Annotated in this window: 56 protein-coding genes (1 of these 56 only partly in view); 36 read left to right on the top strand and 20 right to left on the bottom strand. The window is 62.7% G+C overall.

Translation table 11 applies throughout. The annotated features are described in order from the left end of the window. From NKH43_RS16060 to hslV, 7 genes are all read right to left on the bottom strand, one after another. Positions 1-215 carry the 5' portion of a putative quinol monooxygenase gene (locus NKH43_RS16060; RefSeq protein ID WP_023718254.1) on the bottom strand. Its footprint begins 151 nt before the window's first position, so 215 of the gene's 366 nt are visible here — the first part of the coding sequence; its start codon is at positions 213-215; the stop codon falls past the left edge of the window. Between the two features lie 187 nt (positions 216-402). Further along, positions 403-1,413 (bottom strand): AraC family transcriptional regulator, encoded by a 1,011-nt coding sequence (locus tag NKH43_RS16055; RefSeq protein ID WP_352858961.1) that lies wholly within the window; start codon positions 1,411-1,413, stop codon positions 403-405. Positions 1,414-1,734: 321 nt separating this feature from the next. Continuing rightward, complete coding sequence (locus NKH43_RS16050; RefSeq protein ID WP_023718256.1) at positions 1,735-2,694, bottom strand: DUF1402 family protein; 960 nt, start codon at positions 2,692-2,694, stop codon at positions 1,735-1,737. Positions 2,695-2,878: 184 nt separating this feature from the next. Continuing rightward, complete coding sequence (hslU, locus tag NKH43_RS16045) at positions 2,879-4,192, bottom strand: ATP-dependent protease ATPase subunit HslU (RefSeq protein ID WP_023718257.1); 1,314 nt, start codon at positions 4,190-4,192, stop codon at positions 2,879-2,881. 4 nt (positions 4,193-4,196) lie between these two features. Next, positions 4,197-4,793 carry a DUF2585 domain-containing protein gene (locus tag NKH43_RS16040; protein WP_352495254.1) on the bottom strand — a complete coding sequence of 199 codons (597 nt, stop codon included), beginning with the start codon at positions 4,791-4,793 and terminating at the stop codon, positions 4,197-4,199. A gap of 4 nt (positions 4,794-4,797) precedes the next feature. After that, positions 4,798-5,340, bottom strand: a complete 543-nt coding sequence (locus NKH43_RS16035) for a GNAT family N-acetyltransferase (protein ID WP_352495253.1) — start codon at positions 5,338-5,340, stop codon at positions 4,798-4,800. After that, a complete protein-coding gene (gene hslV, locus NKH43_RS16030) occupies positions 5,330-5,881 on the bottom strand; it encodes an ATP-dependent protease subunit HslV (RefSeq protein ID WP_023718260.1) in 552 nt (183 codons plus the stop codon). Before hslV ends, NKH43_RS16035 begins: the two co-directional genes overlap by 11 nt. Positions 5,882-6,106: 225 nt before the next feature. On the opposite strand from hslV, the gene hisB reads away from it, so the two are divergent. From hisB to NKH43_RS15955, 15 genes are all read left to right on the top strand, one after another. Then, entirely contained in the window at positions 6,107-6,706 is a 600-nt protein-coding gene (hisB, locus tag NKH43_RS16025; RefSeq protein WP_023718261.1) for an imidazoleglycerol-phosphate dehydratase HisB, read from the top strand. A 4-nt stretch (positions 6,707-6,710) separates the two neighbouring features. Continuing rightward, positions 6,711-7,184 (top strand): DUF2628 domain-containing protein, encoded by a 474-nt coding sequence (locus NKH43_RS16020; protein WP_352484489.1) that lies wholly within the window; start codon positions 6,711-6,713, stop codon positions 7,182-7,184. Position 7,185: 1 nt separating this feature from the next. Then, on the top strand, positions 7,186-7,836 hold the full coding sequence (gene hisH / locus NKH43_RS16015; protein WP_352484488.1) for an imidazole glycerol phosphate synthase subunit HisH: 651 nt from the start codon (positions 7,186-7,188) through the stop codon (positions 7,834-7,836). A gap of 3 nt (positions 7,837-7,839) precedes the next feature. Then, positions 7,840-8,130 carry a DUF1330 domain-containing protein gene (locus NKH43_RS16010; RefSeq protein ID WP_352484487.1) on the top strand — a complete coding sequence of 97 codons (291 nt, stop codon included), beginning with the start codon at positions 7,840-7,842 and terminating at the stop codon, positions 8,128-8,130. 2 nt (positions 8,131-8,132) lie between these two features. Further along, positions 8,133-8,882, top strand: a complete 750-nt coding sequence (hisA, locus tag NKH43_RS16005; protein WP_023718265.1) for a 1-(5-phosphoribosyl)-5-[(5-phosphoribosylamino)methylideneamino]imidazole-4-carboxamide isomerase — start codon at positions 8,133-8,135, stop codon at positions 8,880-8,882. Further along, complete coding sequence (locus tag NKH43_RS16000) at positions 8,879-9,715, top strand: arginase family protein (RefSeq protein ID WP_352495251.1); 837 nt, start codon at positions 8,879-8,881, stop codon at positions 9,713-9,715. The genes hisA and NKH43_RS16000 overlap by 4 nt, the downstream gene beginning before the upstream one ends. Beyond that, the gene (gene hisF / locus NKH43_RS15995; RefSeq protein ID WP_023718267.1) at positions 9,712-10,506 is read left to right on the top strand and encodes an imidazole glycerol phosphate synthase subunit HisF; all 795 of its coding nucleotides are present in this window, start codon (positions 9,712-9,714) and stop codon (positions 10,504-10,506) included. Before NKH43_RS16000 ends, hisF begins: the two co-directional genes overlap by 4 nt. Positions 10,507-10,542: 36 nt before the next feature. Beyond that, on the top strand, positions 10,543-10,869 hold the full coding sequence (locus tag NKH43_RS15990; RefSeq protein WP_254815934.1) for a phosphoribosyl-ATP diphosphatase: 327 nt from the start codon (positions 10,543-10,545) through the stop codon (positions 10,867-10,869). 18 nt (positions 10,870-10,887) lie between these two features. Continuing rightward, positions 10,888-11,847, top strand: a complete 960-nt coding sequence (gene coaA / locus NKH43_RS15985) for a type I pantothenate kinase (protein WP_023718269.1) — start codon at positions 10,888-10,890, stop codon at positions 11,845-11,847. Between the two features lie 76 nt (positions 11,848-11,923). Further along, positions 11,924-12,931: a glycosyltransferase family 2 protein gene (locus tag NKH43_RS15980; protein ID WP_031193759.1), complete on the top strand. Its 1,008-nt coding sequence runs from the start codon at positions 11,924-11,926 to the stop codon at positions 12,929-12,931. After that, the gene (locus tag NKH43_RS15975; RefSeq protein WP_352858958.1) at positions 12,931-13,701 is read left to right on the top strand and encodes a class I SAM-dependent methyltransferase; all 771 of its coding nucleotides are present in this window, start codon (positions 12,931-12,933) and stop codon (positions 13,699-13,701) included. The genes NKH43_RS15980 and NKH43_RS15975 overlap by 1 nt, the downstream gene beginning before the upstream one ends. A gap of 7 nt (positions 13,702-13,708) precedes the next feature. Further along, positions 13,709-14,104 (top strand): GtrA family protein, encoded by a 396-nt coding sequence (locus NKH43_RS15970; protein ID WP_023718272.1) that lies wholly within the window; start codon positions 13,709-13,711, stop codon positions 14,102-14,104. Further along, entirely contained in the window at positions 14,094-15,668 is a 1,575-nt protein-coding gene (locus NKH43_RS15965; protein WP_156948044.1) for a hypothetical protein, read from the top strand. Before NKH43_RS15970 ends, NKH43_RS15965 begins: the two co-directional genes overlap by 11 nt. A gap of 196 nt (positions 15,669-15,864) precedes the next feature. Beyond that, a complete protein-coding gene (locus NKH43_RS15960) occupies positions 15,865-17,358 on the top strand; it encodes a hypothetical protein (protein WP_352547993.1) in 1,494 nt (497 codons plus the stop codon). Positions 17,359-17,508: 150 nt separating this feature from the next. Beyond that, positions 17,509-19,038: a hypothetical protein gene (locus NKH43_RS15955; RefSeq protein WP_352858956.1), complete on the top strand. Its 1,530-nt coding sequence runs from the start codon at positions 17,509-17,511 to the stop codon at positions 19,036-19,038. Here NKH43_RS15955 and NKH43_RS15950 read toward each other — a convergent pair. The 3 genes from NKH43_RS15950 to NKH43_RS15940 all read right to left on the bottom strand — a co-directional run bounded on the left by NKH43_RS15950 (position 19,001) and on the right by NKH43_RS15940 (position 21,867). Beyond that, the gene (locus NKH43_RS15950) at positions 19,001-19,618 is read right to left on the bottom strand and encodes an alpha-ketoglutarate-dependent dioxygenase AlkB family protein (RefSeq protein WP_352858954.1); all 618 of its coding nucleotides are present in this window, start codon (positions 19,616-19,618) and stop codon (positions 19,001-19,003) included. The two genes, NKH43_RS15955 and NKH43_RS15950, sit on opposite strands and share 38 nt — an antisense overlap. 131 nt (positions 19,619-19,749) lie before the next feature. Next, entirely contained in the window at positions 19,750-20,187 is a 438-nt protein-coding gene (gene arfB / locus NKH43_RS15945) for an alternative ribosome rescue aminoacyl-tRNA hydrolase ArfB (RefSeq protein WP_352858952.1), read from the bottom strand. A gap of 69 nt (positions 20,188-20,256) precedes the next feature. Further along, positions 20,257-21,867 (bottom strand): phosphoenolpyruvate carboxykinase, encoded by a 1,611-nt coding sequence (locus NKH43_RS15940; protein WP_352484483.1) that lies wholly within the window; start codon positions 21,865-21,867, stop codon positions 20,257-20,259. Between the two features lie 342 nt (positions 21,868-22,209). On the opposite strand from NKH43_RS15940, the gene NKH43_RS15935 reads away from it, so the two are divergent. The 13 genes from NKH43_RS15935 (at position 22,210) to NKH43_RS15875 (ending at position 40,142) form a co-directional block, all read left to right on the top strand. After that, complete coding sequence (locus tag NKH43_RS15935; protein WP_023677547.1) at positions 22,210-22,911, top strand: response regulator transcription factor; 702 nt, start codon at positions 22,210-22,212, stop codon at positions 22,909-22,911. A 22-nt stretch (positions 22,912-22,933) separates the two neighbouring features. After that, positions 22,934-24,718 (top strand): sensor histidine kinase, encoded by a 1,785-nt coding sequence (locus NKH43_RS15930; RefSeq protein ID WP_352484482.1) that lies wholly within the window; start codon positions 22,934-22,936, stop codon positions 24,716-24,718. Positions 24,719-24,749: 31 nt separating this feature from the next. Continuing rightward, positions 24,750-25,196, top strand: a complete 447-nt coding sequence (locus NKH43_RS15925) for an HPr kinase/phosphorylase (RefSeq protein ID WP_352516065.1) — start codon at positions 24,750-24,752, stop codon at positions 25,194-25,196. 164 nt (positions 25,197-25,360) lie between these two features. Beyond that, positions 25,361-25,762, top strand: coding sequence for a PTS sugar transporter subunit IIA (locus NKH43_RS15920; protein WP_023718280.1), 402 nt, complete (start codon positions 25,361-25,363; stop codon positions 25,760-25,762). After that, positions 25,759-26,055 (top strand): HPr family phosphocarrier protein, encoded by a 297-nt coding sequence (locus tag NKH43_RS15915; protein ID WP_023718281.1) that lies wholly within the window; start codon positions 25,759-25,761, stop codon positions 26,053-26,055. The genes NKH43_RS15920 and NKH43_RS15915 overlap by 4 nt, the downstream gene beginning before the upstream one ends. 168 nt (positions 26,056-26,223) lie before the next feature. Further along, on the top strand, positions 26,224-27,624 hold the full coding sequence (ahcY, locus tag NKH43_RS15910; RefSeq protein WP_352591225.1) for an adenosylhomocysteinase: 1,401 nt from the start codon (positions 26,224-26,226) through the stop codon (positions 27,622-27,624). A 188-nt stretch (positions 27,625-27,812) separates the two neighbouring features. Then, positions 27,813-30,374, top strand: a complete 2,562-nt coding sequence (locus tag NKH43_RS15905; protein ID WP_352591223.1) for a sensor histidine kinase — start codon at positions 27,813-27,815, stop codon at positions 30,372-30,374. 8 nt (positions 30,375-30,382) lie between these two features. Continuing rightward, the gene (gene tsaE / locus NKH43_RS15900) at positions 30,383-31,894 is read left to right on the top strand and encodes a tRNA (adenosine(37)-N6)-threonylcarbamoyltransferase complex ATPase subunit type 1 TsaE (protein WP_352858950.1); all 1,512 of its coding nucleotides are present in this window, start codon (positions 30,383-30,385) and stop codon (positions 31,892-31,894) included. Positions 31,895-31,944: 50 nt separating this feature from the next. Next, positions 31,945-32,688: a nucleotidyltransferase family protein gene (locus NKH43_RS15895; RefSeq protein WP_352716576.1), complete on the top strand. Its 744-nt coding sequence runs from the start codon at positions 31,945-31,947 to the stop codon at positions 32,686-32,688. Further along, positions 32,685-35,822, top strand: coding sequence for a double-strand break repair protein AddB (gene addB, locus NKH43_RS15890; RefSeq protein WP_352716501.1), 3,138 nt, complete (start codon positions 32,685-32,687; stop codon positions 35,820-35,822). Before NKH43_RS15895 ends, addB begins: the two co-directional genes overlap by 4 nt. Then, the gene (gene addA, locus NKH43_RS15885) at positions 35,819-39,331 is read left to right on the top strand and encodes a double-strand break repair helicase AddA (RefSeq protein ID WP_352858948.1); all 3,513 of its coding nucleotides are present in this window, start codon (positions 35,819-35,821) and stop codon (positions 39,329-39,331) included. Before addB ends, addA begins: the two co-directional genes overlap by 4 nt. A gap of 73 nt (positions 39,332-39,404) precedes the next feature. Next, the gene (trxA, locus tag NKH43_RS15880) at positions 39,405-39,728 is read left to right on the top strand and encodes a thioredoxin (protein ID WP_023677558.1); all 324 of its coding nucleotides are present in this window, start codon (positions 39,405-39,407) and stop codon (positions 39,726-39,728) included. A 132-nt stretch (positions 39,729-39,860) separates the two neighbouring features. Then, positions 39,861-40,142 carry a cupin domain-containing protein gene (locus tag NKH43_RS15875; RefSeq protein ID WP_352484475.1) on the top strand — a complete coding sequence of 94 codons (282 nt, stop codon included), beginning with the start codon at positions 39,861-39,863 and terminating at the stop codon, positions 40,140-40,142. A 47-nt stretch (positions 40,143-40,189) separates the two neighbouring features. On the opposite strand, the gene NKH43_RS15870 is transcribed toward NKH43_RS15875, so the two are convergent. The 6 genes from NKH43_RS15870 to NKH43_RS15845 all read right to left on the bottom strand — a co-directional run bounded on the left by NKH43_RS15870 (position 40,190) and on the right by NKH43_RS15845 (position 45,866). Further along, positions 40,190-40,609, bottom strand: a complete 420-nt coding sequence (locus tag NKH43_RS15870; protein WP_023718288.1) for a VOC family protein — start codon at positions 40,607-40,609, stop codon at positions 40,190-40,192. A gap of 62 nt (positions 40,610-40,671) precedes the next feature. Beyond that, positions 40,672-41,997 carry a bifunctional folylpolyglutamate synthase/dihydrofolate synthase gene (locus tag NKH43_RS15865; protein ID WP_352484474.1) on the bottom strand — a complete coding sequence of 442 codons (1,326 nt, stop codon included), beginning with the start codon at positions 41,995-41,997 and terminating at the stop codon, positions 40,672-40,674. 62 nt (positions 41,998-42,059) lie between these two features. Then, positions 42,060-42,986 carry an acetyl-CoA carboxylase, carboxyltransferase subunit beta gene (gene accD / locus NKH43_RS15860; protein ID WP_023718290.1) on the bottom strand — a complete coding sequence of 309 codons (927 nt, stop codon included), beginning with the start codon at positions 42,984-42,986 and terminating at the stop codon, positions 42,060-42,062. A 94-nt stretch (positions 42,987-43,080) separates the two neighbouring features. After that, positions 43,081-43,920 (bottom strand): tryptophan synthase subunit alpha, encoded by an 840-nt coding sequence (gene trpA, locus NKH43_RS15855; protein WP_352484473.1) that lies wholly within the window; start codon positions 43,918-43,920, stop codon positions 43,081-43,083. A gap of 2 nt (positions 43,921-43,922) precedes the next feature. Next, on the bottom strand, positions 43,923-45,173 hold the full coding sequence (trpB, locus tag NKH43_RS15850) for a tryptophan synthase subunit beta (protein WP_352858945.1): 1,251 nt from the start codon (positions 45,171-45,173) through the stop codon (positions 43,923-43,925). Positions 45,174-45,206: 33 nt separating this feature from the next. Further along, on the bottom strand, positions 45,207-45,866 hold the full coding sequence (locus NKH43_RS15845) for a phosphoribosylanthranilate isomerase (protein ID WP_023718293.1): 660 nt from the start codon (positions 45,864-45,866) through the stop codon (positions 45,207-45,209). Between the two features lie 167 nt (positions 45,867-46,033). On the opposite strand from NKH43_RS15845, the gene NKH43_RS15840 reads away from it, so the two are divergent. Then, on the top strand, positions 46,034-46,252 hold the full coding sequence (locus NKH43_RS15840; RefSeq protein WP_023718294.1) for a hypothetical protein: 219 nt from the start codon (positions 46,034-46,036) through the stop codon (positions 46,250-46,252). 9 nt (positions 46,253-46,261) lie between these two features. Here the strand turns inward: NKH43_RS15840 and NKH43_RS15835 are convergent, their stop codons facing one another. The 4 genes from NKH43_RS15835 to NKH43_RS15820 all read right to left on the bottom strand — a co-directional run bounded on the left by NKH43_RS15835 (position 46,262) and on the right by NKH43_RS15820 (position 49,629). Next, on the bottom strand, positions 46,262-47,020 hold the full coding sequence (locus NKH43_RS15835; RefSeq protein WP_023718295.1) for a M48 family metallopeptidase: 759 nt from the start codon (positions 47,018-47,020) through the stop codon (positions 46,262-46,264). A 98-nt stretch (positions 47,021-47,118) separates the two neighbouring features. Continuing rightward, positions 47,119-47,595 (bottom strand): DUF2852 domain-containing protein, encoded by a 477-nt coding sequence (locus NKH43_RS15830; protein WP_352495238.1) that lies wholly within the window; start codon positions 47,593-47,595, stop codon positions 47,119-47,121. Between the two features lie 116 nt (positions 47,596-47,711). Continuing rightward, on the bottom strand, positions 47,712-48,854 hold the full coding sequence (locus tag NKH43_RS15825; protein WP_352858943.1) for a benzoate/H(+) symporter BenE family transporter: 1,143 nt from the start codon (positions 48,852-48,854) through the stop codon (positions 47,712-47,714). Between the two features lie 4 nt (positions 48,855-48,858). After that, on the bottom strand, positions 48,859-49,629 hold the full coding sequence (locus tag NKH43_RS15820; RefSeq protein WP_352858942.1) for an alpha/beta hydrolase: 771 nt from the start codon (positions 49,627-49,629) through the stop codon (positions 48,859-48,861). A 214-nt stretch (positions 49,630-49,843) separates the two neighbouring features. Here NKH43_RS15820 and infC point away from each other — a divergent pair, with 214 nt between their 5' ends. The 7 genes from infC (at position 49,844) to NKH43_RS15785 (ending at position 56,494) form a co-directional block, all read left to right on the top strand. After that, entirely contained in the window at positions 49,844-50,380 is a 537-nt protein-coding gene (gene infC / locus NKH43_RS15815) for a translation initiation factor IF-3 (protein WP_023677573.1), read from the top strand. Positions 50,381-50,582: 202 nt separating this feature from the next. Further along, a complete protein-coding gene (locus tag NKH43_RS15810; RefSeq protein ID WP_023718299.1) occupies positions 50,583-51,224 on the top strand; it encodes a methyltransferase family protein in 642 nt (213 codons plus the stop codon). Positions 51,225-51,402: 178 nt separating this feature from the next. Then, on the top strand, positions 51,403-51,606 hold the full coding sequence (gene rpmI, locus NKH43_RS15805) for a 50S ribosomal protein L35 (protein ID WP_006201248.1): 204 nt from the start codon (positions 51,403-51,405) through the stop codon (positions 51,604-51,606). 147 nt (positions 51,607-51,753) lie between these two features. Beyond that, a complete protein-coding gene (rplT, locus tag NKH43_RS15800) occupies positions 51,754-52,155 on the top strand; it encodes a 50S ribosomal protein L20 (protein WP_006201247.1) in 402 nt (133 codons plus the stop codon). Between the two features lie 96 nt (positions 52,156-52,251). Next, the gene (pheS, locus tag NKH43_RS15795; RefSeq protein ID WP_352847692.1) at positions 52,252-53,337 is read left to right on the top strand and encodes a phenylalanine--tRNA ligase subunit alpha; all 1,086 of its coding nucleotides are present in this window, start codon (positions 52,252-52,254) and stop codon (positions 53,335-53,337) included. A 106-nt stretch (positions 53,338-53,443) separates the two neighbouring features. Further along, the gene (gene pheT / locus NKH43_RS15790) at positions 53,444-55,852 is read left to right on the top strand and encodes a phenylalanine--tRNA ligase subunit beta (RefSeq protein WP_352858940.1); all 2,409 of its coding nucleotides are present in this window, start codon (positions 53,444-53,446) and stop codon (positions 55,850-55,852) included. Positions 55,853-55,891: 39 nt separating this feature from the next. Then, positions 55,892-56,494, top strand: coding sequence for a nucleotidyltransferase family protein (locus NKH43_RS15785; protein WP_352858938.1), 603 nt, complete (start codon positions 55,892-55,894; stop codon positions 56,492-56,494). Positions 56,495-56,736 lie beyond the last annotated feature (242 nt).

Raw genomic sequence — 56,736 nt, 5'->3', positions numbered from 1 at the left:
ACCTCGTAGATAACGATGAGATCGGGGTCGGTCCGATCTCGATGGATGTGGAATTGAAGACAGCTGGCTTCCGATCTCGTCGCTTGGAGATCTTTAAGCATACGGGCGACAAGCGCGGAGCCTTGGCCGGGAGTGGCGCGATGCTTAGCGATAACGCAATAGGGCGTGTCTTCGCCAGCGGTTGGTCGAGGAAGATCAGGCAACGTCAGCGCCATGTGGTACTCCTGCCGGAACGGCCGACCGAAGTGGTTGCGGCCATTGAAATTGGCAGATGCTGGTATGGCGTTGCTATGGCAGAAACGACTGAATATTTGACCGTTTGTCGCGCGTATTTTCCGTATTACACGCGGTCGCAACAGGAGCGTATCTGCGGCTGGTCGAAACAGCCTCGCATGAACCCGATCAGGATTCTGTTCCGCTCACACGCAGCCCTGAATCTCGGATAGCGCCGGGTGAGACACCCATGAAGCGTTTGAACGCCCTGCTGAAGGACGCATCGGACTCATATCCCAACTCCGATGCGATCTGTGACTGCGACATATATCCGTTACGCAACCAGGATGCCGCCAGCCGAAGCCTCCATTGCAGGAGATAGCGGGCGGGGGATACCGACAACAGGCTCTTGAACCGCTGCGAGAACCTCGATCGCGACAGCCCGGACAATGCAGCCAGGCGATCGACTGGCCAGTCTTCCCCAGGGGAGCGATGGATTCTTGCAAGCGCCGACCCGATTTGTGGATCCTGCACGGCCGCCAGCCAACCAGTCAGATCGTCGGAACATGTCTCGACCCAGGTTCTGATTACTTGCGTCATGGCAATATCGGCAAGGCGCGCCATTATCGTTGCCGAGCCGATTCTTTGCCCTTCAGCCTCGCGCGCCATCATCGCAATGAGGCTTGGTAGGTCAGTATCGCCATGCTCGGCATGCCGGATGTGCATCACAGAAGGTAGCAGTTCCAGCAGCGGATTTGCTGTCGGGCCCTCAAAGCCGATCGTACAGCATGCGATCAACGATCGCGCGCCGCCGCCGCCAGACTTCAACTCGTAAGTTCCGTTCCCGATCAACGCTGGTTTGACATCGGCGAGCGGCAAGGTTCGCCGTTTTGGCCGATCGGACATAGTGTGCTCTGTTCCGTGGGGAAGAAGAAGCACATCGCCGTTTTCGAGCAGCAGCGGCGGCAAGCCCTTGGCTTGTATCCAGCAATGACCCTCGAGCATCGCATGAAAACGTACACCCTCCCTGAACGGCACGGCGATGCCCCAGGGCGCCGTCAACTCGCTGCGGCCATATCTCGCATGGGCAAGGCGTAGATCGCGCAGCACCTCGCTCAACAAATCATTCTCGGCCGGCTGGTAGCCCATCGTTGCACGCCCTAAACCGGGCCGATCAATGGACCTAAGCGGATCACTCATCTGCACTCCTTTGCCCCAACTTCGCATACGCTTATGCATCCCGTTACCTCTCTTAGTAGGCAACCGAACGGAGACCTATTACGGATCCAGATTCCGCAAGAGATCTGACAATGGAAATGGGATTCTGCTGGCGGCGTTCGCTTAGGGATGCGCCGGACTTTTTTCAACAATATCCACCCCTTGCTGCCCATCAGATCGCGCGCGCGACAAAGCTGTTCCCCAGCCGGGGGCGATCCCTTGAAAGGATCGACGGGTTCGAAGCCACAGAGTTCAAGCAGATAGGCGATTTCCTGGCGCAGGCTCCACCGCAGACCTTCACCGCTAAAACAGCGCCTTCAGCTCCGGCAGCTTGTCGTTGACTAGCCAGCCATAGTAATTTTCCTCAGGCAGCTTTTCCGGCTCGCCCGCAGCGCGGCGCTTGTCGTTCTCGGCCTTCAGCGCATAGGCACGCTGTTCCGGATTGCCGACATTGTAGAGCGTCGACGTGATGCCGGGATTGCCTGAGATGTCGAAGCCGGCAATGCTTTTATAGGCGTCGATCGACTTCCGGATCGTTGCCGCGACATAAGGCAGGGTCAGGTCAGGATCCATGATGGTCTTGTAGACCGCGTTCGGGTCGCCGACGTCGAGCTCCGGCAGGCCGGAAACCTTGTGCACGAGATCGCTCATCTGCAGTGCCGTCAGCGGATTGAGCTGGCCAAGACCAAAAGTCTGGCCGGCATAATAGGGCTGGAAGAAAGTCGCGCCGAAGCGGTCGTTGGGAAAGCTCTCGCCGTTGACGGTCTTGCCGCGGAACGACCGGTTCCACACCTGCTCGCGGCATTCCCAGAGTTCGTAACTGTCCGATTTGCCCGCGCACTTGGCAAATTGCGGCCGTTGCACGAAATCGGTGATGTCTTCGCCTTCATAGGCGAAGGAGAGTTTGCTCGACAGATACGAGATCGCCTTGACGTAGTAGGTCTGCAGCCGGTCGTAGGCATCGACATTGTAGGTGTGCTCGCCGACGATGGCGCCGACGATATGCATCGGGTCGATGCCATAGGCCGCGGCTGCCTGCATGATCTTGCCACGCAGCTCGGCATCGTTCTGGAGCAGCGCAAACACTTTGCGGTATTTCGCCTGGAAGGTGGTGTTGGTCGCCTGGGTGCGCCGGCTGGATGCGCCCGGTATGTCGGGCTGCTCGGTGTTGCGGTTGCCGGGCGGCACCATGGTTGCCGCTTGCGCGGCGAACATGGCTGCCGCCAGCGTCAGCCCGAGAATGACGAGGATCAGTTTTTTCATGCGCCGCCGCCCAAATAGTCGCCGGGCAAACTAGGTAATGCTCCAACGGGAGTCGAGAGACGCCTGCACCCGACGGGACGAAAGCTCGCCGGATGCTTCCATTTGGCCACACATCGGAAATGCCGGGCTGAATTTGGCGGAGACCGGGAGCAATTCCCCGGCCTCTTTGAGGATGAAGCGTCTCCTACAGGATGAAACGCGACAAATCCGTGTTTCTGGAGAGGTCGCCGACATGCTTCTCCACATAGGCGGCATCGACGGTCACGGAGGTGCCGTTGCGGTCCGGTGCGTCATAGGAGATCTCGTCCAGCACCCGTTCCATCACCGTCTGCAGCCGCCTGGCGCCGATGTTCTCGACGCTGGCGTTGAGGTCAACAGCGATGCCGGCCAACGAGTCGATCGCGTCATCGGTGAAGACCAGGTCGACTCCCTCGGTCTTCATCAGTGCGATATACTGCTTGATCAGGCTGGCTTCGGTCTCGGTGAGGATGCGGACGAAATCGTCCTTCTCCAGCGCCCGCAGCTCGACACGGATCGGCAGGCGGCCCTGCAATTCCGGCAGCAAGTCGGATGGCTTGGCGACGTGGAACGCACCTGAAGCGATGAACAGGATGTGGTCGGTCTTCACCGGTCCGTATTTGGTCGCAACCGTGGTGCCTTCGACCAGCGGCAGCAGGTCGCGCTGCACGCCCTCGCGCGAAACACCGGCACCGATGCCGCCTTCGCGCGAGGCGATCTTGTCGATCTCGTCGAGGAAGACAATGCCGTCATTCTCGGTCGATTCGAGTGCCCTGCGCACCACCTCGTCCTGGTCGAGCAACTTGTCGGACTCGTCGCTGATCAACAGCCCGTAGGACTCTTTAACGGTCGTCTTGCGCATCTTGGTTTTCTTGCCGCCCATCGCTTTCGACAGCATGTCGTTGATGTTGAGCACGCCGATATTGGCGCCCGGCATGCCGGGGATCTCGAAGCCGGGCATGCCGCCATTGCCGGTATCGGCCACTTCGATCTCGATCTCCTTGTCGTCAAGCTCGCCGTCGCGCAGCTTCTTGCGGAAACTGTCACGGGTGGCCGGACTCGCCGTCTTGCCGACGAGCGCTTCAAGCACCCTTTCCTCGGCGTTGATGTGGGCACGCGCCTCGACGTCCTCACGCATCTTCTCGCGCACCAGCCCGATGGCGATCTCGACCAGATCGCGGATGATCTGCTCGACATCGCGGCCGACATAGCCGACCTCCGTAAACTTGGTGGCTTCGACCTTGACGAAAGGCGCACCGGCAAGGCGCGCCAAGCGGCGAGAAATCTCGGTCTTGCCGACACCGGTCGGGCCGATCATCAGGATGTTCTTCGGCATCACCTCTTCGCGCATCTGGCCCTCGAGCTGCTGGCGGCGCCAGCGGTTGCGCAAGGCAATCGCCACGGCACGCTTGGCGTCTTTCTGGCCGATGATGAAGCGGTCGAGTTCCGAAACGATTTCGCGGGGAGAGAAGGTGCTCATGTCACTAAATTCCACTTTGCCACTGCCGAATGGACTCGAACGGATGCAGCAGCATGATCACGTTGAGTGTCAGATTGTCCCGGATGAGATAGCCGACACCGAATTCGAAGATGAGGGCGAGGGTTACGATCACCCATATAGGAAGCCTTCGCGCCATGACAAACCCCAGCACCATGGCCAGCGTGTCCGACACCGAATTGATGACGCTGTCGCCATAATAGTCGAGCGAGATCGTGCCGGCGCGATAGCGATCGATGATGAAAGGGCTGTTCTCGAGCAGCTCCCAGCCGCCCTCTATCACCACCGCAAAGGCCAGCCTGAGCCCGAGCGGCGAGCGCGGGAAAAGAAACCACGCCAGCGCATAGAACAGGAAGCCGTGAATGATGTGCGAGAAGCTGTACCAGTCGGAGATATGCTGGGAATTCTCGGAGCTCTGCACGATGCCGTGCCACAGCTTGACGTAGCCGCAGGTGCAAATCGGCGTCCGCCCCATGCCGTAGAGGACCCCTGCCTGGAATATGACCAGACCGAGAACCAACAGAAGCCCCATTCGCCAACTGTCTTCGTAGGCCGAGACGGTTTTGTCGCTGGATACGCTCATGCTGCTATTGCCCCTCTTCTGCGTCACCCTGTTCGGCATCACCCTCTGGGGCATCAATCGCCATCAGCACGGCATCGCCATATTCCGACTTCCTGCGATCGATAGCCCTGAAACCGGCTTTTTCATAGGCACGGATAGCCCGTGCATTGGCCGGGTCCGGGTCGATGATGACGCGCGGCGCACCTTCCTCGAAAAGCTGCTCGACGAACTGCCGGACGATCGCCGAGCCGTGGCCGGTCCCGACAAGCTCCGGCACGCCGATCGACAGATCGATGCCGAGCGTGCCGAACGGCTGGTCGCTATAGGGATGACCGTCCTCCAGATGCGGATCGTAGCTCTGCAAATAGCCGATGGGTTTGCCGTCGAGCTCGATAATCAGCGGCTCGACCGAAATGCTGTCGATATGCTCGCGGATCTCCGCGATCTCGGTCTCTGGGTCGTTCCACCATTCGGTGACATGCGGCTCGGCAAGCCAGCCGGCGATCATCGGCAGGTCCCTCTCGGTCACCGGCCGAAAACCGTAGCGGAGGCTCCGCTCAGGCGGCATCGAGGGTTTCGACGACGAAGCTGTTGTTGGTGTAGACGCAAATGTCGGACGCGATCTGCATCGCCTTGCGGGCGATCTCCTCGGCGTCCTTATCGGTATCCATCAGGGCGCGGGCCGCGGCCAGCGCGTAGTTGCCGCCGGAGCCGATGGCCATCACGCCAAATTCGGGCTCCAGCACGTCGCCGGTGCCGGTCAGCGCCAGCGACACCGACCTGTCGGCCACCAGCATCATTGCTTCCAGCCGGCGCAAATAGCGGTCGGTGCGCCAGTCCTTGGCGAGCTCGACGCAGGCGCGTGTCAGCTGGTCGGGATATTGTTCGAGCTTGGCTTCGAGCCGCTCCAGCAGCGTGAAGGCATCGGCGGTGGCGCCGGCGAAGCCGGCAATGACGTTGCCGCCCTTGCCGATGCGGCGCACCTTCTTGGCGTTGCCCTTCATGATGGTCTGGCCGAGGCTGACCTGGCCGTCGCCGGCGATCACCACTTTGCCGCCCTTGCGCACGGTTAGGATGGTCGTGGCATGCATGGTCAGTTCATTAGACATTTTCTGCTCCGGTCAGCACCGATCCCATCAAGGCGATTGGCGCGTTACGAGTGACTTGATCGGCCATATGTATGCATAGGCCAGACGATTGCAAACCGGCCATCCACCGGGCCGGATAGTGCTCCGCAGCGGTAACTGGCAATCGCCGGATCATGCTGCTAGAAGGCTTTCGTTTTCAGGCATGTGAACGCCTGAATCGTGCAAATCTGAGACAAGGATGAGGTCATGGTGCCCCGTTCCGCCGAGATAAGCCGCAAGACCAAGGAAACCGACATCTCCGTGTCGGTTCAGGTCGACGGCTCGGGCAAATCCGACATTTCGACGGGCGTCGGCTTCTTCGACCATATGCTGGACCAGTTATCGCGCCATTCGCTGATCGACATGACGGTGAAGGCCAAGGGCGACCTGCACATAGACGACCACCACACGGTCGAGGATACTGGTATCGCGCTTGGGCAGGCGCTGGCCAAGGCATTGGGCGAGCGGCGCGGCATCATGCGCTATGCTTCGATCGATCTCGCCATGGACGAGACGCTGACGCGGGCGGCGATCGACGTCTCCGGCCGGCCTTTTCTGGTCTGGAATGTTTCGTTCTCATCGCCGAAGATCGGTACGTTCGACACCGAGCTGGTGCGCGAATTCTTCCACGCGCTGGCGCAGAATGCCGGCATCACGCTGCATGTCACCAATCATTACGGCGCCAACAACCACCACATTGCCGAGACCTGCTTCAAGGCCGTGGCGCGTGCGCTGCGTTCGGCGCTCGAGCGCGACCCGCGCCAGCCGGACGCGGTTCCCTCCACCAAGGGATCCCTGAAAGGGTAGCGCCATGGCCATCTATGTCGCGATGGAACCGCCAGGCCGCAGCGAAAGGGTGGACACCACCTTTGTCCGTGACGGCTTTGCCTGGCTCGGCTTCCTATTGCCGCCGCTGTGGCTGGCCTGGCACCGGCTGTGGGTCGAGGCGGCATTGGCCTTTGTCGCCATGGGCCTGCTTTCGATGCTGGGCGAAAGCCTGGGCCTGGAAAGCGCAGGCTCGCTTTTGTCCCTCCTTGTCATGCTCTTTGTCGGACTGGAAGGGCAGGCCCTGCGGATCGCAGCACTGCGCCGCCGTGGCTGGCGTGAATGGGGTGTCGTCGAGGCCGACAGGCTCGACGATGCCGACATTCGCTACGCGTTGGAAACCGATGCGGATTCGAATGCACGGTCCCCCGCACAGCGCATCGTCCCGGACGCAGCACTTGCCCGGCCGACGCCGATGGGCATGGCACTGGGGCTGACCCATATTCCGGGAAAGCGCTGAGATGCGGGTCGCGATCATCGATTACGGGTCGGGCAATCTGCGCTCGGCCACCAAGGCCTTCGAGCGTGCCGCTCATGAAGCCGGCATTGCCGCCGCGATTGAACTCACAGCCGATGCCGAGCGGGTCAGGACCGCCGACCGCATCGTCCTGCCCGGCGTTGGCGCCTATGCCGATTGCGCCGCTGGACTGCGCGCTGTGGCCGGCATGTGGGAAGCGGTCGAGGAGGTCGCGATCGTCAAGGGACGGCCGTTCCTAGGCATCTGCGTCGGCATGCAGCTGATGTCGGAGCGAGGCTTGGAGAAAACGGTTACGAAAGGGTTTGGCTGGATCGCCGGCGACGTCAAGGAGATCACGCCGGCCGATCCGACACTGAAGATCCCGCAGATCGGCTGGAACACGATTGACCTGAAGCGCAAGCATCCGCTGTTTTCCGGCATTGCGACGGGCGGGAAGGGGCTGCACGCCTACTTCGTCCACTCCTACCATCTCGATGCACGGAAGGAGGACGAGGTGCTGGCGGTCGCCGACTACGGTGGCCCGGTGACGGCCGCTGTCGCCCGCGGCAATCTCGCCGGAACGCAATTCCACCCCGAGAAGAGCCAGGCGCTCGGCCTCGCTTTGATCACCAACTTCCTGCAATGGAGGCCCTAGGTCATGAGCAAGAAGGGCTATTGGATGGCGATGGTCGATGTCCGCGACCCCGAGGTCTACAAGCAGTACATCGAGGCCAATGCCGCGGCTTTTGCGAAATACGGCGCGAAGTTTCCCGTGCGCGCCGGACGGTATACCAGCCCGGAAGGGCCGACAGGCAATCGCCACGTGCTGGTGGAATTCGAATCCTACGAGACGGCGATCGCCTGCTACGGCTCGCCTGAATACCAGGAGGCCTTGAAGTACAGGCTCGCCGGCTCGACCGGCCACTTTGTCATCGTCGAAGGCGCCTGAAGGTGATCCTGTTTCCGGCGATAGACCTCAAGGACGGCAAATGCGTGCGCCTCAAGCATGGCGACATGGCGACCGCGACGGTCTACAATGACGATCCCGCCGCTCAGGCGCGCGCCTTCGAAGAGCAGGGCTTCGAATGGCTGCACGTCGTCGACCTCAACGGCGCCTTCAAGGGCCAGAGCGTCAACAGCGCGGCAGTCGGCGCCATCCTCAAGGCGACGAACAACCCGGTGCAGCTCGGCGGCGGCATCCGCACTCTGGCGCAGATCGAGGACTGGCTCGACCGTGGGCTGGCCCGCGTCATTCTTGGCACTGTGGCGGTGCGCGATCCGGATCTGGTCAGGCAGGCTTGCAAGGCATTCCCGGGCAAGATCGCCGTCGGCATCGACGCCAAGGGCGGCAAGGTCGCGGTCGAAGGCTGGGCGGAGGCCTCGAGCCTCGGCGTCATCGAACTGGCGAGGAAATTCGAGGGCGCCGGCGTTGCTGCCATCATCTACACCGACATTGATCGAGACGGGGTGCTGACCGGCATCAACTGGGACGCCACCATCGATCTCGCCGAGGCGGTTTCGATCCCGGTCATCGCCTCGGGCGGGCTCGCCTCGATCGCCGACATTGTGCGCATGACCATGCCCGATGCGCGGAAGCTCGAAGGCGCGATCTCCGGCCGCGCGCTCTACGACGGCCGCATCGACCCGGCCGAGGCACTGGCGATCCTGCGTGGCAAACCGATGGCAGGGGCGTCATCATGAAAGTCTCGATTATCCTCGCCCCCTATGACAGCGGGCACCATCATGAAGGGTGCGGCCAGGGGCCGGACGCCATCATCGGCGGTGGGCTCGTCGAAGCTCTGACCGTGGCCGGCCATGACGTCGCCGTCGAAGATATCGGCAAGGTGGGAGACGAGCAGGGGCGCGAAATCGCAACCGGCTTCGCCGTCTGCAACGCCGTCGCGGCCAAGGTCGGCCTCGCCCGCGACGGAGGAGGCTTCCCCATTGTCCTTGCTGGAAATTGCCTGACCGCCGCCGGTGCGGTTGCCGGTGAAGACGCGGATTCGATTATCTGGATCGATCAGCATGGCGATCTCAACACGCCAGAGACGTCCGCCTACGGCTTTCTCGACGGCATGGCGCTGGCGGCGACACTCGGGCTCTGCTGGCGTCCGATGGCGGCAGCAATTCCGGGATTCCGGCCGATGGACCCGGCGCACTGCATGCTGGTCGATGCCCGCGACCTCGATCCCGACGAAAAGCGCCTGCTGGAAACTTTGCCGATCGTGCGCGCCGAATGTGCCGGTGCGCTCGATATGGTGGGAAAGCTCACAGCGGCAGGGGCTGTTCGGGGACATCTGCATCTGGACCTGGATGTCCTCGATCCGGATGTGCTGCAGGTGAACCGCTACACGCATCCGGGCGGTCCGAGTCCGGAACAGCTGCGGCAGCTTGCCTGCGGGCTGGCCAGATCCATCCCGATCGTGGGCGTGACGCTCTCGGCCTACGATCCGGCCTTTGATTCCCAGTCCGAGGTTCCGTCCGTCGTCGGCCAGCTGCTTGTCGACCTTCTTGCGGCGATCGAGAGGATCTGATGCTGAAAGCCCGCGTCATCCCCTGTCTCGACGTCAAGAACGGTCGCGTCGTCAAGGGCGTCAATTTCGTCGACCTGGTCGATGCCGGCGATCCCGTCGAAGCGGCAAAAGCCTATGACGCGGCCGGCGCCGACGAGCTCTGCTTTCTCGACATCACTGCCTCGTCGGAAAACCGCGAGACCATCTTCGATGTCATTACCCGAACGGCCGAACAATGTTTCATGCCGCTGACTGTCGGTGGTGGCGTCCGCCAGGTCGCCGACATCAGAAAGCTGCTTCTGGCCGGCGCCGACAAGGTGTCGATCAATACGGCGGCGGTGAAAACCCCAAATTTTGTCGCCGAGGCTGCCGACAAGTTTGGCAACCAGTGCATCGTCGTCGCCATCGACGCCAAGAAAGTGTCCGCTGCGGGCGAGGCTGATCGCTGGGAGATCTTCACCCATGGCGGCCGCGAGAAGACCGGCATCGATGCCGTCGAGTTCGCTCGGCGGATCGTCGATCTCGGCGCCGGCGAGATCCTGTTGACGTCGATGGACCGCGACGGCACCAAGGCCGGCTACGACATAGCGCTTACCCGCGCGGTCGCCGACGCCGTACGCGTGCCGGTCATCGCTTCCGGTGGCGTCGGCACGCTCGATCACATGGTCGAAGGCATTCGCGACGGCCATGCGGGCGCGGTGCTGGCAGCCTCGATCTTCCATTTCGGCACCTACAGCATCGCCGAAGCCAAGATGCATATGGCTCAGGCCGGACTGCCGATGCGGCTGGACTCGCCGGGTAATCGGTCCTAGAGCCTTTCCGGCTAAGAAGAGGCTGTAAACGCCGTTATGACCGAGTTCTCACTCTCCGATCTGGAGAAGATCATTGGCGAACGCGCACGTTCCGGCGATCCGGATTCGTGGACGGCCAAGCTCTTTCAGCGCGGCATGAGCAAGGCAGCGCAGAAACTCGGCGAAGAGGCGGTCGAAACGGTGATCGCAGCCGTCAGCGCCGACCGGGACGCGCTTGTTTCGGAAAGCGCCGATCTCATCTATCATTGGCTTGTCGTTCTCGGCATAGCGGACATTCCGCTGAGCGATGTGCTCAACGAGCTTGAACGCCGCACCGGTCGTTCGGGCATCGCCGAAAAGGCGTCTCGGCTGGACCGGGGCTGATCGCTGCGGAGGAACTCGATGGACCAGCTCGCTCCTACCGAGAAGTATTCACCCTATCGGTTCTTCTCGGCGGAGCAATGGTCGCGGTTCCGCGCCGATACGCCGATGACGCTCACCGAGGACGAGGTCCGTCGTCTGCGGTCGCTGAACGATCCGGTCGATCTCCACGAGGTCGAGCGCATCTACCTTTCGATGTCGCGGCTGTTGTCGGCCCATGTCGAAGCCAGTCAACTCCTGTTCAGGCAACGCCAGGTTTTTTTCAACGCGCTGGACGTGGCCAAGACACCGTTCATCATCGGCATTGCCGGTTCCGTGGCGGTTGGCAAATCGACCACGGCGCGCGTGCTAAAGGAGCTGCTGGCGCGCTGGCCGTCGAGTCCCAAGGTCGATCTGGTCACCACCGACGGTTTCCTGCTGCCGAACGAAGTCCTGCGCCGCAACAATCTGATGGAGCGCAAGGGCTTTCCCGACAGCTACGACGTCGGCGCGCTGCTGCGTTTCCTGTCCGGCATCAAATCGGCGCAGCGCAACGTCCGCGCGCCGGTCTATTCGCACCTGACCTATGACGTTATCCCGGGCGAGTTCCAGACCATCGACAGGCCGGACATCCTGATCTTCGAGGGCATCAATGTCCTGCAACCTGGCAAGCTGCCGAAGGACGGCAAGATCGTGCCTTTCCTGTCAGATTTCTTCGACTTCGCCATCTATATCGATGCCGAGGAGGCGCTTATCCATCACTGGTATATCGCCCGCTTCATGCGGCTGCGCGAAACCGCCTTCCGCGACCCAGCCTCCTTCTTCCACCGCTATTCGCAACTTTCCGAGGATGCGGCCCGCGCCATCGCCGAGGGCCTGTGGACCAACATCAACCTGAAGAACTTGCGCGAGAATATATTGCCGACCCGCGCCCGCGCCGATCTCATCCTGCGCAAGGGCGCCAATCATCTGGTCGAGGAAGTGGCGCTCCGAAAACTGTGAAATCCCGATTCATTCCTTAAAGTCATCTTAACCCCGTCTTCCTATTGTCAGGCCTGATCTGCGGGCTCGGCAAACAATGAATGCGCCATTCCTAAATATTGATCGGCCGGCAGCGGACCGCGTCGCACATCCGGGCAGCGGCGCCGCCACGATTGCCCTGATCGTGCCGGTCCACAATGAGGAAGGCGCGATTGCCCCGTTCCTGAAGGCGGTGTGCGAAAGCACCGCTCCGCTGAAGGACAATGGCGTTGCCCTCGAGTTCATCTTCGTCAACGACGGCAGCAGCGATACGACGCTCGAAAAGCTGATCGAAGCCCAACAAGCAGACCCTCGCATCCACATAATCGACCTTTCACGCAATTTCGGCAAGGAAGCCGCGATGACCGCGGGCCTCGACAGCTGCGATGCCGATGCCGCGATCCCGATGGACGTCGATATGCAGGATCCGCCGCATGTCATCCCCTTGCTTGTGGAAAAGTGGCGCGAGGGGTTCGAGGTTGTTCTTGCCAAGCGAGCCAACCGGTCGAGCGACAGCTTTCTCAAGCAGCGCTCCGCCTCGATGTTCTACCGCGTTCACAACTGGATCGCGCAGCAGAAGATCCCGCACGATGTCGGCGACTTCCGTTTGATCGACCGTCAGGTCATCCAGGCGCTGCGGTCTTTGCCCGAACGCCGTCGTTTCATGAAGGGCCTGTTCGCCTGGGTCGGGTTCCGCACCGCAAGCGTCGAATATGTCCGCGATCAGCGGATCGCCGGCCAGTCGAAATTCTCCGGCTGGAAGCTGTGGAACTTCGCGCTCGAAGGCATCACCAGCTTCTCCACCGCTCCGCTTGAAATCTGGACCTATGTCGGCGCGACGATTTCCGCGCTGTCGTTCCTCTACGGCCTGCTGATCGTCGCCAAGACAATGATCTTTGGCGTTGATGTGCCCGGCTACGCCTCGCTGCTGGTCAGCGTTCTTTTTCTTGGCGGCATCCAGTTGCTCGGCATCGGCATCATCGGACAATACCTCGGCAGGGTCTACGCCGAGATCAAGCAGCGTCCGATCTACATTGTGCGCCGCAAATATGAGGGAATGAGCTAATGGAGCTCGACGCCTACCGACAGATGGCCGCCACCGAAGACGAGCATTGGTGGTTCTGCGGGCGTCGCGCCATCGCAGAGGCGGTCATTCGCAGCATCGACCTGCCCGAAAAGGCGCGCATCGTCGAGATCGGCGCCGGCACCGGCGGCAACATCCGGATGCTGGAGCAGTTCGGCACCGTGACGGCAGTCGAGATGAGCGATCTCGCACGCAGGATTGCCTGGGAAAAGACCGGCCGCGACTTCCTTGCCGGACATCTGCCGGACAACATTCCTGTCACGCCGCAAAGCTGCGACCTGGTTTGCCTGTTCGACGTGCTGGAACATGTCGCCGAAGACGAGGCATCGCTTGCCGCGATCCGCCAGATGCTGAAACCAGCCGGCAGCGTCATCCTTACGGTGCCCGCACACCAATGGTTGTGGAGCACGCATGATGTGGGGCTGCATCATATGCGGCGCTATTCACGCAATCTGCTGCGTGAACGAATTGAAAGGGCTGGTTTCAGGATCGACCGGCTGAGCTACACAAATGCCGCACTCTTTCCTGTAGCGGCACTGGCACGGCTGGTGGATAGGTTGCGCAAGCCCGCCTTGCCAGCCGGCCATGCAACGCCGTCGAAACCACTGAATGCGGCGATGAAGGCAGTGTTTTCGGCGGAAGGCCGCATCATACCAAATGCAAGCCTGCCCTTCGGTGTTTCGCTGCTGGCGGTATTCCGCAAGGACGACGCCCTCGAAACCGGTCGCCTCGACGAGAAATTGGCAGCTTGACCGCGCAATGGGCACCGGTTCGTATCGTCGACTATCGCGCTTTGCGCTAATTGGCATTGCGTCGACGCTGATCTATGCCGTTTGTGCTCTCCTGCTGTCGCGTGGGCAGGCGACGGCGGCCCTGCCGGCGGCGCTCACATCGTTTGCGGCCTACGCCGTTGCCGCGCTGTTTTCTTACACCGGGCATAAATATTTCACCTTCACCTCGGGCGGCAGCCACGCGATGGAACTGCCCCGCTTTCTCCTGCTCACCGCTTCCGGCCTCGCTGTCGCAATCGCCCTGCCGGGGCTTTTGACCCAGATGCTCGGCGTCCCTGCCGCAGTCCCGATCCTGCTTACCTGCATTGCCGTGCCGGTCATCAACTATGTCGTCCTCGGACGCTGGGTGTTTCGTGGTCTCTAGCGCGCGATCCCTCAGTGAACTGCTGCCCGGTGCCAACCGTTTCTCGCCGTTTGCGGGCGTGGCGGGCGCCCCGTTGCTGCTGGCCTGCCTGGTCGTCATATACGCCGTCTGGCTGACAACAATTGCGATACCGACCAATGTCGACGTGTCATGGCTTCTGGTCGTCTGTGATCGGCTGCTTGGCGGAGAGCGGCTCAACACCGACATCATGGAGACCAACCCACCTTTCTCGATCTGGCTCTACATGCCGTTCATGCTCCTGGAAAAGCTCACCGGCATACGTGCGGAATTCTGGCTGACGCTTGGTGTCGTTTGCCTGAGCCTGGCCAGTCTTTTCGTTTCTGTCCGCATTCTCGCGCGCGATGAACCGGTTTACCGGCAGCCCCATGCGTTCTGGGCAGCAGCGGCGGCCCTGGGCTGGGTTCTCTGTTTCATGCCGGATCAATTCGGCCAACGCGAGCACTTCGCGTTGATTGCCATTCTGCCTTGGGTGGCGTTGCAATGCACACGTCAGCGGAACCCGGATTTCAGCGCCGGCTCGCGCCTGGAGCACATGGTCGCGGGCTTCGGCGCGGCGATCGTGGTCATGGTCAAGCCGCCCTATTTTGCGCTGGCCTTCATGTTGCCGTCACTCTGTCTTGCGGTTGAAAGGCGGTCGCTGAAACCGCTCTTCGTCGTGGAGAACCTGCTTGGCGCTACGATCGTGGCCGCCTATGTCGCGTCCATCGCGCTCTTCGACCGTGCTTATTTAAGCGAAGTCCTGCCCTTGGTCAGCGAGGTCTATCTTCCGTTGAGGGCCTCTACCGCCGATATGCTGGCGAACTGGCCGAAAGTGGTGCTGCTTCTGGCCGCCGCTACCGTGCTTGCGGCCGGCGGCCTGAGGCAGACGAACTGGGACGTCAGGATTCCGCTTCTGACCGCACTGGGGTTCATTCCGGCCTTCATCGTCATGGGCAAGGGTTGGCCCAATCACGCCCTGGCGATGGTCGTTGTTGCAACACTTGCATTTGGCATCCAGCTTCTGCGGTTCGGCACATTCCGCAGTGCAGGCTTCATTCGCAAGGCCGCCCTGATCTTCGGCTGCGTGCTGGTGCTGCAACTAGCGGTCAGGGCACAGTACGCGGCGCTGACGACGGACAACGGCCCGATCGGGCGCTCTGTCGCCGCGATCCGCGCAACGGTCGAAACCCCGACCATCATGTCGATCGCCGACCGGATGCAGGTTGCCCATCCCCTCGCCAGGCTGGTCGACGGCAGGTTCATATCACGCCATCCGAGCGCCTGGGCGGTCTCCAACGCTGACACGCTCGCCCGCGCCACCGGCGATCTCGAACGGAGACGGGAACTTGAAAGCATCCGCGATCGGGTGATCGGCGAATACGCCGCCGAGATATCAGCGAAGAAGCCCGATGTCGTGCTGTCAGGCTCGCCCGCGCGGACAGCCCTGATGCTGCAGGACAAGCGGATCGGAGCCGCCTTGGCCGACTATCGTCTGCTGCACCACGAGCCGGAAATCACTGTCTATCTGCGTTACACGGCGCCTGCGCCGCTCCAAACCAATTGAGCAGAGGCTCCCGGAAGACCATGGCACGGCTGGATCCAATCGCTCCGCTGGACGACGTATGGCTCGAGCTCGAGAGCCTCGGTGCAACATCATGAGCGTCTCGAACGACATTGACGGCTTGAGCCGGTGGCGCGGCCGGAATATCGCGGCGGCGCTGCTTCCTAGCCGCAATGTCCTGGCCATTGCCGCAGTCACCGTGTTCTCCATCGTCTGGCAGCAGCGTTGGGGGACTGTTCCCGATACTAGCTGGCTGATCACGGTATGCGAGCGGATGCTCTCCGGTGAGCGGCTTTACTCGCAGATCCACGAGACCAACCCTCCATTCAGCGTATGGCTCTATCTGCCGCCAGTGGCTGTGGCCAGATTGCTGGGCGCCGCCCCGGAAATCCTGGTTGAGGCCTGGACATACCTTGCCGTGCTTATCGGACTTTCGCTCTCGGGCGTGATCGTCAAGCGCGGGGGTTTCACCGAAACTGCATCACTGTTTGCACTGGGGCCAGCGTTTTGCGCAATGCTGGTGATCTTCCCCGGCAACGCCTTCAGCGAGCGAGAGCATATCGGCATGGCGCTTTTCATGCCGCTGCTTGCGCTTCACGCCTGGCGTGCGCGCAGAGATGCAGCCGCCCAACCAGGCCCGGGGATCGCCGTACTCGCCGGCCTGTCGGGCAGCATTTTGCTGCTGGTCAAGCCCTACTATGCGATCATGGTGTTGGCGCCAGCGCTGGTCGTTGCAGTGCGCCGGCGCAGCCTGAAATCGATCTTCGCCCTGGAACACTGGGTCATTGGCGGCATCTGCATTGTCTATCTCGGCGCGGTCACGCTGATCCATCCGGAATTCCTGCGCGACATCTATCCCCTCTTGGCGGATGTTTATGGAAAGCTCGGCATCTTTTGGCCCATCGTGATCGGCCACGGTTTCGCGTGGTGTTTCCTCGTCTTCCTGATTTGGTGGCTGTGGCCGGCCGGGCGGTTTCCAGAGCTGGCGGCGGTAGCGCTGGCTGCATCGATCGCCGGCATGTTTCCCCTGTTCTACCAAGCGAAAGGCTGGTCTTATCATGCCTATCCCGCGATCTTTTGCGCCGTGGCAGCCATTTTGTGCCTGCTGGCAGTGCCCAGGATCGTGCGGCAGCCGTCGAAGCTGTTGGCGTTCGTGACGGCGCCTTCGCGAGCTTGGGCACTGGCGGGGGTGGCAATCGCTTTCTTGCCATACTGGAGCACCCAGAAACCGGGGCCGGCGCTGGTTGCCGCCATTCGCGCCGCGACCGATCGGCCTACTATTGCGTTGATCAGTTCGGATATGTCCTCGGGACATCCGTTGACCCGCATGATCGATGGGCAGTTCGTTTCGACCCATGTCAGCGATTGGCTCGGAGTGTTCGCGCTTTCCCTGTCCCGGCAGGCAGCCCTTTCCGGTGATACCGCTGAAGCCACGCGTTACCAGGCCATCATGGCGCGTTACGTCGAAAGCAAACGCAAAGAATTCGCGCGTCTGCGCCCGGATATCATTGTCTTCAAGAAAAACAACGCGATGTGGACAAGCCAACTGACAGAGCGTTTTGGCTTTGACGCCATCCTGGCGCACTACCGCATTCTCGTCGAGGACGAGACCGAGCGCATCTATCTGCGCGACGATTATGTCCGGTCGGGCGACCGGCCACCCGAATTGAGCAAGGCCTCGGAAAAACCATGACGCGGCTGGATCCAATCGCTCCGCTGGACGACGTATGGCTCGAGCTCGAGAGCCTCGGTGCAACATCATGAGCGTCTCGAACGACATTGATAGCTTGAGCCGTATGTTGCGGCGTCGCTGCTTCCTAGCCGCAATGTTCATGTGATTGCTGTGCTCACCGTCGTTTCGGTTGTCTTCCAGCAACGTTGGGGCACCGTTCCGGATACGAGTTGGCTGATCACCGTATGCGAGCGTATGCTCTCCGGTGAGCGGCTTTACTCGCAGACCCACGAGACCAACCCTCCATTCAGCGTATGGCTCTATTTGCCGCCGGTGGCTGCGGCAAGGATGCTGGGGATTGCGCCCGAGATCATGGTCCAGGCTTGGACCTACCTGGCCGCACTGATCGGACTTTCATTCTCCGGTGCGATCGTCAAGCGCGCCGGTTTCGCCGAAACGCCGTCGCTGTTTGCGCTAGGCCCCGCCTTCTACGCCATGCTGGTGATCTTCCCGGGTAACGTCTTCAGCGAGCGCGAGCACATCGGTGTCGCGCTGCTCATGCCACTGCTAGCGTTGCATGCCTGGCGAGCGCGAAGAGAGGCAACGACGCAACCAAGCTCAGGTCTCGCAGCGCTGGCCGGCCTTTCTGGCGGGGTGCTCCTGCTGATCAAGCCTTACTATGCGATCATGGTGCTGGCGCCGGCGCTGCTCGTTGCAGCGCATCAGCGCAGTCTAAGACCGGTGTTCGCCCTGGAACACTGGGTGATTGGCGGGGTTTGCATCGCCTACCTTGCAGCGGTCACCCTGATCAGTCCGGAATTCCTGCGCGACGTCTATCCACTGCTGGTGGATGTTTATGCGAAGGGCAGCGCCTCCGTGCCTAGAATGGTGTACTATGGGTCTATCTGGCTTCTCCTCGTGTTCCTAGGATGGTGGTCGTGGCCGGTCGGCCATTTCCCAGAACTGGCTGCCGTAGCGCTGGCAGCATCTATTGCCGGCTTGTTCCCGCTGTTCTACCAGGACAAAGGCTGGACTTATCATGCCTACCCATCGATTTTTTACGCTGTAGCGGCCAGTCTTTGCTTGCTGGCCTTGCCGAGAAGCGAGCGGCAATCGGCAGGGCTGCTCTCCCGCCTGGCGGCTCCCCCGCGAGCCTTGGTGTCGCTGGCGATTGTGGCTACCTTCTTACCGAACTGGGGCACTCAGAAGCCAGGCGCGGTGTTGGTCGCCGTGATACACGCCGCGACCGATCGACCAAACGTCGCCTTGATCAGTCCAGATATAGACACTGGACATCCACTAAGCCGCATGATCGGCGGCCAGTTCGTTTCGGCCGATCCCAATGACTGGCTTGGAGCGTTTGCAATGGCTCTGTCCCGGCAAGCCACGCTTTCGCGTGAAGTCGCCCGAGCCACGCATTACGAGATGATCATGGAGCGTTACGCTGAAAGCAAACGCCAAGAATTTGAGCGTCTGCGCCCTGATATCATTATCTCTACGAAAGTTATCAGGAAAGATGATGGCCCTTGGACAAGCCAACTGACGGAGCGTTTTGGCTTTGACGGCATCCTGGCGCACTACCGCATTCTCGTCGAGGACGAGACCGAGCGCATCTATCTGCGCGACGATTATGTCCGGCCGGGCGACCGGCCACCCGAACAGCCTATTTCGGCATCGTCACCCGACGCAGCGTCAGATTGATGCGGCCGCCGTTCTTGAGCAATGCCGAGGTCGAGGGGTAGATGCGGTCAACGCCGTGAAAGCAGAGGCGGCCTTCGCCGCCGAGCACGACGACGTCGCCGCTCTTCAATCTGAACGATTTGGTGGCGCCGTCGCGCATCGTCTGGCCGACCCGGAACAGGCAATCGTCGCCGAGCGAGACCGAGACGACAGGCGCGGAGAAATCGCTCTCGTCGCGATCCTGGTGAAGACCCATCTTGGCATCCTGGGAATAGAAATTGACCAGGCAGGCCTCCGGCGGGTGCGCATAGGCAGATACGTCCCGCCACAGTTCGAGCAGCATCTCTGGGATCGGCGGCCATGGCCTTCCGGTCACCGGGTGAGTCGGCTGGTAGCGATAGCCGTGCTCCTTGTCGGTGACCCAGCCCAGCGGGCCGCAATTGGTCATGCGCACGCTCATCTCCTTGCCGGTACGCGGCATCGCCGGCACGAACAGCGGGGCTTCCTGCACGACCTCCCTGATATCTTCCACCAGCACTTCCTGCATGGCGCGCGACAGGTAACCAGGCATATGGCGGACGCCTTTGGGCAGCACGAGCATCGGGTCGCTTGATCCGTTGGTCTGGAAAATCAGAATGCCACCGTCAAACGAAAACGGCGACCCGAAAGCCGCCTCCGGCAGTGGCTGCGCACTTCACACCGGCGATCTGGGATCCGAAGCCGATTCGGCTGTCAGTCATCCTCGACCCGGCCACGCATTTTCTTGATCGAGCCGCGCCCGGCTTTGCTCTTCAGCCGTCTTTCGACCGCGCCCTTGGACGGCCTTGTCTTCTTGCGCGGCGGTGGCGGCGGTTCGGCGGCCTTGGCGACCAGTACCGTCAGCCGCGCCCGGGCGTCCGCCCGGTTCTGCTCCTGCGTGCGGAAGCGTCCGGCTTCGATGACGATGACGCCGTCCTTGGTGGCGCGCTGGCCGGCAAGCTTGATGGTCCGTTCGCGCACACGCTCCGACAGGCCCCGTGCATTGGCAACATCGAAGCGCAATTGCACCGCCGTCGCCACCTTGTTGACGTTCTGGCCGCCCGGGCCGGACGAACGGATGAAGTCCTCGTGCAGGTCGCCCGGATTAATCACCGCATCGTCGGTGATGATGATTTTTTCGTCGGCGTTCATGCCGCAGTCATGGCGCGGCAGGCGAAAAAAGAAAAGGCCCGATCGAAGCCGGGCCTTGAAGCGCGACGGCTATTCAGCCGCTACCTGCATGCGTGGTGCAGCGCCGAGCACGGTTGCGTCGACATGGGCCTCGAACTTTTCGAAATTGTCGACGAACATGCCAACCAGCCTTGCCGCCTGCCGGTCATAGGCGGGCTTGTCGATCCAGGTCGATCTCGGGTCGAGAATGGCGCGGTCGACGCCGGTAACCGTCACCGGCACGTCGAAGCCGAAATTGGCGTCGGTCCGGAAGTCGGCCGCTTTCAGCGAGCCGTCGAGTGCTGCCGCAAGCAGCGCCCGCGTTGCCTTGATCGGCATCCGCTTGCCGGTGCCGTAAGCGCCGCCGGTCCAGCCGGTGTTGACCAGCCAGCAATCGACGCCGTGGCGGGCGATGAGCTCGCGCAGCAGATTGCCGTATTCCGACGGATGCCGCGGCATGAACGGTGCGCCGAAGCATGTCGAAAATGTCGCTTCGGGTTCAGTAACGCCTTTCTCGGTCCCCGCCACCTTGGCGGTATAGCCGGAGAGGAAATGGTACATCGCCTGCGCCGGGGTCAGCCGCGCGATCGGCGGCATCACGCCGAACGCGTCGGCGGTCAGCATGATGATATTCTTCGGGTGGTTGGCGCGCCCCGTCTTGCTGGCGTTCGGAATGAAGTGGAGCGGGTAGGCGCAGCGTGTGTTTTCGGTCAGCCCGCCATCGTCGAAATCCGGCACGCGACCGGCGTCGAGCGCGACATTCTCCAGCACCGTGCCGAAGCGCTGGGTGGTGGCGAAGATCTCCGGCTCGGCTTCGGCCGAAAGCTTGATCGTCTTGGCATAGCAGCCGCCTTCGAAATTGAAGATGCCGTGCGGTCCCCAGCCATGCTCGTCATCGCCGACCAGCGTGCGCGACGGGTCGGCCGACAACGTCGTCTTGCCGGTCCCGGAAAGGCCGAAGAAGACGGCCGCGTCGCCGGCGAGTCCTTCATTGGCAGAGCAATGCATCGGCATCACGCCTTTTGCCGGCAGCAGATAGTTGAGCACGGTGAATACCGACTTCTTCATCTCGCCGGCATAGGAGGTACCGCCGATCAACACGATCATGCGCGAAAGATCGACGGCGATCACCGTTTCGCCGCGCGTGCCGTGGCGGGCGGGATCGGCGCGGAACGACGGCAGGTCGATGATCGTCAAATCGGGCACGAAATGCTCGAGTTCGGCGGCTGCCGGCCGGATGAGCAGATTGCGGATGAACAAGGAGTGCCAGGCAAGCTCCGTGATCACCCGGGTCGGCAGCTTCAGCTCCTCGTCGGCGCCGCCGACCAGGTCCTGCACATAAAGGTCCTTTCCAGCCGCATGGGCGCGAAAATCGGCAAGCAGCGTATCGAACTGCCCCGGCGAAATCGCTTTGTTGTTGTCCCACCATACATGCGGCGCGGTGCTTTCGTCGCGCACCACGAATTTGTCCCTGGGCGAGCGGCCGGTGTGCTGCCCGGTTTCGGCGGCAAGCGCGCCATGCGCGGTGAGTCGGGCCTCGCCACGGCGGATTGCCTCCTCGTAGAGCGCGGCCGCGCCGAAATTATAGCGCACCACGCCCGTGGTTCTCAGGCCGATCCGATCGATTGTACATGCAGGATTGCGTTTGCCGGCTTCCGACATGGGTGTCCCTTCTTCGATTTACCGCGTCTTTACCGGCGAATTCCGGAACCCCCATTGCAGGAGCTAAAAACGTCAAAACCAGAAAAGGCGAATGATATCAAATCATTAATCGATTTAAATATTTTGAAAGTTGTTTAAATCGTTTATATGTGCAAAAACACTGATGGTTGCCCAAAGGATTGGCGATGTTCATTCGTCCAATCCATATCGAGGTACAATTGTGGCCGCCGGCATGCCGCGCGTGACAGCGGATAGAGCCTATGCCACATTTTGTACCTAATTTGTCCTGCAAAAGCCCCTTCTCGACGAAAGAAGGGACAGCTCATGAGGGAGCCGCTTGAAATGGCAACAATCGCGCTTGTCGACGACGATCGCAACATTCTGACTTCGGTTTCGATCGCCCTCGAATCCGAGGGTTATCGGGTTGAAACCTACACGGATGGGGCGTCGGCGCTGGAGGGACTGGCGGCGCGCCCGCCGAACCTCGCCATCCTCGACATCAAGATGCCGCGCATGGACGGCATGGAGCTGCTGCGCCGGATGCGCCAGAAATCCGACCTGCCGGTGATCTTCCTGACCTCCAAGGACGACGAGATCGATGAACTGTTCGGCCTCAAGATGGGCGCCGACGACTTCATCCGCAAACCCTTCTCGCAGCGTCTTCTGGTCGAGCGCGTCCGCGCCGTGCTGCGCCGCGCCAGTACCCGCGAGGCGGCCGCCAAGGCGCCCAACCAGCAGGCTCGGTCGCTTGAGCGCGGCCAGCTTGTCATGGACCAGGAGCGCCACACCTGCACCTGGAAGGGCGAGCCGGTGACGCTTACCGTCACCGAGTTCCTCATCCTGCATTCGCTGGCCCAGCGTCCAGGCGTCGTAAAAAGCCGTGATGCGCTGATGGATTCGGCTTATGATGAGCAGGTCTATGTCGATGACCGCACCATCGACAGTCACATCAAGCGGCTGCGCAAAAAGTTCAAGGCCGTCGATGATGACTTCGAAATGATCGAAACCCTTTACGGAGTCGGATATCGGTTCCGCGAAGCTTGAGTCGAGCGGGAGCTGCTATTCGATGGCAGTGGAAGTAGAGCGAGTGAGACGATCGGGCGCCGCCAGGCGCCCGCCGCGGATTCTGCCCGCCTTCGTGTCGAAAATCACGGTGCCGATGCGCCGGTTTCTCGGCCATCACATCTTTTCCAGCCTGACGCGGCGTATTCTCTTTCTCAATCTTGCCGGCCTGGCCGTCCTGGTCACCGGCATTCTCTACCTCAACACCTTTCGAGACGGGCTGATCGACGCCCGTGTCGAGAGCCTGATGACCCAGGGCGAGATCATTGCCGGCGCGATTGCCGCATCGGCGACGGTCGAGACCGATTCGATCAGCATCGATCCGGAAAAGCTGCTTGAGTTGCAGGCTGGCGAAAGCCTCGGCCCGGGCTCCGATCAGCTCGACAATCTCGATTTCCCGATCAATCCGGAGCGCGTGGCGCCGGTGCTCAGGCGGTTGATCTCGCCGACGCGCACGCGCGCCCGCATTTACGACCGCGACGCCAACCTGCTGCTCGATTCCCGCCATCTCTATTCGCGCGGTCAGATCCTTCGCTACGATCTGCCGCCGGTCGAAGAGGAGCAGCCGGATCTTCTGGAGCGCATCCAGAAATTCGTCTTCGATTTCTTCCGCAATAAGCAGCTGCCCGTCTATCGCGAGCAGCCGGGCGGCAACGGTGCTGCGTTTCCCGAAGTGGTCAAGGCGCTTACCGGCAGTCCGTCGACGATCGTGCGGATCTCGGAGCAGGGCGAGCAGATCGTTTCCGTGGCGGTGCCGATCCAGCGCTTCCGTGCCGTTCTCGGCGTACTGATGCTGTCGACCGAAGGTGGCGACATCGACAAGATCGTCGCGGCCGAGCGCAAGGCGATCCTGCGCGTGTTCGGCATCGCCGCGTTGGTTACCGCTATCCTGTCGATGCTGCTGGCCTCCACCATCGCCAACCCGCTGCGCCGGCTTTCCGCGGCGGCGGTCAGGGTTCGCCGCGGTGTCAAGAACCGCGAGGAAATTCCCGACTTCTCCGACCGCCAGGACGAGATCGGCAATTTGTCGATCGCCGTGCGCGACATGACCAATGCGCTCTACGCCCGCATTGAGGCGATCGAAAGTTTTGCCGCGGATGTCTCGCATGAATTGAAGAACCCACTCACCTCGCTGCGCAGCGCGGTGGAGACATTGCCGCTGGCCAAGAACGACAATTCGCGCAGCCGGCTGATGGATATCATCCAGCACGATGTGAGGCGCCTGGACCGCCTGATCACCGATATTTCCGATGCCTCCCGTCTCGATGCCGAACTGGCGCGGGAAGACGCGGGAACTGTCGACCTGAAGAAGTTCATCACCGATCTGGTCGCCGTCTCGCGCGAGGCCACACGCAACAAGAAGGCGGTCGAGATCGAATTCAAGGTCGCCAAACTGCCGCAGGGCGTGAAAGGCTACTTCGTCGTCGGCCATGATCTGAGGATCGGCCAGGTGATCACCAACCTGATCGAGAATGCCCGCTCGTTCGTTCCCGAAGAACGTGGCCACATCACCATATCGCTGGCGCGCGCCGGCAAGTTCAACATCGTCACCGTCGACGACAATGGCCCCGGCATCCGGGCCGACAACATCGATCGCATTTTCGAGCGGTTCTATACCGACCGGCCGGCCGGCGAGGCGTTCGGCCAGAACTCGGGCCTTGGCCTGTCGATATCCCGGCAGATCGTCGAAGCCCATGGCGGCACGTTGAGCGCCGAGAACATCCCGGGCACCAAGCCTGGCGAGATCAAGGGCGCCCGCTTCGTGGTGACGCTGCCGGCCGAAGGCTGACGGATGAATTCCAATCACGCCTGGTCCTATTGTGCAGCCTGAAAACATTCACGGCACCGCCATCCTGATAGGTGATTGCGGCATTCTCATCACCGGACCGTCCGGCTTGGGCAAGACGACGCTGGCGCTCGCCTTGATCGATCATTGCAGCCAGCGCGGGCTGTTTTCGCGGCTGATCGGCGATGACCAGCTCTTTGCTGCCGATTGCGAGGGGCGGCTGGTCTGCCGCGCACCAGTCAGCATAGCCGGCCTCGTCGAGGTGCCGGGATTCGGCCCCAAGCCGATACCATTCGAGCCAAGCTGCGTGATCGACCTCATTATCCGGCTGGTGCCAGCCGGCAAAATGGCCCGCTTCCAGGAAGACTGCAGCGAACTCGTTTTCGGCGTACCAGTGCCGCGCATCGATCTTGCCGGGCGCAATGTCGCGGCGGCCTTGCCGGCAGTGATGTCGCGCCTGTCGATTGCGCCTTTCCTGTGATCCGATTTGGATTTTTTGCTGCAATGCGTCAAATTGGTCTGGGCCGGCGCAATTTTGGGCTTGTCAACGGGCCTTGCGTCGACAAGATAGCGCTCCCGCCACCTGGAACGGTCGGCGAGCATAAAATGCGCCTGTGAAGCGGCGATGACGGGAGCCACCAAAGAATGATCGGACTCGTGCTTGTAACGCACGGTCAACTGGCCGCCGAGTTCCGCAATGCCGTGGAACATGTCGTAGGGCCACAAGACAATTTCGAGACCGTGGCGATCGGTGCCGACGATGATATGGAACAACGCCGCCGCGACATTATCGACGCAGTCGGCCGCGTCGATACCGGATCAGGCGTCATCGTTTTGACCGACATGTTCGGCGGCACGCCCTCCAACCTCGCCATTTCCGTGATGGAATCCGGCCGCATCGAGGTCATTGCCGGCATGAACCTGCCGATGCTGATCAAGCTGTCCAGCGTTCGCAAAGGCGACAACATGGCGGCCGCGCTGGATGAGGCGCAGGCTGCCGGCCGCAAATACATCAACGTCGCCAGTCAGCTCCTGAGCAGCAAATGAGCGCGCTGTTGCCGGAAAAGGACAAGATCGTTCGCGACTTTCCGATCGTCAACCAGCGCGGCCTGCACGCGCGCGCCTCGGCCAAGTTCGTTCAAATTGCCAGCGGCTTCAATGCCACGGTCCAGGTCGAGAAGGACGGCGTCAAGGTCGGCGGCACCTCGATCATGGGCCTGATGATGCTGGCGGCGAGCCCCGGCTATTCGATCCGCGTCACCGCCAGCGGCCCGCAGGCCGAAGAGGTCATCGATGCGCTGGAGCAACTGGTTGCTTCCCGTTTTGGCGAGGAATGCTGACGGCGCTCTCTCGTGTTGGTCGCCGCTGAAGACATGCACGGATAAAGATTTCTTTATATCCCATTGTCGTCCGACTCCCGATCTGCTAGTCAGGCCGGCAACTCGCGCCCTCCGACACGCCTTCGGGGCGGGGCGCGTCCCGCAATCAATTCGCATCGGAGCACTGCCATGACGGGTAGCAAGGATTATGTGGTCGCCGACATCGCGCTTGCCGGCTGGGGCCGCAAGGAGATCGAGATCGCCGAAACCGAAATGCCGGGCCTGATGGCCTGCCGCGAGGAATTCGGCGACAAGAAGCCGCTCAGGGGCGCGCGCATCACCGGCTCGCTGCACATGACCATCCAGACCGCGGTGCTGATCGAAACGCTTAAGGCGCTCGGCGCCGATATCCGCTGGGCTTCCTGCAACATCTTCTCGACCCAGGACCACGCTGCCGCGGCCATTGCCGAGGCCGGAATTCCGGTGTTTGCCGTCAAGGGCGAGACGCTGGAGGATTATTGGGTCTACACCGACAAGATCTTCCAGTGGGCCGATGGCGGCACCTCCAACATGATCCTCGACGACGGTGGCGATGCTACCATGTACATCCTGATCGGCGCCCGCGCCGAGGCCGGCGAGGATGTGCTGTCCAATCCGGGCAGCGAAGAGGAAGAGATCCTGTTTGCCCAGATCAAGAAGCGCATGCAGGCATCGTCGGGCTTCTTCACCAAGCAGAAGGAAGCAATCCGCGGCGTCACCGAAGAGACGACGACCGGCGTCAATCGGCTCTATCAGTTGCAGAAAAAAGGCCTGCTGCCGTTCCCGGCGATCAACGTCAATGATTCCGTCACCAAGTCGAAATTCGACAACAAATATGGCTGCAAGGAATCGCTCGTCGACGGCATTCGCCGCGGCACCGACACGATGATGGCCGGCAAGGTCGCGGTCGTCTGCGGCTATGGCGACGTCGGCAAGGGCTCGTCGGCTTCGCTCAAGGGTGCCGGTGCCCGCGTCAAGGTCACCGAGGTCGATCCGATCTGCGCGCTGCAGGCAGCGATGGACGGTTTCGAGGTGGTCACGCTCGAAGACGCGGCACCGACGGCCGACATCGTCATCACCACCACCGGCAACAAGGACGTCGTTACCCTCGACCACATGCGCCTGATGAAGGACATGGTGATCGTCGGCAACATCGGTCACTTCGACAACGAGATCCAGGTGGCGTCGCTGCGCAACCTGAAATGGACCAACATCAAGCCGCAGGTCGATATGATCACCTTCCCGGACGGCAAGCGGATGATCCTTTTGTCGGAAGGCCGTCTGCTCAACCTCGGCAACGCCACCGGCCACCCGAGCTTCGTCATGTCGGCGTCCTTCACCAACCAGGTGTTGGCGCAGATCGAGCTGTACACCAAGCCCGGTCAGTACGAAAACCAGGTCTACGTCCTGCCGAAGCATCTCGACGAAAAGGTCGCGCGCCTGCATCTCGACAAGCTCGGTGCCCGCCTGACCGAACTATCCGGCGAACAGGCCGCCTATATCGGCGTCACTCCGCAGGGACCGTTCAAGCCGGAACACTACCGCTATTAACCACGGCGAAACTTGCCACTAGATATTGAAGCCGGGCGATTGACTTTTCGCCCGGCTTTATTTTTGCGCTGATTGATTCTTCACGCCGATTCGCGCAAGCGCTATGGTGCTGATTCGCGGTCCGGGGACGAGGCCCGGGCGCACGCATCAGGGCGGTCTTGCATTCAGGCGGCGAAGAGGACCAAGACATGCCGGGGGATAACCCGCCTTGCGCGGGACAGGCCGTTTCCGGCGGCCATAACGATTCGATCACGGGCTCCGCTGCCAGAGGCGGCAGCCTTTTATGCCGTGCCGGCAGCCGTGTCGGGGTGCTGCTTGCTTCTTCCGCGCTGGTTGGTCCGCTGCTTGGCTTTGCCGCACATGCCCAAACCCGCGTGGCGCAAAAGGCCGGGCTGTCGGTCAGCACGGTCGAGGTCATGCAACTCGCCATGTTTGTCGGCGTCATGGGGGCGGCATTGCTGTCGGCCATCTTTCTGATCCGCGAAAGGGCGCGCACCGCGGCGGAAAATGCCGAGCTCAGGACCCGCATCGCCGACGTCAATGCCGCGCTGCAGCGCTCCGAGGCGCTGCTCCATTCCCGCGACCAGCGCGTGGTCGTATGGGCCGCCGAAAACAAGAAACCCGAGCTTGTCGGAACATTGCCGATCGAGAGCGGCGCGCCGGAGGACCGGGCGGCCTTCCTGGCTTTCGGCCGCTGGCTGATGCCGCGTTCGGCGGCCGCGTTGGAACATGCCGTGGCGGCGCTGCGGGACAAGGCAAAGCCCTTCGATCTGGTCATCGAATCGCAGGCCGGCCAGCCGCTCGAGGTTCACGGCCGCAAGAGTGCGGCGCATGTATTGGTTCGCTTCGTCTCGCTTTCGGAGACACAGCGAAGCCAGGCCAGGCTGAAGATCGAGAACCAGCGCTTGGCCGCCGACCATGAGACGCTGATCGGACTTCTCGATGCGCTCAAGATGCCGTCATGGCTACGCACCGTCGACGGGCGGCTGAAATGGGTCAACCGGGCCTATGCCGAAGCGGTCGAGGCCGAGAATGCCGAATCGGCGGTTCGTGACAGCAAGGAATTCCTCGGCGGCCAGGCGCGCGACACGATTGCTGCGCAACACAAGTCGCAGCCCGTCTTCGAACAGACGCTCTCCACTGTGATCGAAGGCGACCGCCGTATGTTTGCCGTGACCGACTTTGCCGGGGCGGATGGTTCGGCTGGTCTTGCCTGCGACATCAGCGCCATCGAGGCCATTCGCGCCGAGTATGAACGGACCGTGCAGAGCCACGCCGATACGCTCGATCAGCTCAACACTGCCGTGGCGATTTTCGATACCGACGAGAAATTGCGGTTTTTCAATCAGGCGTTCCAGAAACTATGGGGCCTCGACAGCGGCTTCCTGCACAGCGCGCCGGACAACGCCTTGCTGCTCGACCGCCTGCGCAGCGAAGGCAAGATTGCCGAGCAGCCCGAATGGCGGCGCTGGAAAGAGAGCTTGCTCGGCGCTTATCGCGCGGTTGAATCGCAGGAGCATTGGTGGCATCTGCCGGACGGCAAGACCATTCGCGTCGTCGCCAACCCGCAGCCCAAGGGCGGCGTCACCTGGGTGTTCGAGAACCTGACCGAGAAGATGGACCTTGAAAGCCGCTACCAGACCGCAGTGCGGGTCCAGGGCGAAACGCTCGACAACCTTGCCGAAGGCGTCGCTGTGTTCGGCCCCGACGGCAGGCTGAGATTGTCGAATCCGGCTTTCGCGGCACTGTGGGGGCTGGATGCCGATGCCTCAAAACCCAACGTCCATGTCTCGACGATCCGCGACCTTTGCGACCGCCGTGCCGTCGATAGTCCGTGGGGCGGGTTCGTTGCCGCCATCACCGGCTTCGACGACGAGCGCCGCGACCGCCACGGCCAGACCGAACTGAACAACGGCACCGTTTTGCGCTACGCCGTCATCCCCTTGCCCAACGGCCAGGTGATGATGACCTTCGTCGACGTTACCGACAGCGTCAATGTCGAGCGGGCGCTGAAGGACAAGAATGAGGCGCTGCAAAAGTCCGACCAGATCAAGAACGAATTCGTGCAGCACGTCTCCTATGAGCTGCGCTCGCCACTCACCAACATCATCGGCTTTACCGAGCTTCTTTCACTGCCGTCGACTGGTCCGTTGAACCAGAAGCAACGCGAATATATCGGGCATGTCGGCTCGTCCTCCTCGGTCCTGCTCACCATCGTCAACGACATCCTCGATCTGGCGACGGTGGATGCCGGCATCATGGAACTCGACATTTCCGAAGTTCACATCGATCGAACCATTACAGCCGCCGCCGAACTGGTCGCCGACCGACTGGAGGAACATGCGATCAAGCTTAGGATCGACGCAGCGGCCGCGCCGAAAACCTTCCACGGCGACGAAATCCGGGTCCGCCAGATCCTCTACAATCTGCTCAGCAATGCCGCCAATTACGCGCCGGAGGCGAGCACCATAACGCTCGCCTGCCGCCAACTTGCCGACGGCGTGGAATTTTCCGTTCACGATGACGGCCCTGGCATGCCGCCGGACCTGCTTGACTCGGTGTTCCGGCGCTTCGAGCCGCGCACCAATGGCGGCCGCCGCCGCGGCGCCGGGCTCGGCCTGTCGATCGTCAAGAGCTTTGTCGAACTGCATGGCGGCAGCGTCCGCATCGAGACCGGCAGGGACAAGGGCACTACGGTTGTTTGCGCCTTTCCCGACACGCCGTCCGGCATCCGCGCGGCGGCCGAGTAGCGCGTTCGATGGCGGTATTGGTGCTGGAGCGTTTTCTCGCCGACGAGGCTGCGACGGCAAGGCTTGGTGAGGACCTCGCCATGTCGCTGCGCATTGGCGACGTGCTCGCTCTCAAGGGCGATCTCGGCGCCGGCAAGTCGACCTTGGCGCGGGCGCTGGTCAAGGCACTGGCCGACGATGCCGGCCTCGACGTGCCGAGCCCGACCTTTACGCTGGTCCAGAGTTACGACACGCGTGTGCCGGTCCATCATTTCGATCTCTACCGCTTGGGCGCGGCATCCGAGTTGGACGAGCTGGGTTTCGACGAGGCGCTGACGCAAGGGGCCGCACTGGTCGAATGGCCGGAACGGGCAGAGGCATATTTGCCGAAAACCTCGGTGCTGGTCGAACTTCTCCAGCAGGGCGACGGCCGATTGGCGAGACTATCGGGAGGGGGCGCCGCCTTCGAGCGCGCGGCGCGATCGCTGGCCATGCGCGATTTTCTCGGCCAGGCCGGTTGGGGCGAAGCGCAGCGGCGATATTTCGTCGGTGATGCCTCGGCTCGCTCCTACGAGATCGTCACGCTCGCCGGATTTCCGCCGCGCGTGCTGATGAACTCGCCAAGGCTGGTGCTCGGACCGCCAGTCCGCGACGGCAAACCCTATGCCGAGATCGCCCACACCGCGCAATCCGTTTCGGCGTTCGTCGCCATTGACCGTGCCTTGCGGGCCGGCGGCGTCAGCGTCCCGGAAATCCATGCCCAGGATCTCGACCAGGGTTTTCTGCTGCTGGAGCATCTCGGGTCCCAAGGGTTCCTGGACAAGCGCGGCCAGCCGGTGGCCGAGCGCTACGCGGCGGCGGCCGAACTGCTTGCCATGATGCACGGCAAAACATGGCCGGCCAGCATGCAGGCCGGCCCCGGCGTCTTCCACGAGGTGCCGCCTTTCGATCGCGACGCCATGATGATCGAGGCCGAATTGCTGGTCGACTGGTATGTCCCTGCGATATCAGGCGCTCCGCCAAGCGAGGCGTTGCGCGCCGGTTATCGCAGCGAATGGAATGCGGTGCTCGATCGGCTCGAGGGGCGCGAATACACGCTAATGCTGCGCGACTTCCATTCGCCCAACCTGATCTGGCGCGGTGATCGTTCCGGTCACGATCGTCTCGGCGTCGTCGATGTCCAGGATGCGCTCATCGGTCCGTCAGCCTACGACGTCGCCTCGCTCGCCATGGACGCGCGCGTCACCATTTCACCTGAAATCGAAAAGCACACGCTCGCCGCCTATATCGCCGCGCGACGCGACGCCGGCGTCTTCGACGAAGACGAATTCCGCGAAACCTATGCAATCATGGCCGCACAGCGCAATTCCAAGATCCTCGGCATTTTCGTGCGGCTCGAAAAACGCGACAGCAAGCCTTATTATCTGAAGCATCTGCCGCGCATCCGCGATTATCTTCGCCGGGCGCTGGCGCATCCGGCGCTGGCCGGGCTGCAGGATTTCTACATCGCCCACGGCTTGCTGGAGGAACGCTCGATTTGAAGGCTAAGGATTTGGGCCTGAAAGCGTCGGGACCGATGCCGACGACCGCCATGGTGCTTGCCGCCGGGCTCGGCAAGCGCATGCGGCCGATCACCGAGACCATGCCGAAGCCGCTGGTCAAGGTCGCCGGCAAGACATTGCTCGACTGGGGGCTGGACAGCCTAGCCGAAGCCGGTGTCGCCAAGGCCGTCGTCAACGTCCATTACCTGCCGCAACAGATCGTGGACCATGTAGCCCGCCGCAGTGCGCCGAGAATCGTCATCTCGGATGAGAGCAGCGGCCTGCTCGACTCTGCCGGCGGCATCGTCAAGGCATTGCCCAAGTTAGGGGCACCCTTCTATGTGCTCAACGCCGACACCTTCTGGATCGACAGCGGCGTTTCCAATCTCAGGCGACTTGCCCTTGCATGGGAGGGCGCGACAATGGACATTCTGCTGATGCTTGCGGATCTCCAGTCGGCAACCGGACATAGCGGCGGCACCGATTTCCTGATGGCGCCGGACGGCGCGTTGCGGCGTGCGAACAACGATCCGGCCGGCCTGATCTATGCCGGCGCCGCAATCGTCCATCCGCGCATCTTCAAGGACGCGCCGGCCGGCCCGCTGTCGCTCAACGCCTATTTCGATGCGGCAATCGCCGCCGGCCGCCTGTTCGGCATGACGATGCGTGGCCATTGGATCACTGTCGGTACACCCGACGCGATCCCGCGGGCGGAAGCAGCGGTCGCCGCCGCGCTTGCCGGCACGCCTGATGCTCTTGCTGAGGCACCCGGCGCTCTTACCGAGTCGAAATGAGCGGCTCCCGCCGCGTTTTCTCGATCCCGCCCGGAGCGCCGTTCCTGCCGACGCTGGCCGAGGCGCTGCTTGCAGGGCGCCTGGTTCCCGGCCTTGCCTATGATGGCGATCCGCTGGTGCTGGCCGATCTCACCATCTACGTGCCGACGCGCCGTGCAGCGCGGGCGCTCCGCGGCGTCTTCGTCGATGCTCTCTCGCGCTCGGGAAGCCGTTCGGCGATCCTGCCGGTCATCCGCCCACTTGGTGAGTTTGATGAAGATGAAGCCGCCTTCGAGACGGAAGCTTCGGCCGCCATCGACTTTGCGCCGCCGATCGCCGCGGTCGAGCGTCTTCTGCTGCTTGCGCCGCTGGTGCGGGCGTGGAAACGCCGCCTGCCGGCACATGTCGCGGCATTGTTCGACGAGGAGATCGTCATCCCGGCCTCCGCCGCCGACGCCATCTGGCTGGCGCGCGACCTTGCACGGCTGATGGATGAGATCGAGACGGAAGGCACGGATTGGGCGAGGCTCGCCGACCTTGTAACCGGCAACCTTGCAGGCTGGTGGCAGGTGACGCTCGATTTCCTGACCATCGTGACTGAGAACTGGCCGAAGCTGCTCGAGGAACGCCGTCGCTCCAATCCGGCAGCGCATCGCAATGCCCTGATAAGGCTGGAAGCGGCGCGGCTGAAGCGCAATCCACCCGCCGGGCCGGTGATCGCCGCCGGCTCTACCGGCTCCATCCCCGCCACGGCCGAGCTGCTTGCCGTAATCGCCGGTCTGCCCAATGGCGCTGTTGTGCTGCCCGGCCTCGACCGGACGCTGGACGAGCCGTCCTTTGCCGCCGTCAGTGCACCTGGTGCGCGGCCGGCTTTGCTTGGCCATCCGCAATACGGCCTGGCAAAGTTGATCGGCAAGATCGGGGTGCTTCGGGCCGATGTCGGGGAGCTTGCTGTTGCGCCGCGGCCACTTGCGCTGCGCGCCGCACTTGTCGGCGAGGCGCTGCGGCCGGCGGAGACCACCGAGCTCTGGGCCGAGACGCGCGCGCGCTTCACCGCTGGCGATAGTGCCGAGGCCTTCGCTGGTGTGACGCTTCTCGAGGCCGCCAGCGAACGCGACGAAGCCGTGGCGATCGCCGTTGCGCTCAAACAGGCCGTCGAACGGCCCGGCCAGCGCGCCGCACTGGTCACCGGCGACCGCGCGCTGGCGCGACGCGTCTCGGTCGAGCTGTTGCGCTTCGGCGTCGCCGCCGACGATTCCGGCGGCACGCCGCTCATCAACACGCCAGCCGCCAGCCTGCTCCGGCTGGCGCTTCAGGCGGCGTTCCGCCCGGGCGATCCGGTCGCCCTGCTGTCACTGCTCAAGCATCCCTTGCTTGGCCTCGGCCTGGAGCGGGCAAGCGTCCGCCATGCGGCCGAAATCGTCGAACTCGTGGCGCTGCGCGGCGGCACCGGTCGCCCGGACGTCGCGTCGCTGCCGCAACTCTTCGGTGCCCGGCTTGCCGAATTCGACGACGGCGGCAATCGCCGCCCGCCTTTCTGGCGATCGCGCCTCTCGGTCAGGCGCATCGAACAGGCGCGCGATCTGCTGATCCGGCTAACGGCTGCGCTGGCGCCGCTGGTTGCCTTTCGCGGCGAGGAGAATGCCGATCTTGCCACGCTTGTGCGCGCCAGTGTCGGCGTGCTCGAAAGCCTCGGCCGCGCTGCTGACGGAAGCCTCAGCGAACTCTATGCCGGCGATGCCGGTGAAAAGCTTGCCGAGCTCTTGCGCGGTCTGGTCGCGGCCTCGGTGTCGTTCTCCTTCGCCGCGGACGAATGGCCCGATGTGATGGAGGCGCTGATTGCGCCCGAAATGGTCAAGCCGGCGCAGGGCACCGACAGGAGCATCGCCATCTGGGGCGTGCTGGAAGCGCGGCTTCAGGATATCGACACGCTGGTCGTCGGCGGACTCAACGAAGGCGTGTGGCCGCGCAAGCCGGAGAGTGACCGCTTTATGTCGCGGCTGATGAAGACCGGCATCGATCTTGAACCGCCGGAGCGGCGCATCGGCCTTGCCGCCCATGATTTCCAGATGGCCATGGGCGCCAAAAAAGTGGTGCTGGCTCGCTCCGCCCGTTCCGGCGACGCTCCGTCGGTGCCGTCGCGCTGGCTGCAGCGTATCCTTACCTTCGTCGGCGAGGACCATGCTGTGGCACTTCGCCGGCGCGGCGATGAACTGCTTGCCTGGGCGCGTGCGCTTGATGCCGGCGAAAAGCAGGACTTTGCGCCGAGGCCGCAGCCGAAACCGCCGCTCGCCCTGCGGCCGCACCACTTCTCGGTCACCGAGATCGAGACGCTACGTCGCGACCCATATGCGGTCTATGCCAGAAGGATACTCGGCCTGATGCCACTCGATCCGGTCGTTCGTGATCCGGGCGCTGCCGAGCGCGGCACGCTGTTTCACGCCATTCTGCACCTCTTCTCAGCGAGGGTGGCCGACCCGCGCGCGCCGGAGGCGCTGGACGGGCTCATCGCCGCCGGCCGGTCCTGCTTTGCCGAGGCTGCCCTGCCCGCCGATGTCGAGGCGGTGTGGTGGCCGCGCTTCGAAAAGCTTGCCGCCGGCATTATCGAATGGGAGCGCGGCCGGGCCGCCGCCGTGGTACGGCGGCACGCCGAGGAACGCGCCGAAAAGACCGGCGTCGGCCGATCCGGCGTGACCCTGTCCGGCTATGCCGATCGCATCGATCTGCTGGCCGGCGGCATGGCCGACATCCTCGATTACAAGACCGGCTCCTCGCCATCCAAAGCGCAGGCGCACACGCTGCTCGCGCCGCAACTGGCGCTGGAGGGCGCGCTGCTGCGTCGCGGCGCCTTCAAGGAGCTTGGCGCATGCGAGCCGTCGCAATTGGCCTTCGTGCGGCTGAAGCCGAACGGAGAGGTGTTCGAGGAATCGATCCTCGAATACAACCGCAAGCCGCGAACCGCCGCCGATCTCGCCGAAGAGGCTTGGGCGCGGCTGGAAAAACTGCTGATCCACTACGCCGACCCGGCGACCGGCTATCTGTCGCGGGCGCTGCCGTTCCGCGAAGGTGAGACCGACGGCGACTACGACCATCTCGCCCGCGTGCTGGAATGGTCCGCCGGCGGCGACGCCGACGAGGAGGGAGGGGAGGCGTGAAGAAGGCCTATCCCATCCCGAGCGACACCGCCGCCAGCCAAGCGAGCGCCTCCGACCCGCATAACTCCGCATGGGTGTCGGCAAACGCCGGATCGGGCAAGACCCATGTGCTCGCCCAGCGCGTCATCCGGCTTTTGCTGCGCGGCACCGATCCGTCCAAGATCCTGTGCTTGACCTATACGCGCGCCGCCGCCGCCAACATGTCGAACCGGGTGTTTTCGACCCTATCGCAATGGACGGCGCTTGGTGATGCCGAGCTCTCGACACGGATAGAGGCGCTGGACAGCCGCCAGCCCGACCGCGAAACCATGCGCCAGGCGCGGCGGCTGTTTGCCGAGGCGCTGGAAACACCGGGCGGGCTGAAGATCCAGACCATTCACGCCTTCTGCGAATCGGTGCTGCATCAGTTCCCGCTGGAAGCCAACATCCCGGCGCATTTCGAAATGCTTGATCCGCAAATGGAGGCTTCGCTGTTCGCCGCCGCCCGCCGCGACATGATCTCCGGCGGCGTTGCAGGCGATGCGGCACTGGCCGAGGCTTTCGCCACCGTGCTGGAGCGCGGCGGCGAACATGGGCTCGACGCGTTGCTAGGCGAGATCGTGCGCAAGCGCGACGGTTTGCGCACCTTCGTCGCCGCGGCCGGCGGCGATGGTTTTCAGGCGCTGTTCGACGAGTTCCATTTCCGCGCCGGCCAGACCGCCGAAGGCATCGCCGCCTCGGTCTGGCCGCTGCCCGGCTTCCTGCCGGATTATCTCGTCACCTTTTCACGGGCGGCCGAGGCCGCCGATGCGCGCATCGTGCTGAACAATCTGCTGCCATACGCCCGTCTTGCCTTTGCCGAGGACGATCCGGTCCGACGCCTGAATTTGCTCTCCAAGGCTTTCTTGAGGGCCGATGGCGAGCCTTATGATCCGGCAAAGACGTTCAAGAAGGCGCTGCTCGACCGGCTGCCCGATCTTGCCGAACGTTATCTCGTGGCGGTCGACGCTATTCTCGAAATCTCCGACCGCCTGGCCTTGTTCAGGATGTTGGAAGGCACGCGTGCCGCGCTGACCATCGCCGACTGGCTGATCGCCCGCTACGAGCAATTGAAGCGCGCCCGCGGCTTCCTCGACTTCAACGACCTGATCACCCGCACTGTCAATCTACTGGCGCGGCCCGACGCCGGCCCATGGGTGCAATACAAGCTCGACCAGGGCATCGACCACATCCTCCTCGACGAGGCGCAGGACACCAGTCCCGACCAGTGGGACGTGGTCAAGCGGCTGGCGGAGGAGTTCTTTGCCGGGCTCGGCGCCCGCGACGCCGTCCACCGCACCATCTTTGCCGTCGGTGATGAAAAGCAGTCGATCTATTCCTTTCAGGGGGCCGCCCCGGATTCCTTTGCTGACAGCCGGCTTTTGTTTGCCGGCAAAGTTAGAAGCGCCGCCGCCGCCTTCGCCGATCTCAAGCTGACCTGGTCGTTCCGCTCGACCGACGACGTGCTTGCGGCGGTGGATCGTGTCTTTGCCGACCCGAACGTGCGGCGCGGCATCAGCCACGATCCCGATCCGCTCGACCACAAGGCGATCCGCACCGATGCGCCGGGTTATGTCGAGGTCTGGCCGTCGATCGGCGCCGATGTCGTCGACGAACCAGACGATTGGACGCAAGCGGTCGACCATGCCCATGCGCCGGCGGTGCGCGTCGCTGAAAACGTCGCGGCAACCATTGCCGGCTGGATCGGCGGCGGCGAGACTATCGAAGGCCGCGGCAAGAAACTGCGGCCCGGCGACGTGCTGGTGCTGGTGCGCAAGCGCGATCGCTTCGTCCATGCGCTGACGCGGGCGCTGAAGCGCCGCGACATTCCGGTGGCCGGCGCCGACCGGCTCAGCCTGCCCGGCCACATCGCGGTGAAGGACCTGATCGCACTCGGCCATTTTCTCATCCAGCCGCAGGACGATCTGTCGCTGGCCGCCGTGCTGCGCAGCCCGATCTTCGATGTCTCGGAAGAGCAGCTCTTCGCACTTGCTGCCGAGAGGCCGTCGGGCGTCTCGCTGATCGCCTCGCTGCGCCGGCATGCCGGCGAAAGCGAGGCGTTGGCCGCCGTCGTCAGCCGGCTCGACACATGGTCGAACGAAGTCGCATTCAAGCCGGTGTTCGAATTTTACGCCGGAGCTCTCGCCCGCGACGGCCTGCGCAAGAAGATGATCGCGCGGCTCGGTCCGGAGGCCGGCGACATCCTCGACGAATTCCTGAATTTCTGCCTGGCCGAGGAGCGGACCGGCCTGCCGGGACTGGAATCCTTCCTGTCGACATTGGAAAACGCCGGCCCCGAGATCAAGCGCGAAATGGACCAGACCCGCGACGAGGTTCGCGTCATGACCGTGCATGCCGCCAAGGGCCTGGAAGCGCCGGTGGTATTCCTGGTCGATGGCGGCTCCGCGCCGTTCAGCGACCAGCACCTGCCGAGATTGATGCCGTTCGAAGGGTCGGGCGACTGCTGGGAGGGCAAGGGCTATCTCTGGCGGTCGGCCAGCGATGTCGCCAATGGATTTTCACGCGCCGCATCGGCCCGCGCCCGCGAGCTCGCCGACGACGAATACCGCCGGCTGCTCTATGTCGGCATGACTCGCGCCGAGGATCGGCTGATCGTCTGCGGCTACCATGGCAAGCGGGCGCAGAATATCGGCACCTGGCATTCGGTCGTCAGCCGCGCGCTGGTCGGCGCCGCTGAAAGCGCGGAACGCCGGCATCCCGCCACTGGCGAGACCGTGCATCGTTTCCAGGTGACGAAGCTGCCGCCCATGCCACTGGCGGCAGTGGATGAGGCACGGCAGGCGGAACGCTTTGCGCCACTGCCGGAAACCCTGTTCCAGCCTTTGCCGCCTTTCGAGGAACTGCCGCGGCCGCTCTCGCCGTCCGGCGCCTCGGTGCTGATCGACGAGGCGCGGCAAGCGGTGGCCGACACGCGTTCGCCGGTATTGGATGCCGACGCCGAGCCCGGCTTTGCCGTGATTCGCGGGTTGGCGCTGCACAAATTGCTGCAGATGCTGCCCGGCATCGCCGAGGGAAAACGCCAGGATGCCGCCGAGCGCTATTTGGCGCGCGCCGGAGCTCAATGGCCTGAAGACGAGCGCGACAAAGCCTTGGCTGGCGTTTCCAGAATTCTTGCCGACAGCCGCTTCGCGCCGCTGTTTGCACCAAACTCGCGCGCTGAAGTCGCCATCATGGGCAGCCTGGAGGTGAGGGGCAAACTGCGCTCGATCTCCGGCAAGATCGACCGGCTGGCAGTAACGCCGGACAAGGTTTCGATCGTCGACTACAAGACCAATCGGCCAGCGCCAGCTACGCTCGCCGAAGTGCCGCAAGCCTATGTTCTGCAACTCGCACTTTATCGCGCGCTGCTTCAGCCGCTCTATCCGGGACGCGAGGTCTCGGCGGCGCTGCTGTTCACCGAGGCGCCGCGGCTGATCGAACTGCCGGCGGCCGCAATGGACGACGCGCTTGCTAGACTCACGGGAGCGTGACACAACACTTGCTTGAAGACGGACACGATCACCACCACATTTGGTGCGACGAACAAATCGAAAGGATCTCAGCATGGCCACCGTCAAGGTCGACAAGAGCAATTTCCAGGCCGACGTGCTCAACGCCAAGGAGCCGGTCGTGGTCGATTTCTGGGCGGAATGGTGCGGCCCGTGCAAGATGATCGCCCCGGCGCTTGAGGATATCGCCATCGAACTCGGCAGCAAGATAAAGATCGCCAAGCTCAACATCGATGAGAATCCTGAGCTGGCCGCGCAGTTCGGCGTGCGCTCGATCCCGACGCTGATGATCTTCAAGGGCGGCGAAGTCGCCGATATGAAGGTCGGTGCTGCGCCGAAAACGGCATTGTCGCACTGGATCAACGGCAGTCTCGCCTGATCCGATCAAAATTTTGCAGAAAAGCCCGGCCTCGCGCCGGGCTTTCTTTTGCTGGCGTCATTGGTGGGCCGCTCTGGCACTCGCGGCTTGCCGCCCCGTATTCTTCTCTTCTGAATACAAAGGAGAAGCGATATGATCGGATCCGCCAAGGCCACCGTCTTCATCGACAATGAGCGCGTCATCGTCACCGAATACCGCTTCGCCCCGGGCGACAACACCGGCTGGCACCGCCATGGCCACGACTATGTGATCGTGCCGTTGACCGACGGCAAGGTGAAGCTCCTGACCAAGGATGGCGAATCCTTCGCCGAAATGAAGAAGGGCGCGCCCTATTTCCGCAACGAGGGCGTCGAACATGACGTCATCAGCGCAAACGATGGCGAATTCGCCTTCATCGAGGTCGAGCTGAAGTAGTCCACCAACCATCGGCTGCGCCGCTACAATTGTCCGGCGAGGCGCGATCACCAATCCGCGATGCGATCGCCGCCGACGAATTGTGCGCTTTTCTCAGTGTATTCGAACAGTTCGATCTTCACGCCGTTGGGGTCGCGGATCCAAGCCTGGTAGGTGTCATCGCACGCGCGTTTCTTGGAAGTGACATCAACCCCCTCTGACCTCAGATGGGCGATCGCGGCGTCGATGTTTTCCACTTCGAGGCAGAAGTGGTTGATCTGGTTCAAGTCGCTATAGCTCGCGCCGTCTTTCTGGAACACTTCGACATGGCTACGGCTCCCGCAATTGAGATAGAAGCCGAAAATCTTGCCGTCGCGCAGGAAATTGAACTGCGTATCCATGCCGAGGACGTCCCGATAGAAGCTTCGCGTCTTCTCCAGGTCATTCGCGAAAATGCAAACGTGAGCGAGCTGCTTTACCTTGATCATGATTGGCTCCTCGCGGTGATCTGATAGGTGTGGCGTCATCATGGCCCGGGTGGAGGCACGCCTCAAACCGGCGGTGTGCCGTTTTCGGCCAATACCGCACCGGCCAGGTAAAGCGATCCGCCGATCAGGATTCGCGGCGACGGTCCGTCCCACGTGTCGCGCAGCAGCATCAGCGCATTGGCGACGGAACTGACGGGTTCGGCCGACAGGCCGGCCTCGATGGCGCGCGTCGCCAGTTCGTCGTTCGGCACGCCCGCGTCGCTCGTGCTCACCGGCACGGTGTAAACGTGCCGCACCAGCCCTTTGAAGGCACGGAAATAGCCGCTTTGGTCCTTGGTGTTGATCATGCCCGAGATCAGGAACAGCGGCCGCGGGTTCTTGTCCTCTTGCTCGGCCAGCGCCTCGGCGACGACCACGCCAGCGCCGGGATTGTGGCCGCCGTCGAGCCAGATGTCGGCGCCCTTCGGCGCCAGTTCGCTCAGCCGGCCCTGAGGCAGCTTTTGCATGCGGCCCGGCCAGGCGACATTCGTCATCGCCTTCTCGGCGGCGCGGTGGCTGATCTCGAAGCCCGCCGCCTTGACCGCTGCGATCGCCGCTGCCGCATTGGCGAATTGATGGCGCCCCGGCAGGCGCGGCGGCGGCAGGTCCATCAATCCGTCTTCGTCCTGATAGACCATGCGCCCGTTTTCCTCATAGGCAAGGAAATCCTGGCCATAGACGAAGGCGGGGCAGTCGAGCCGTTCGGCGGTTTCGATGAGCACCTGCTGCGCCGTCTCGCTTTCCTGCGCGCCGATGACGACCGGGCATCCACGCTTGATGATGCCGGCCTTTTCGGCGGCGATCAGTTCAACGCGGTCGCCGAGATAGGCTTCGTGGTCGAGCGAGACCGGCATGATCACCGACACGGCCGGCTCGGCGATGACATTGGTGGCGTCGAATCGGCCGCCAAGGCCGACCTCGAGGATGACGGCATCGGCCGGATATTCGGAAAACAGCACGAAGGTGACTGCGGTGAGGATTTCGAACACGGTGATCTTCTGGCCTTGATTGGCCTTGGCGACGCGGGCGATGGCTTCGGCGAAGACCTTGTCGTCCACCAGCCTGCCGCCGCCATCGGCGGCCAGTCGGTAGCGCTCATGCCAGTTCACCAGATGTGGCGATGTGTGGACATGGACGCGGTAGCCGGCGGCTTCGAGCAGCGCCCGTGAAAAGGCGGCACAGGAGCCCTTGCCGTTGGTGCCGGCGATGTGGATGACCGGCGGCAGCTGGTCCTGCGGGCTGCCGAGGCGCTCGAGTAGCCGCGAAATGCGGTCAAGCGAAAGGTCGAAGCCCTTCGGGTGAAGCGCCATCAGGCTTTCGATTTCGCGGTCGGCGGCAAGCGTGGTCATGAAGGAATCCTAAGCGTGCGCACAACGGCACACAACAGCCGCCCGCGCCGCATGATGTCGTGTCAGGCTTGCGGCCTGGCCTCGACCGGGATCACCGACGGCGGCAGGATTTCCGGCTCCTGCGATTTTTGCTCTTCCGGCAGCTTGAGCAGCATTCTCAGCAGCCGCGCAATCGTCTGGCGCATCTCCAGCCGTGACACCACCATGTCGACCATGCCGTGTTCCATCAGATATTCGGCGCGCTGGAAGCCGTCGGGCAGCTTTTCCCTGATGGTCTGCTCGATGACGCGCGGGCCGGCAAAGCCGATCAGGGCGCCGGGCTCCGCAATGTGCACGTCACCCAGCATGGCGTAGGAGGCGGTGACGCCGCCGGTCGTCGGGTTGGTCAGGACGACGATGTAGGGAAGGCCGGCCTCCTTCAGTCTGTCGACGCCGACCGTGGTCCGCGGCAACTGCATCAGCGACAGGATGCCTTCCTGCATACGGGCGCCGCCGGAGGCCGCAAACAGGATCAGCGGCCGCTTGCGCTGCAGGGCGACCTCAAAGCCATGCACTATGGCGTCACCGGCCGCCATGCCGAGCGAGCCGCCCATGAAGGCAAAATCCTGCACCGTCACCACCACCGGCAGGCCTTCGACGGTACCCAGCGCATTGATAATGGCGTCTTCCATGCCGGTCTTGGCCTTGGCATCCTTCAGCCGGTCTACATAGCGCTTCTCGTCGCGGAACTTGAGTGGATCCTGCACCACCTTGGGATTTTCCAGCGTCTCGTATTTGCCGTCGTCGAGGAAGAACTTCAGCCGTTCCTTGGCCGATATCTTCATATGGTGGCCGGAGGACGGGATGACGAACTGGTTCTGCTCCAGATCCTTGTGGAACACCATTTCGCCGGTCTCGGGATCCTTGATCCACAGGTTTTCCGGCATGTCGGTGCGGCGGCCGAGCATCGAATTGATCTTCGGGCGGACGTAATTGGTGATCCAGTTCATCGCTCGGCTCCTGTCCTTACGAAGAGTTAGACCATGATCCCGAAAAGTGGAAACCGGTTTTCGGCAAAGATCATGGTCAGCCAGATGATCAAGACTATTCGGCGGCAGCAAGGCGAGCCGCGCGAACCCCTTGCGACAGCCCGCTGACCAGCGTGGCGACAGCTTCTGCCGGATCGGCGGTCTTTTCGCCCTTCGGCCCGAGCACGTTGGCGACCGCATTGACGATCGCCGTGCCGACGACGACGCCGTCGGCCGAGGCACCGATGGTGCGCGCCTGCTCGGCGGTCTTGACGCCGAAGCCGACGCAGACGGGCAGGTCGGTATGGCTCTTGATGCGCTTGACCGCTGCCGCCACCTTGCCGGTGTCGGCCAGCGCCGAGCCGGTAATGCCGGTCATCGAGACATAGTAGACGAAGCCCGACGTGTTCTGCAGCACCTTGCGCAGGCGCTTGTCGTCGGTGGTCGGGGTCGCCAGCCGGATGAAGTTGATGCCGGCCTTGAGTGCCGGGATGCAAAGCTCCTCGTCCATCTCCGGTGGCAGGTCGACGACGATCAGCCCGTCTATGCCGCTGGCCAGCGCGTCGCTCAGGAAGCGCTTGACGCCGTAGATGTAGATCGGATTGTAGTAGCCCATCAAGACAATCGGCGTTTCATTGTCGCCGGCGCGGAATTCCGAGGCCATCTTCAGCGTCTTGACCAGGGTCTGGCCGCCCTTCAGCGCCCGCAGGCCGGCCGCCTGGATCGCCGGGCCGTCGGCCATCGGATCGGAAAACGGCATGCCGAGCTCGATGATGTCGCTGCCGGCGCCAGGCAGCGCTTTCATGATCGACAGCGACGTGTCGTAGTCGGGGTCGCCGCCCATGAAATAGGTGACGAGTGCCGGTCGGCCTTCGGCCTTCAGCTTCGCCATGCGGCGGTCGATACGGGTGGTCATGATCAGATCTCCATGCCCAGCATATTGGCTACCGTATGCACGTCCTTGTCGCCGCGGCCGGACAGATTGACGATGACGATCTGGTCCTTGTCCATATCAGGCACGATCTTCACCGCCTGCGCGATGGCGTGGGCGGATTCCAGCGCCGGAATGATGCCCTCGACGCGCGTCGTCAGCTGAAACGCCTCCAGCGCCTCGTCGTCGAGGATCGGCACATAGTCGACGCGGCCGGAATCGCGCAGCCACGAGTGCTCTGGCCCGACGCCAGGATAGTCGAGCCCGGCCGAGATCGAGTGGCCGTCCATGATCTGGCCGTCGGCGTCCTGCAGGAGGTAGGTACGGTTGCCATGCAGCACGCCGGGCGCGCCGGCACTCATCGAAGCGCAATGCTCGATGCCATCGAGGCCGCGGCCGCCGGCTTCGACGCCGATGATGCGAACCTCTTTGTCGTCGAGGAAGGGATGGAACAGGCCGATGGCGTTGGAACCGCCGCCGACACAAGCGATGATGGTGTCCGGCAGCCGGCCTTCCTGCTCGAGGATCTGGGCGCGCGCCTCGGTGCCGATCACCGACTGGAAGTCGCGCACCAACTCCGGATAGGGGTGGGGGCCGGCGGCTGTGCCGATCAGGTAGTAGGTGTCCTCGACATTGGTCACCCAGTCGCGCAACGCCTCGTTCATGGCGTCCTTCAGCGTGCCGTGGCCGGCGGTCACCGGCCGCACTTCCGCGCCCAGAAGCTTCATGCGAAAGACGTTGGGGCTTTGCCGGGCGACATCGGTCGCGCCCATATAGACGATACAGGGAAGCCCAAAGCGCGCCGCCACTGTAGCGGAAGCGACGCCATGCTGGCCGGCTCCGGTCTCGGCGATGATCCTCGTCTTGCCCATGCGCTTGGCGAGCAGGATCTGGCCGAGGCAGTTGTTGATCTTGTGCGAGCCGGTGTGGTTCAGATCCTCGCGCTTGAAATAGACCTTTGCGCCGCCCCCGAGGCCCTTCGCTGCGGAAACCTCGCGAAGATGCCTGGTCAAGCCTTCGGCGAAATAGAGCTTCGACGGCCGCCCGGCGTAATGCGTCGAGAGATCGGTCAGTTCGGCCTTGAAGTCCGGATCGTTCTTGACCTCGTTCCAGTGCCGCTCCAGCTCAAGGATCAGCGGCATCAGCGTTTCGGCAACGAAACGACCGCCAAAAATGCCGAACATGCCCTGCTCGTCGGGGCCGGTGCGGAAGGAATTCGGTATCGCCGGCTTATCCATCGCCGATCTCCTGGTCTGTGGTTTGAAGCGTGGTCAGGCGGCGCGGTTGTCGCGTGCTGCCCCGACGGCCCGGAAAAATTGTTCGATCAGCGCCGGTTCCTTGACCCCCGGCGCGCTTTCCACGCCCGAGGAAAGATCTATTCCGGGCGGGTTCGCCAGCCGAAGGGCGTCGCCGATATTGCCGGCATTGAGCCCACCGGAAAGCATGTAATCGACGCCGGCGTCAAGGCCGGCCAGAATGCGCCAGTCGAAGGCAAGACCGTTGCCGCCCGGCAGTTCCGAACCCTTAGGCGGCTTGGCATCGAACAGGAAACGGTCGGCAATGCCGACGAAGGGTTTAACCCGCTCGAGATCGGCAGCCTCGCTGACCGGCAGTGCCTTCATCACCGGCAAGCCGTAGCGCGCCTTCACCTCAGCCACCCGGTCGGGCGTTTCGGCGCCGTGAAGCTGCAGCATGTCGGGCTGCATTTTTTCGACGATCTCGTCCAGGAACGCGTCGCTGGCGTCGACCGTCACCGCAACCGCCTTGGTCTTGCCGCGCGCCGCTTCGCGCAGGCGGCCGGCTTCCACCGGCTCGACATAGCGCGGGCTTTTGGCAAAGAAATTGAAGCCGACATGGCTGGCGCCGCCGGCCAATGCCGCGGCCAGTGCCTTGTCAGTCTTCAATCCGCATATCTTGATGTCCAGCGCCATGGCGCGGGATTGGCACGAAACGACCAAAGAGTCGAGAAAAAGCATCCTGTTTGCCGTCGGCGCGGAACGCGCTACCTTGCTAATGTAAGAGCGGAACGCGCCACCTTGCTAATATAAGAGCGCAACGCGCTACCTTGCTCAGGCACAAAGGCGGGAGAACAAAGACCATGCCGGAAAAGACCGTCGCGGAACTCAGGCAAAAGCTGGCGCAGGCCCATGAGGTCATCGCTCATTTGATGGACAAGGCAGCCTTCAACGGCGCGGAGGCGCATCGGGCGCTGGCTTATTTCAGCAACGATGGCTTCGAGAAGGATTTCCTGCCCTGGCCGCGCCATGTCGACGAGGGATTGCGGCCGGAGGAGTTGAACGCCGCCAACGACGATTGAATCGGACAACTACTCGAACGTGATCGCCTGCAGCGCGCCGCCATTGCGCTTGAGCCAATCCTTGCAGCGCTCGGTGTCCGGGCACAGCTGCTCGCATAATTTCCAGAATTTCGGGCCGTGGTTCATCTCCTTGAGATGCGCCACCTCGTGCGCCACGAGGTAGTTTATCACCGGCCGCGGCGCCATCATGATGCGCCAGGAAAACGACAGATTGCCGTCCGACGTGCAGGACCCCCAGCGGCTCGACGTATCCTTGAAGCGGATCGCCTTGGCGCGCTTGCCGACCGCAGCACTGTGCTTGGTCACCAGCGCCTCGATCTCGCGCTTGGCTTCGCGCTTGAGGAAATCGGCGATGCGGCGCGGCAGATGCAGGCGCTCACCATGCACGATCATCAGCGGACCGCGCTCGTCGCGCGACAGCGTGACTGTACCGCGTTTCGACGGTTCATGGACGATGCGATGCGGCACACCGCGCACCGGTATCTTGATGCCGGGCCGCACCTGCGGCCGGTTGGGCACCTTGGCCAGCCTTTGCTCCAGCCAGTCCTGATGACGGTCGAGGAATCTTTCCACCTCGCCGCGCCGCAGCCCCGGCGGCACGGTGATGCGCAGGCCGCGGCCGCCGGAATCGATGCGCAGCGTCAGGCGCCGCGCCCTGTCGTTCTCGACGATCTTGAGCGGCAGCGTGCGGCCGGCAACGCAATGCTCGCGCTCCACGACGGGCGTGGGCTTGGGTTTCGTCGGGGTGCGAAAGAAGCCGAAGGACATTCCGGGACGATACGTGATTCGAGGGAAACGACTAGAACAAAAAAGAAACGGCGCCGCTGACGCGACGCCGTTGGATTATCTATCTGGGCACGGGACCCTTACTCGTCGAGCAGGCCTGGCGTGGACTTGCCGGTGGTTTTGTTGTTCGTCGTCGACCCGGTCGTGGGAGACGTCGACTTGTTGCGGTTGGCCATGAAACGATCGAACTCTTCCTGGTCCTTGGCGCGGCGCAATTCGCGGGCATATTCGTCGAACTCGCTCAGCATCTCGTCGAGCTTGCGGCGTTCCTCGGCAAGCCGCTCGAGTTCCTTTTCGCGCCAGTCGTCGAAAGCGACGTTGCCGGTGCGGGCGGAGCCATGGCCCCAGCGCGCGGCCTTGTCGGAACCGCGGCGGCAGCCGGCGAAGATGCCGTCGGTGGCGCGGTTGACGTCACGCTTGAAGCCGTCGAGCCGGTCGCCCCAGATGATGTAGGCGAGCATGGCGAAGCCGAGCGGCCAGAACACCATGAACCCGATCACCATCAGCGCGATGGTCGCCGGCGTCCAGGCCGGACGGATCAATGCAGATGTGTTCATTTCTCCCAATCCTTCAGTTGGAGACAGCCAAATCCGGCTGCGTGGAATCGAAATGGGATGGAGAAAACGGCGATTCAAGACAGCAACCGCCAAAACCGGACAAGCGGCTGAAATGATTATCGCTTTTTGAACATTTCAAGGAAAAGCACGACCAATCCGGCGATCAGGCCCCAGAACGCCGCACCGACGCCGAACAGCGTCAGCCCCGATGCGGTGACGGCGAAGGTGACGGTAGCGGCCATCCGCTCGTCCTCGTCTTTCAAGGCGATCGACAGCGCATTGGCGAGCGGTGCCATCAGCGCCAGGCCGGCGACCAGCGCGATCAGGCTCTGCGGCAATACGGCGAAGATCGCCACCAGCGAGGCGCCGAACAGGGCAAAGACAAGATAGGCCAGCGCGTAGAACGGGCCGGTCTTCCAGCGCTCGGCCGGATCGGGATGCACGTCGGGTCCGGTGCAGATCGCCGCCGAGATCGCCGCCAGATTGGTCGTCGAGGCGCCGAACGGCGCCGTCAGCAGCGAAAACAGGCCGGTGACGCCGATCAGCGGCCCGGGTTCGGGATGATAGCCGGCTGCCCTCAGCACGGCGAGGCCGGATAGGTTCTGCGAGGCCATGGTGACCAGATAGAGCGGCAATGCCAGGCCGATGATCGAAGCGGCGGTGAACTGCGGCATTACCAGCGTCAAGCTCGAGAGTTCCGGTGCCGGCAGACCGCCGACCCGGTCGGTAAGAAAGGCCGCGAGACCGCCGCCGATCAGCACCAACAGCACCGACAGCGCCGGGTTGAACAGGCGGATGACGAAGAAGACCGCAACCAGCGGCAGGATCAGCCAGGGGTCGACGGGCACGGTCTTCACCGCATTGATGGCGAAGGTTACGACGATGCCGGCCAGCATTCCGGACGCGACCGAAGCCGGTATTCTGGCGATCAGCTTGGTCAATGGCCCGAACAGGCCGGTGGCGACCAGCAGGACCCCAGTGACGATGAAGGCGCCAACCGCCTCGCCCATCGAAAAGCCGGTCGATGCGGCGATCAGCGCGACGCCCGGCGTCGACCATGCGGTGATGACCGGCATTTTCGTGCGCCACGACAGCCACAGGCTCTCGATGGCCATCGCCAGGCAGAGTGCCGTCACCCAGCTTGCGGTCTCGACCTGCGTTGCGCCGACCGCCTTGGCGGCGGCAATGACGATGGCCAGCGTACCGCCGAAGCCGACGATCGCCGCCACAAAGGCGGACACCGGAATGGAAATGCGCATGTCTCTATCCCGCCTGCCGCACCATCGCGTCCACCGCCCGCACCAGCATATCGAGATCCTGAGGTCGCGACAGGCGGTGGTCGCCGTCCGGAATGAGCGACAGCGTGACGTCGTCGGCCGGCAGCAGGCCGACCAGCTTGAGCGCATGGCTCGACGGCACGTCGGGATCGGCCAGGCCTTGCAGGATATGGACCGGACAGTGCGTGTCGACCGGCCCGGTCATCACCCGGTTGCTGCGGCCGTCCTCGATCAGTGCGCGGGTGTAGATGTACGGTTCGACGGAATAATCCGACGGCTCTTCGAAAAAACCCTTTTTCCTGAGGTCGCGCTTCTGCGCTCCGGTCAGCACCGGCTCCACCAGTTCGAACGTGAAATCGGGCGCCGGGGCCAGCAGCACAAGGCCGGCGACGCTGTTCTCGCCCGCCTTACGCAATTCCTGCACCATGCGCAGCGCGATCCACGCGCCCATCGACGAACCAACCAGGATTTGCCTGCCCTGGGTAAAGCGGCGGAAAACCGCCAGGCTCTCGCCCAGCCATTTCGAGATGGTGCCGTCGGCAAAGGCGCCACCCGATTCGCCATGGCCGGAATAATCGTGGCGCAGGAAGGCCCGGCCTTCTTTGCGCGTCCATTCCGACAGGGTTTCGGCCTTGGTGCCCAGCATGTCGGATTTGTAGCCGCCAAGCCAGACGATGCCGGGCTCGGCACCTGCCGCATGCCTGACGGCGATGCTCGTCCCGTCGACGTCTAGGAAGATCGGGGTGGTGGTGCTCATGGTGTATTCCCTCGCGCCGGTCTTTTGGCACAAGCGGGGGTTCAACGAAAAGTGCTCTGTTACTTTCTTCGCTTGGTGCAGAGGAGCATTCATCGAGCAGGTGATTTCCTGAGAATGCTGTGCTATTGACTCCGACCGCGCGCTCACCACATTGCGCGTTCGCAATTCTGAACTGAAGAACCCCTTAACGAAACGGCTCAAGGAGACCACGACCATTCGCAGACCTTTCAAAGCAGCGGCGCCCACCAAGGAAGGCCCGCGCTCCAACCGTGATATCCGGGTTCCCCGGGTCCAGCTAATCGACGCCGAAGGCCAGAACCGGGGCGATGTCTCCATCAACGACGCATTGCTGCTCGCCGAAGAGGCTGGGCTCGATCTGGTCGAGATATCGCCCAATGCAGTGCCGCCCGTCGTAAAGATCCTCGATCTCGGGAAGCTGAAATACGCCAACCAGAAGAAGGCGGCCGAGGCGCGCAAGAACCAGAAGGTCATCGAGATCAAGGAGATCAAGATGCGCCCGAACATCGACAGCCACGACTATGAGACCAAGATGAAGGCCGTCCGGCGCTTTTTCGAGGAAGGCGATAAGGTCAAGCTGACATTGCGCTTCCGCGGTCGCGAGATGGCGCACATGGAACTCGGCATGCAGCTTCTGAATAAGGTTCGCGAGGAAGTGGCGCCCATCGCCAAGGTCGAAGCCGAACCGAAGCTCGAAGGCCGCCAGATGATGATGGTGCTGGCGCCCCGCTAAAGCGCGTTGCGCTTTAGTTCTGTTTTGTGCATGTCGTTGTCCCAAAACCGCTGCGCACTTTTGGGCGACATGCATTAAATCCGCCTGAATCATGTTGCAAGGCGTCCCGGCGATCGGCGGGGCGCCTGTTTTCTTGGCCAGACGCTGCGATCGCCGGCGAGAGCAACGACGCTCTGGTTCCCTCGACGATCGGATTCCCGACATGGTCAATGAAGTCAGATACGCGCAAGTTAAGCACGGGCTTGGCAGCTACCAGCATATGCGCAGGATGGTACTTGCCGTTCTCATCATGGTGATGTTCGCGGCGCTGCTGTTCGGCCAGTCGGTTTTCCCTCCCGATACGCCAGTGCATGAAACGATCGAAATGGTCGGCGTCGTGCTGATCTTTCTCGGCATCGTCGGGCGCTTGTGGTCGACGCTTTACATCGGCGGACGCAAATCCTCCGAAGTGGTGACCGGCGGACCCTATTCGATCACGCGCAACCCACTCTACCTTTTCTCCACTTTAGCTGCCGCTGGTGTCGGCGCACAGATCGGCTCCATCGCGGCCACGATCGGCTTTGGAGCGCTCTGCGCGGGTGCCTTTTACATCGTTATCCTGCGCGAGGAGAAATTCCTCAAGGAGGTTCTCGGCGCGCCATACCAGGCCTATCTGGCGAAAGTGCCGCGCTTCTTCCCGAAACTGTCACTGTATCAGGAAGGCGACACCGGCAGCTTCAAGCCGCGCCTGCTGCGAACCACGTTACTGGACGGGCTGGTGTTCCTCCTTGCCTTGCCGGCTTTCGAACTGATCGACGGCGCCCAGCAGTCGGGCATATTACCGGTGCTGTTCCGTTTCCCCTGAGCACTACAAGGTTGCTGAGCGCTGGGTGTTGCGCGCGCCCTCGCTTTGACGTATATGACCGCGTTCCAAAAAAACCGCCCGGCAGGGCATGCCGTGGCGGTTTCATTTGCTTTTCGGGCTTTGGTCGGCCTGAAGCGAACAAAAAGCGCATTGGTGCGCATATGAACGGAGTAGCAAAATGCCCAAGATGAAGACCAAATCGGCCGCCAAGAAGCGGTTCAAGATCACAGGTACGGGTAAAGTTCTGTCGGCTGCGGCCGGCAAGCGTCACGGCATGATCAAGCGTTCCAACAAGTTCATTCGAAATGCCCGCGGCACGATGGTTCTGGCTGAACCGGATGGCAAGAAGGTCATCAAGAATTTTCTGCCGAACGGCCTCTAGGGCATGATGCCAAAAAGTTGCAGACTTTTTGGAAAACATCATGCGCCAAATAAGGGCATTCGGTCTGGACACGCATTTGTTTTACGCAATTCCGAACGGAAAACCGCTAGGCACTTTTCCTGGAATTGCTTTTAAGGAGATCATGACATGGCACGCGTAAAGAGAGGCGTCACCTCGCACGCCAAGCACAAGAAGGTCCTGAAAGCCGCCAAGGGTTTTTACGGCCGCCGCAAGAACACCATTCGCATCGCCAAGCAGGCGGTGGAAAAGTCGCTGCAGTACGCCTATCGCGACCGCAAGAATCGCAAGCGTTCGTTCCGCGCGCTGTGGATCCAGCGCATCAATGCGGCGACGCATGAGCATGGCTTGACCTATGGCCGTTTCATCGACGGTCTCAACAAGGCCGGCATCGAGATCGATCGCAAGATCCTGTCGGACATGGCCATCCACGAGCCGCAGGCTTTTGCCGCACTCGTGGCCAAGGCCAAGGTCGCGCTCGAATACCTCAAGAACACCACGCCGAACGCTTTTGAAAGCGCTGTCGCTTAAGACCAGCGCTTCCCAAGCTATTCGACACTTGATTTGGGAAACCCGCGCTGGCAGGGCTGGCGCGGGTTTTTCTTTGCTTCCAATCGGGTCTGGAACATGAGTGACATGGAAACTCTCGAAAATTCCCTGATGGCCGAGATCGCCTCTGCCGCCGACGAGCAGGCAATCGAGGCGGTGCGCGTCTCTGCCCTCGGCAAGAAGGGTTCGGTCTCCGAGATACTGAAGACACTCGGCTCGATGAGCGCCGAGGAGCGCCAGGTCAAAGGTCCGGCAATCAACGGCCTCAAGAACCGCGTCACCGAGGCGCTTTCGGCCCGTCGCGCCGAGCTGAAAGATGTGGCGATCACGGCACGGCTTGCCGCCGAGAAGGTCGACGTCACCTTGCCGGTGCGACAATCGCCGGCCGAGCGCGGCCGCATCCATCCGATCAGCCAGGTTATCGACGAGATCGCGGCCATCTTCGGCGATCTCGGCTTTGCCATCGCCGAAGGTCCCGACATCGAGACCGACTATTACAATTTCACCTCGCTGAACTTCCCGGAAGGCCACCCGGCGCGCGAGATGCACGACACCTTCTTCTTCCAGCCGGACGAGCAGGGCGAACGCAAGCTTTTGCGCACCCACACCTCGCCGGTGCAGATCCGCACCATGGAGATGCAGAAGCCGCCAATCCGCATTGTCATTCCTGGCAAGACCTACCGGCAGGATTCCGATGCCACCCACTCACCGATGTTCCATCAGGTCGAGGGGCTGGTGATCGACAAATCGGCCAACGTCGCCAACATGAAGTGGGTACTGGAGGAGTTCTGTAAGGCCTTCTTCGAGGTGCCGAGCGTCAAGATGCGCTTCCGGCCGTCCTTCTTCCCCTTCACCGAGCCCAGCCTCGAGGTCGACATCCAGTGCGACCGTTCGCGGCCGGGCGAGGTGCGCTTCGGCGAAGGCTCAGATTGGATGGAGATCCTCGGCTGCGGCATGGTCCACCCCAATGTGCTCCGTTACGGCGGGCTCGATCCCGACGAATACCAGGGCTTTGCCTGGGGCATGGGCATCGACCGCATCGCCATGCTGAAATACGGCATGCCGGACTTGCGCGCCTTCTTCGACGCGGATGTGCGCTGGCTGTCGCATTACGGTTTTAGGCCGCTCGACATGCCGACGCTGTTTGGGGGCTTGAGCGCATGACAATCGGGCCGCAGCAAATCCGCAGGCAACTCGCCTTCCTGCACATGTCCGACGCGCGACCGCATAGCTTCAAGCCCAGCGTGCCCAGACCAGACGGAACACAGTCATGAAACTCACCCTCTCCTGGCTCAAGGATCACCTCGAGACCGATGCCTCGCTGGCGGAAATCGTCGAACGTCTCACCTCGATCGGCCTCGAGGTCGAGCATGTCGACGACCGGGCGAGCTTGGCCCCCTTCGTCATCGCCAAGGTGCTGGCGGCGGTCCAGCATCCCGACGCCGACCGGCTTCGCGTGCTGACCGTCGACACCGGCGACGGCAGGGCGCCAGTGCAGGTCGTGTGTGGAGCGCCGAACGCCCGCGCCGGCCTGATCGGCGCCTTTGCAGCACCGGGCACCTATATCCCCGGCATCGACGTGACGCTGACCGTCGGCAAGATCCGCGGCGTCGAAAGCCACGGCATGATGTGCTCCGAGCGCGAGCTCGAACTGTCCGAGGAGCATGACGGCATCATCGACCTGCCGGCCGATGCGCCGGTCGGCACCAGTTTCGCCGCCTATGCCCATCTCGATGATCCGCTGATCGAGATCAATCTGACGCCGAACCGGCCGGATGCCACCAGCGTCCATGGCATCGCCCGCGATTTGGCGGCAAGCGGGCTCGGCACTCTGAAGAGCGCGCCGATAGAGCCGATCCCCGGCAAGGGCGAGACGCCGGTCAAGGTGACGATCGAAGCGCCGAAGCTCTGTCCCGGCTTTGCGCTGCGCCTGGTGCGCGGCGTCAAGAACGGACCGTCGCCGAAATGGTTGCAGCAAAGGCTTCTCGCGATCGGCTTGAGGCCGATCAGCGCGCTCGTCGACATCACCAATTACGTCACCTTTGACCGCGGCCGGCCGCTGCATGTGTTCGACGCTGCGAAGGTCACCGGCAACCTCACCGTGCGCCGGGCACGCGACGGCGAAAAGGTGCTGGCGCTCGACGGCCGCGAATACACGCTGACGCCGGAGATGTGCGTCATCGCCGACCAGGATGGTATCGAGTCGATCGCCGGTATCATGGGTGGCGAGCATTCCGGCTGCGACGAGAACACCACCGACGTGCTGATCGAGTCGGCACTTTGGGACCCGATCGCCACGGCCCGCACCGGCCGCACGCTCGGCATCATCACCGATGCACGCTACCGCTTCGAGCGCGGCGTCGACCCGGAAATGATGGTTCCCGGCGTGGAACTGGCAACGAGGCTGGTGCTCGATTTCTGCGGTGGCACGCCGGCGCAAACCGAAGCCGTCGGCTATGCCGGCCATCGGCCGAAGATCGTCTCGTTCCCTTTGTCGGAAGTGAAGCGGCTGACCGGCATTGAAGTGCCGCGCTCGACGAGCCTCGACATTCTTGCCCGCCTCGGCTTCAAGCCGGAGGGTACCGGCGATGTCGTCAATGTGGCGGTCCCGTCCTGGCGGCCGGATGTCGACGGCAAGGCCGACCTGGTCGAGGAGGTCATGCGCATCCACGGCGTCGACAATATCGCGCCGCAGCCGCTCGGTTCCCATGACGCGGTCAACGCCAAGATCCTGACTGTGCTGCAGATCCGCACCCGCGCCGCCAAGCGGGCACTTGCCGTGCGCGGCATGATGGAGGCCGTCACCTGGTCGTTCATTCCGGCAAAACACGCCGAATTGTTCGGCGGCGGCCAGCAGGCGTTGAAGCTTGCCAACCCGATCGCCGCCGATATGTCGGACATGCGGCCGTCGCTGCTGCCGGGCCTGATCGCAGCCGCGCAGCGCAACGCCGACAAGGGCATCGGCGATGTCGCGCTGTTCGAAGTGTCGGGCACTTACGAGGGCGACGGCGCCGACCAGCAGCGGCGTGTTGCCGCCGGCGTTCGGCGCGGCACCGCCAAGCTCGAGGGCTCCGGCCGTCATTGGGCCGGCAACGCCGGCGCCGTCGGCGTCTTCGACGCCAAAGCCGATGCGATCGCAGCACTCGAAGCCTGCGGCGCGCCGGTCGAGCGGCTGCAGATCGAGGCCGGCAGCCCGGCCTGGTATCACCCCGGCCGCTCCGGCACGATCAAGCTCGGGCCGAAGGTAATCCTTGGCACGTTCGGCGAGTTCCACCCGAAGACGCTGGAGGCGCTTGACGTCTCCGGTCCGCTTTGCGGGTTTGAGGTGTTCATCGATGCCGTGCCCGAGCCGAAGGCCAAGCCGACGCGGACAAAGCCGAGGCTGGATCTGTCCGCCTTCCAGGCGGTCAAGCGCGATTTCGCCTTTGTCGTCGACAAGGCGGTCGAAGCCGGCACACTCGTTCGCGCCGCCCTTGCCGCAGACCGGAAGCTGATTTCCGGCGTCTCGGTGTTCGATGTTTTCGAGGGTGCAGCGCTCGGCGCGACGAAGAAGTCGATCGCCATCGAAGTTTCGATCCAGCCGGTCGAAAAGACGCTGACCGACGAGGATTTCGAGGCGCTGGCCAAGCGCATCGTCGAGAATGTCGGCAAACAGACCGGCGGCGTGCTGCGCGGCTGAGGGATTGCGGACGCATGGCGAATCGCCCTCCAAAGGGCGATGAACCATTTGCGCTATTCAGGGCTGCCCTTCGAGGAACAGCGTGCAGCCTTTCTCGATATCGTCTCGGCCGATCCGCTGGTCGGCGAGACGCTGTCGCGGGTACGGGCGCTCGACCTCCCCGACTGGCTGGTCGTGTCCGGCGCGCTTTACAACAGCGTCTGGAATCATCTGACGGCGAAGCCTTCGGGATATGGCATTCGTGATGTCGATCTGTTCTATTTCGATGAGAGCGATCTGTCTTACGAGGCCGAGGACACGGTCATCCGCCGGGCGGCGAAGCAGTTCGAAGGACTGACGCTGCCGGTCGAAGTGCGCAACCAGGCGCGGGTGCATCTGTGGTTTGAGGCGCGCTTTGGCGGTTCCTATCCCAGACTGTCGTCGTCCGCCGAGGCGCTGTCCTATTTCGCTTCGAAAACCCATGCGGTCGGCGTTAGATTCGGCACCGATGGGCAACTCGCGCTCGTGGCGCCGTTCGGGCTCGACGACATCTTCTCGTTTCGCGTTACCCCGAACCGTGCACTGGATAATCGGCAGACGCACGAGATGAAGGGCGCGCGTGCGAGGGAGAACTGGCCGGAGATCAGTGTCGTGCCTTGGTAGGAAATGTCGGCGGGACAGCACCCCCCTCTGTCCTGCCGGACATCTCCCCCTCAAGGGGGGAAGATCGGCAGCTTCGGCGATCCGCTCGCTCCTGCAACGTCCGTGATTGGCGAAAGCCGAGGTGACGTCCAATCTCCCCCCTTGAGGGGGAGATGTCCGGCAGGACAGAGGGGGGTGCCTCGCGCCAATATCTCGCAATTATTTGCATTGCGGTGCGACCGAAAACGGGGCGCCGAAACGCC

The organism is Mesorhizobium sp. M1163 (assembly GCF_040318415.1).
Taxonomy (GTDB): domain Bacteria; phylum Pseudomonadota; class Alphaproteobacteria; order Rhizobiales; family Rhizobiaceae; genus Mesorhizobium.
Note: the sequence above shows the minus strand (reverse complement) of the source record. Positions and strands in the feature narration are given on the sequence as shown.

Excerpts from the sequence above, each read along its gene's own strand:
- NKH43_RS16055 (WP_352858961.1), bottom strand. The coding sequence starts at position 1,413 with ATGAGTGATCCGCTTAGGTCCATTGATCGGCCCGGTTTAGGGCGTGCA.
- NKH43_RS16050 (WP_023718256.1), bottom strand. The coding sequence starts at position 2,694 with ATGAAAAAACTGATCCTCGTCATTCTCGGGCTGACGCTGGCGGCAGCC.
- hslU (WP_023718257.1), bottom strand. The coding sequence starts at position 4,192 with ATGAGCACCTTCTCTCCCCGCGAAATCGTTTCGGAACTCGACCGCTTC.
- NKH43_RS16040 (WP_352495254.1), bottom strand. The coding sequence starts at position 4,793 with ATGAGCGTATCCAGCGACAAAACCGTCTCGGCCTACGAAGACAGTTGG.
- NKH43_RS16035 (WP_352495253.1), bottom strand. The coding sequence starts at position 5,340 with ATGCCGCCTGAGCGGAGCCTCCGCTACGGTTTTCGGCCGGTGACCGAG.
- hslV (WP_023718260.1), bottom strand. The coding sequence starts at position 5,881 with ATGTCTAATGAACTGACCATGCATGCCACGACCATCCTAACCGTGCGC.
- hisB (WP_023718261.1), top strand. The coding sequence starts at position 6,107 with ATGGTGCCCCGTTCCGCCGAGATAAGCCGCAAGACCAAGGAAACCGAC.
- NKH43_RS16020 (WP_352484489.1), top strand. The coding sequence starts at position 6,711 with ATGGCCATCTATGTCGCGATGGAACCGCCAGGCCGCAGCGAAAGGGTG.
- hisH (WP_352484488.1), top strand. The coding sequence starts at position 7,186 with ATGCGGGTCGCGATCATCGATTACGGGTCGGGCAATCTGCGCTCGGCC.
- NKH43_RS16010 (WP_352484487.1), top strand. The coding sequence starts at position 7,840 with ATGAGCAAGAAGGGCTATTGGATGGCGATGGTCGATGTCCGCGACCCC.
- NKH43_RS16000 (WP_352495251.1), top strand. The coding sequence starts at position 8,879 with ATGAAAGTCTCGATTATCCTCGCCCCCTATGACAGCGGGCACCATCAT.
- NKH43_RS15990 (WP_254815934.1), top strand. The coding sequence starts at position 10,543 with ATGACCGAGTTCTCACTCTCCGATCTGGAGAAGATCATTGGCGAACGC.
- coaA (WP_023718269.1), top strand. The coding sequence starts at position 10,888 with ATGGACCAGCTCGCTCCTACCGAGAAGTATTCACCCTATCGGTTCTTC.
- NKH43_RS15980 (WP_031193759.1), top strand. The coding sequence starts at position 11,924 with ATGAATGCGCCATTCCTAAATATTGATCGGCCGGCAGCGGACCGCGTC.
- NKH43_RS15975 (WP_352858958.1), top strand. The coding sequence starts at position 12,931 with ATGGAGCTCGACGCCTACCGACAGATGGCCGCCACCGAAGACGAGCAT.
- NKH43_RS15970 (WP_023718272.1), top strand. The coding sequence starts at position 13,709 with ATGGGCACCGGTTCGTATCGTCGACTATCGCGCTTTGCGCTAATTGGC.
- NKH43_RS15950 (WP_352858954.1), bottom strand. The coding sequence starts at position 19,618 with ATGCTCGTGCTGCCCAAAGGCGTCCGCCATATGCCTGGTTACCTGTCG.
- arfB (WP_352858952.1), bottom strand. The coding sequence starts at position 20,187 with ATGAACGCCGACGAAAAAATCATCATCACCGACGATGCGGTGATTAAT.
- NKH43_RS15940 (WP_352484483.1), bottom strand. The coding sequence starts at position 21,867 with ATGTCGGAAGCCGGCAAACGCAATCCTGCATGTACAATCGATCGGATC.
- NKH43_RS15935 (WP_023677547.1), top strand. The coding sequence starts at position 22,210 with ATGGCAACAATCGCGCTTGTCGACGACGATCGCAACATTCTGACTTCG.
- NKH43_RS15930 (WP_352484482.1), top strand. The coding sequence starts at position 22,934 with ATGGCAGTGGAAGTAGAGCGAGTGAGACGATCGGGCGCCGCCAGGCGC.
- NKH43_RS15920 (WP_023718280.1), top strand. The coding sequence starts at position 25,361 with ATGATCGGACTCGTGCTTGTAACGCACGGTCAACTGGCCGCCGAGTTC.
- NKH43_RS15915 (WP_023718281.1), top strand. The coding sequence starts at position 25,759 with ATGAGCGCGCTGTTGCCGGAAAAGGACAAGATCGTTCGCGACTTTCCG.
- ahcY (WP_352591225.1), top strand. The coding sequence starts at position 26,224 with ATGACGGGTAGCAAGGATTATGTGGTCGCCGACATCGCGCTTGCCGGC.
- NKH43_RS15905 (WP_352591223.1), top strand. The coding sequence starts at position 27,813 with ATGCCGGGGGATAACCCGCCTTGCGCGGGACAGGCCGTTTCCGGCGGC.
- tsaE (WP_352858950.1), top strand. The coding sequence starts at position 30,383 with ATGGCGGTATTGGTGCTGGAGCGTTTTCTCGCCGACGAGGCTGCGACG.
- NKH43_RS15895 (WP_352716576.1), top strand. The coding sequence starts at position 31,945 with ATGGTGCTTGCCGCCGGGCTCGGCAAGCGCATGCGGCCGATCACCGAG.
- addB (WP_352716501.1), top strand. The coding sequence starts at position 32,685 with ATGAGCGGCTCCCGCCGCGTTTTCTCGATCCCGCCCGGAGCGCCGTTC.
- trxA (WP_023677558.1), top strand. The coding sequence starts at position 39,405 with ATGGCCACCGTCAAGGTCGACAAGAGCAATTTCCAGGCCGACGTGCTC.
- NKH43_RS15875 (WP_352484475.1), top strand. The coding sequence starts at position 39,861 with ATGATCGGATCCGCCAAGGCCACCGTCTTCATCGACAATGAGCGCGTC.
- NKH43_RS15870 (WP_023718288.1), bottom strand. The coding sequence starts at position 40,609 with ATGATCAAGGTAAAGCAGCTCGCTCACGTTTGCATTTTCGCGAATGAC.
- NKH43_RS15865 (WP_352484474.1), bottom strand. The coding sequence starts at position 41,997 with ATGACCACGCTTGCCGCCGACCGCGAAATCGAAAGCCTGATGGCGCTT.
- accD (WP_023718290.1), bottom strand. The coding sequence starts at position 42,986 with ATGAACTGGATCACCAATTACGTCCGCCCGAAGATCAATTCGATGCTC.
- trpA (WP_352484473.1), bottom strand. The coding sequence starts at position 43,920 with ATGACCACCCGTATCGACCGCCGCATGGCGAAGCTGAAGGCCGAAGGC.
- trpB (WP_352858945.1), bottom strand. The coding sequence starts at position 45,173 with ATGGATAAGCCGGCGATACCGAATTCCTTCCGCACCGGCCCCGACGAG.
- NKH43_RS15845 (WP_023718293.1), bottom strand. The coding sequence starts at position 45,866 with ATGGCGCTGGACATCAAGATATGCGGATTGAAGACTGACAAGGCACTG.
- NKH43_RS15840 (WP_023718294.1), top strand. The coding sequence starts at position 46,034 with ATGCCGGAAAAGACCGTCGCGGAACTCAGGCAAAAGCTGGCGCAGGCC.
- NKH43_RS15835 (WP_023718295.1), bottom strand. The coding sequence starts at position 47,020 with ATGTCCTTCGGCTTCTTTCGCACCCCGACGAAACCCAAGCCCACGCCC.
- NKH43_RS15830 (WP_352495238.1), bottom strand. The coding sequence starts at position 47,595 with ATGAACACATCTGCATTGATCCGTCCGGCCTGGACGCCGGCGACCATC.
- NKH43_RS15825 (WP_352858943.1), bottom strand. The coding sequence starts at position 48,854 with ATGCGCATTTCCATTCCGGTGTCCGCCTTTGTGGCGGCGATCGTCGGC.
- NKH43_RS15820 (WP_352858942.1), bottom strand. The coding sequence starts at position 49,629 with ATGAGCACCACCACCCCGATCTTCCTAGACGTCGACGGGACGAGCATC.
- NKH43_RS15810 (WP_023718299.1), top strand. The coding sequence starts at position 50,583 with ATGGTCAATGAAGTCAGATACGCGCAAGTTAAGCACGGGCTTGGCAGC.
- rpmI (WP_006201248.1), top strand. The coding sequence starts at position 51,403 with ATGCCCAAGATGAAGACCAAATCGGCCGCCAAGAAGCGGTTCAAGATC.
- rplT (WP_006201247.1), top strand. The coding sequence starts at position 51,754 with ATGGCACGCGTAAAGAGAGGCGTCACCTCGCACGCCAAGCACAAGAAG.
- pheS (WP_352847692.1), top strand. The coding sequence starts at position 52,252 with ATGAGTGACATGGAAACTCTCGAAAATTCCCTGATGGCCGAGATCGCC.
- pheT (WP_352858940.1), top strand. The coding sequence starts at position 53,444 with ATGAAACTCACCCTCTCCTGGCTCAAGGATCACCTCGAGACCGATGCC.
- NKH43_RS15785 (WP_352858938.1), top strand. The coding sequence starts at position 55,892 with ATGAACCATTTGCGCTATTCAGGGCTGCCCTTCGAGGAACAGCGTGCA.